The sequence below is a fragment of the Mesorhizobium waitakense genome (assembly GCF_056431085.1).
Genome location: NZ_JBWKME010000103.1, coordinates 1 through 51,673, shown reverse-complemented (window position 1 = coordinate 51,673; position 51,673 = coordinate 1). Strand labels below are relative to the sequence as shown.

51 protein-coding genes, 2 tRNA genes and 3 pseudogenes are annotated in these 51,673 nt (G+C 61.4%); 25 read left to right on the top strand and 31 right to left on the bottom strand.

The annotated features are described in order from the left end of the window. Window positions 1-1,020 precede the first annotated feature (1,020 nt). Window positions 1,021-1,650, bottom strand: a complete 630-nt coding sequence (locus tag AC07FD_RS22670; RefSeq protein WP_478351621.1) for a TetR/AcrR family transcriptional regulator — start codon at window positions 1,648-1,650, stop codon at window positions 1,021-1,023. A 176-nt stretch (window positions 1,651-1,826) separates the two neighbouring features. On the opposite strand from AC07FD_RS22670, the gene AC07FD_RS22665 reads away from it, so the two are divergent. The 4 genes from AC07FD_RS22665 to AC07FD_RS22650 all read left to right on the top strand — a co-directional run bounded on the left by AC07FD_RS22665 (window position 1,827) and on the right by AC07FD_RS22650 (window position 5,174). Then, entirely contained in the window at window positions 1,827-2,564 is a 738-nt protein-coding gene (locus AC07FD_RS22665; RefSeq protein WP_478351620.1) for an SDR family oxidoreductase, read from the top strand. Between the two features lie 204 nt (window positions 2,565-2,768). After that, window positions 2,769-3,539, top strand: a complete 771-nt coding sequence (locus AC07FD_RS22660) for an alpha/beta fold hydrolase (RefSeq protein ID WP_478351619.1) — start codon at window positions 2,769-2,771, stop codon at window positions 3,537-3,539. Between the two features lie 110 nt (window positions 3,540-3,649). Then, window positions 3,650-4,075 (top strand): organic hydroperoxide resistance protein, encoded by a 426-nt coding sequence (locus AC07FD_RS22655; protein ID WP_478351618.1) that lies wholly within the window; start codon window positions 3,650-3,652, stop codon window positions 4,073-4,075. Between the two features lie 229 nt (window positions 4,076-4,304). Beyond that, entirely contained in the window at window positions 4,305-5,174 is an 870-nt protein-coding gene (locus AC07FD_RS22650) for a sensor histidine kinase (protein ID WP_478351617.1), read from the top strand. Window positions 5,175-5,314: 140 nt separating this feature from the next. On the opposite strand, the gene AC07FD_RS22645 is transcribed toward AC07FD_RS22650, so the two are convergent. Both AC07FD_RS22645 and AC07FD_RS22640 read right to left on the bottom strand, forming a co-directional pair. Beyond that, complete coding sequence (locus AC07FD_RS22645) at window positions 5,315-5,545, bottom strand: hypothetical protein (RefSeq protein WP_478351616.1); 231 nt, start codon at window positions 5,543-5,545, stop codon at window positions 5,315-5,317. A gap of 223 nt (window positions 5,546-5,768) precedes the next feature. Then, window positions 5,769-6,189, bottom strand: a pseudogene (locus AC07FD_RS22640) (IS110 family transposase); the annotation flags it as partial. A gap of 428 nt (window positions 6,190-6,617) precedes the next feature. Between AC07FD_RS22640 and AC07FD_RS22635 the strand changes: the two are divergent. Together AC07FD_RS22635 and AC07FD_RS22630 are read left to right on the top strand one after the other, a co-directional pair. Further along, complete coding sequence (locus AC07FD_RS22635) at window positions 6,618-10,001, top strand: adenylate/guanylate cyclase domain-containing protein (protein ID WP_478351615.1); 3,384 nt, start codon at window positions 6,618-6,620, stop codon at window positions 9,999-10,001. A gap of 19 nt (window positions 10,002-10,020) precedes the next feature. Next, window positions 10,021-11,328 carry an ABC transporter substrate-binding protein gene (locus AC07FD_RS22630; protein ID WP_478351614.1) on the top strand — a complete coding sequence of 436 codons (1,308 nt, stop codon included), beginning with the start codon at window positions 10,021-10,023 and terminating at the stop codon, window positions 11,326-11,328. Between the two features lie 151 nt (window positions 11,329-11,479). Here AC07FD_RS22630 and AC07FD_RS22625 read toward each other — a convergent pair whose 3' ends face one another. Then, window positions 11,480-11,638, bottom strand: a complete 159-nt coding sequence (locus AC07FD_RS22625; RefSeq protein ID WP_478351613.1) for a hypothetical protein — start codon at window positions 11,636-11,638, stop codon at window positions 11,480-11,482. 81 nt (window positions 11,639-11,719) lie between these two features. Beyond that, a pseudogene (locus tag AC07FD_RS22620) lies at window positions 11,720-12,888 on the bottom strand (IS630 family transposase). Between AC07FD_RS22620 and AC07FD_RS22615 the strand changes: the two are divergent. After that, window positions 12,827-13,075 (top strand): hypothetical protein, encoded by a 249-nt coding sequence (locus AC07FD_RS22615; RefSeq protein WP_478351624.1) that lies wholly within the window; start codon window positions 12,827-12,829, stop codon window positions 13,073-13,075. The pseudogene AC07FD_RS22620 and the gene AC07FD_RS22615 sit on opposite strands and share 62 nt — an antisense overlap. Here AC07FD_RS22615 and AC07FD_RS22610 read toward each other — a convergent pair. The 12 genes from AC07FD_RS22610 to AC07FD_RS22555 all read right to left on the bottom strand — a co-directional run bounded on the left by AC07FD_RS22610 (window position 13,063) and on the right by AC07FD_RS22555 (window position 20,741). Next, window positions 13,063-13,938, bottom strand: coding sequence for an MBL fold metallo-hydrolase (locus AC07FD_RS22610; RefSeq protein ID WP_478351612.1), 876 nt, complete (start codon window positions 13,936-13,938; stop codon window positions 13,063-13,065). The genes AC07FD_RS22615 and AC07FD_RS22610 overlap by 13 nt on opposite strands. Before the next feature lie 137 nt (window positions 13,939-14,075). Beyond that, window positions 14,076-14,654 (bottom strand): thermonuclease family protein, encoded by a 579-nt coding sequence (locus AC07FD_RS22605; protein ID WP_478351611.1) that lies wholly within the window; start codon window positions 14,652-14,654, stop codon window positions 14,076-14,078. Window positions 14,655-14,974: 320 nt separating this feature from the next. Beyond that, on the bottom strand, window positions 14,975-15,529 hold the full coding sequence (locus AC07FD_RS22600; RefSeq protein WP_478351610.1) for a BA14K family protein: 555 nt from the start codon (window positions 15,527-15,529) through the stop codon (window positions 14,975-14,977). Window positions 15,530-15,754: 225 nt separating this feature from the next. Continuing rightward, the gene (locus AC07FD_RS22595; protein WP_478351609.1) at window positions 15,755-15,931 is read right to left on the bottom strand and encodes a hypothetical protein; all 177 of its coding nucleotides are present in this window, start codon (window positions 15,929-15,931) and stop codon (window positions 15,755-15,757) included. Between the two features lie 843 nt (window positions 15,932-16,774). Next, complete coding sequence (locus AC07FD_RS22590) at window positions 16,775-17,188, bottom strand: Ros/MucR family transcriptional regulator (RefSeq protein ID WP_478351608.1); 414 nt, start codon at window positions 17,186-17,188, stop codon at window positions 16,775-16,777. 435 nt (window positions 17,189-17,623) lie between these two features. Then, the gene (locus AC07FD_RS22585) at window positions 17,624-17,902 is read right to left on the bottom strand and encodes a hypothetical protein (protein WP_478351607.1); all 279 of its coding nucleotides are present in this window, start codon (window positions 17,900-17,902) and stop codon (window positions 17,624-17,626) included. A 2-nt stretch (window positions 17,903-17,904) separates the two neighbouring features. Further along, complete coding sequence (locus AC07FD_RS22580) at window positions 17,905-18,180, bottom strand: hypothetical protein (protein WP_478351606.1); 276 nt, start codon at window positions 18,178-18,180, stop codon at window positions 17,905-17,907. Continuing rightward, window positions 18,180-18,455 carry a hypothetical protein gene (locus AC07FD_RS22575; RefSeq protein WP_478351605.1) on the bottom strand — a complete coding sequence of 92 codons (276 nt, stop codon included), beginning with the start codon at window positions 18,453-18,455 and terminating at the stop codon, window positions 18,180-18,182. Before AC07FD_RS22575 ends, AC07FD_RS22580 begins: the two co-directional genes overlap by 1 nt. Continuing rightward, window positions 18,452-19,132: a hypothetical protein gene (locus AC07FD_RS22570; RefSeq protein ID WP_478351604.1), complete on the bottom strand. Its 681-nt coding sequence runs from the start codon at window positions 19,130-19,132 to the stop codon at window positions 18,452-18,454. The genes AC07FD_RS22575 and AC07FD_RS22570 overlap by 4 nt, the downstream gene beginning before the upstream one ends. Continuing rightward, window positions 19,129-19,587, bottom strand: coding sequence for an HNH endonuclease (locus tag AC07FD_RS22565; RefSeq protein ID WP_478351603.1), 459 nt, complete (start codon window positions 19,585-19,587; stop codon window positions 19,129-19,131). The genes AC07FD_RS22570 and AC07FD_RS22565 overlap by 4 nt, the downstream gene beginning before the upstream one ends. Before the next feature lie 393 nt (window positions 19,588-19,980). Next, window positions 19,981-20,271, bottom strand: a complete 291-nt coding sequence (locus AC07FD_RS22560; RefSeq protein ID WP_478351602.1) for a hypothetical protein — start codon at window positions 20,269-20,271, stop codon at window positions 19,981-19,983. 233 nt (window positions 20,272-20,504) lie between these two features. Further along, window positions 20,505-20,741: a helix-turn-helix domain-containing protein gene (locus tag AC07FD_RS22555; RefSeq protein WP_478351601.1), complete on the bottom strand. Its 237-nt coding sequence runs from the start codon at window positions 20,739-20,741 to the stop codon at window positions 20,505-20,507. 93 nt (window positions 20,742-20,834) lie between these two features. Between AC07FD_RS22555 and AC07FD_RS22550 the strand changes: the two genes are divergently transcribed. The 4 genes and pseudogenes from AC07FD_RS22550 to AC07FD_RS22535 form a co-directional block, all read left to right on the top strand. Further along, the gene (locus tag AC07FD_RS22550; RefSeq protein WP_478351600.1) at window positions 20,835-21,431 is read left to right on the top strand and encodes a helix-turn-helix domain-containing protein; all 597 of its coding nucleotides are present in this window, start codon (window positions 20,835-20,837) and stop codon (window positions 21,429-21,431) included. A 318-nt stretch (window positions 21,432-21,749) separates the two neighbouring features. Next, window positions 21,750-22,055, top strand: coding sequence for a hypothetical protein (locus AC07FD_RS22545; protein ID WP_478351599.1), 306 nt, complete (start codon window positions 21,750-21,752; stop codon window positions 22,053-22,055). Further along, window positions 22,052-22,759, top strand: a complete 708-nt coding sequence (locus AC07FD_RS22540; protein WP_478351598.1) for a hypothetical protein — start codon at window positions 22,052-22,054, stop codon at window positions 22,757-22,759. Before AC07FD_RS22545 ends, AC07FD_RS22540 begins: the two co-directional genes overlap by 4 nt. Before the next feature lie 70 nt (window positions 22,760-22,829). Beyond that, a pseudogene (locus tag AC07FD_RS22535) lies at window positions 22,830-23,024 on the top strand (MucR family transcriptional regulator); the annotation flags it as partial. Between the two features lie 407 nt (window positions 23,025-23,431). On the opposite strand, the gene AC07FD_RS22530 reads toward AC07FD_RS22535, so the two are convergent. Next, window positions 23,432-23,583, bottom strand: a tRNA-Thr gene (locus tag AC07FD_RS22530). 93 nt (window positions 23,584-23,676) lie between these two features. Between AC07FD_RS22530 and AC07FD_RS22525 the strand changes: the two genes are divergently transcribed. From AC07FD_RS22525 to yacG, 9 genes are all read left to right on the top strand, one after another. Then, window positions 23,677-23,919, top strand: a complete 243-nt coding sequence (locus tag AC07FD_RS22525; protein ID WP_478351623.1) for a hypothetical protein — start codon at window positions 23,677-23,679, stop codon at window positions 23,917-23,919. Between the two features lie 146 nt (window positions 23,920-24,065). Beyond that, window positions 24,066-25,358 (top strand): UDP-N-acetylglucosamine 1-carboxyvinyltransferase, encoded by a 1,293-nt coding sequence (gene murA, locus AC07FD_RS22520; RefSeq protein ID WP_477225412.1) that lies wholly within the window; start codon window positions 24,066-24,068, stop codon window positions 25,356-25,358. A gap of 192 nt (window positions 25,359-25,550) precedes the next feature. Beyond that, complete coding sequence (locus AC07FD_RS22515) at window positions 25,551-25,985, top strand: DUF2948 family protein (RefSeq protein WP_457151819.1); 435 nt, start codon at window positions 25,551-25,553, stop codon at window positions 25,983-25,985. A gap of 7 nt (window positions 25,986-25,992) precedes the next feature. Continuing rightward, window positions 25,993-27,285, top strand: a complete 1,293-nt coding sequence (gene hisD, locus AC07FD_RS22510) for a histidinol dehydrogenase (RefSeq protein WP_478351597.1) — start codon at window positions 25,993-25,995, stop codon at window positions 27,283-27,285. 6 nt (window positions 27,286-27,291) lie between these two features. Next, on the top strand, window positions 27,292-27,777 hold the full coding sequence (locus AC07FD_RS22505; RefSeq protein ID WP_478351596.1) for a UPF0262 family protein: 486 nt from the start codon (window positions 27,292-27,294) through the stop codon (window positions 27,775-27,777). Then, a complete protein-coding gene (locus tag AC07FD_RS22500; protein WP_478351622.1) occupies window positions 27,765-28,229 on the top strand; it encodes an arsenate-mycothiol transferase ArsC in 465 nt (154 codons plus the stop codon). The genes AC07FD_RS22505 and AC07FD_RS22500 overlap by 13 nt, the downstream gene beginning before the upstream one ends. An 87-nt stretch (window positions 28,230-28,316) precedes the next feature. Next, window positions 28,317-28,535, top strand: coding sequence for a translation initiation factor IF-1 (infA, locus tag AC07FD_RS22495; RefSeq protein ID WP_006200926.1), 219 nt, complete (start codon window positions 28,317-28,319; stop codon window positions 28,533-28,535). Window positions 28,536-28,556: 21 nt separating this feature from the next. Beyond that, window positions 28,557-29,186, top strand: a complete 630-nt coding sequence (locus tag AC07FD_RS22490; protein ID WP_095088645.1) for a Maf-like protein — start codon at window positions 28,557-28,559, stop codon at window positions 29,184-29,186. Continuing rightward, window positions 29,183-29,380: a DNA gyrase inhibitor YacG gene (gene yacG / locus AC07FD_RS22485; protein WP_478351595.1), complete on the top strand. Its 198-nt coding sequence runs from the start codon at window positions 29,183-29,185 to the stop codon at window positions 29,378-29,380. Before AC07FD_RS22490 ends, yacG begins: the two co-directional genes overlap by 4 nt. Window positions 29,381-29,404: 24 nt before the next feature. On the opposite strand, the gene melA (AC07FD_RS22480) is transcribed toward yacG, so the two are convergent. The 6 genes from melA (AC07FD_RS22480) to melA (AC07FD_RS22455) all read right to left on the bottom strand — a co-directional run bounded on the left by melA (AC07FD_RS22480) (window position 29,405) and on the right by melA (AC07FD_RS22455) (window position 38,404). After that, window positions 29,405-30,775 carry an alpha-galactosidase gene (gene melA, locus AC07FD_RS22480; protein WP_478351594.1) on the bottom strand — a complete coding sequence of 457 codons (1,371 nt, stop codon included), beginning with the start codon at window positions 30,773-30,775 and terminating at the stop codon, window positions 29,405-29,407. Between the two features lie 19 nt (window positions 30,776-30,794). After that, window positions 30,795-32,462, bottom strand: a complete 1,668-nt coding sequence (locus AC07FD_RS22475; RefSeq protein WP_478351593.1) for an ABC transporter ATP-binding protein — start codon at window positions 32,460-32,462, stop codon at window positions 30,795-30,797. A 10-nt stretch (window positions 32,463-32,472) separates the two neighbouring features. Further along, window positions 32,473-33,612, bottom strand: a complete 1,140-nt coding sequence (locus AC07FD_RS22470) for an ABC transporter permease (RefSeq protein WP_478351592.1) — start codon at window positions 33,610-33,612, stop codon at window positions 32,473-32,475. Then, on the bottom strand, window positions 33,613-34,620 hold the full coding sequence (locus tag AC07FD_RS22465; protein WP_095088651.1) for an ABC transporter permease: 1,008 nt from the start codon (window positions 34,618-34,620) through the stop codon (window positions 33,613-33,615). Window positions 34,621-34,733: 113 nt separating this feature from the next. Beyond that, on the bottom strand, window positions 34,734-36,818 hold the full coding sequence (locus AC07FD_RS22460) for an ABC transporter substrate-binding protein (protein ID WP_478351591.1): 2,085 nt from the start codon (window positions 36,816-36,818) through the stop codon (window positions 34,734-34,736). A gap of 119 nt (window positions 36,819-36,937) precedes the next feature. Next, window positions 36,938-38,404, bottom strand: coding sequence for an alpha-galactosidase (gene melA / locus AC07FD_RS22455; protein ID WP_478351590.1), 1,467 nt, complete (start codon window positions 38,402-38,404; stop codon window positions 36,938-36,940). Window positions 38,405-38,503: 99 nt separating this feature from the next. On the opposite strand from melA (AC07FD_RS22455), the gene AC07FD_RS22450 reads away from it, so the two are divergent. After that, entirely contained in the window at window positions 38,504-39,526 is a 1,023-nt protein-coding gene (locus AC07FD_RS22450) for an AraC family ligand binding domain-containing protein (protein WP_478351589.1), read from the top strand. Window positions 39,527-39,552: 26 nt separating this feature from the next. Here the strand turns inward: AC07FD_RS22450 and AC07FD_RS22445 are convergent, their stop codons facing one another. The 5 genes from AC07FD_RS22445 to AC07FD_RS22425 all read right to left on the bottom strand — a co-directional run bounded on the left by AC07FD_RS22445 (window position 39,553) and on the right by AC07FD_RS22425 (window position 45,774). Then, complete coding sequence (locus AC07FD_RS22445; protein WP_478351588.1) at window positions 39,553-41,580, bottom strand: aldo/keto reductase; 2,028 nt, start codon at window positions 41,578-41,580, stop codon at window positions 39,553-39,555. 34 nt (window positions 41,581-41,614) lie between these two features. Continuing rightward, window positions 41,615-42,694, bottom strand: coding sequence for an ABC transporter ATP-binding protein (locus tag AC07FD_RS22440; RefSeq protein WP_478351587.1), 1,080 nt, complete (start codon window positions 42,692-42,694; stop codon window positions 41,615-41,617). Between the two features lie 8 nt (window positions 42,695-42,702). Further along, window positions 42,703-43,539, bottom strand: coding sequence for a carbohydrate ABC transporter permease (locus tag AC07FD_RS22435; RefSeq protein WP_095088662.1), 837 nt, complete (start codon window positions 43,537-43,539; stop codon window positions 42,703-42,705). Then, complete coding sequence (locus tag AC07FD_RS22430) at window positions 43,536-44,396, bottom strand: carbohydrate ABC transporter permease (RefSeq protein WP_478351586.1); 861 nt, start codon at window positions 44,394-44,396, stop codon at window positions 43,536-43,538. Before AC07FD_RS22430 ends, AC07FD_RS22435 begins: the two co-directional genes overlap by 4 nt. Window positions 44,397-44,502: 106 nt before the next feature. Next, window positions 44,503-45,774 carry an ABC transporter substrate-binding protein gene (locus AC07FD_RS22425; protein WP_478351585.1) on the bottom strand — a complete coding sequence of 424 codons (1,272 nt, stop codon included), beginning with the start codon at window positions 45,772-45,774 and terminating at the stop codon, window positions 44,503-44,505. 85 nt (window positions 45,775-45,859) lie between these two features. On the opposite strand from AC07FD_RS22425, the gene AC07FD_RS22420 reads away from it, so the two are divergent. The 3 genes from AC07FD_RS22420 to AC07FD_RS22410 all read left to right on the top strand — a co-directional run bounded on the left by AC07FD_RS22420 (window position 45,860) and on the right by AC07FD_RS22410 (window position 48,597). After that, window positions 45,860-46,753, top strand: a complete 894-nt coding sequence (locus tag AC07FD_RS22420; RefSeq protein WP_457153786.1) for a helix-turn-helix domain-containing protein — start codon at window positions 45,860-45,862, stop codon at window positions 46,751-46,753. Window positions 46,754-47,079: 326 nt separating this feature from the next. After that, window positions 47,080-47,155: transfer RNA gene (locus AC07FD_RS22415), tRNA-Phe, on the top strand. A 212-nt stretch (window positions 47,156-47,367) separates the two neighbouring features. Further along, window positions 47,368-48,597, top strand: coding sequence for a tyrosine-type recombinase/integrase (locus tag AC07FD_RS22410; RefSeq protein ID WP_095088668.1), 1,230 nt, complete (start codon window positions 47,368-47,370; stop codon window positions 48,595-48,597). 162 nt (window positions 48,598-48,759) lie between these two features. Here AC07FD_RS22410 and AC07FD_RS22405 read toward each other — a convergent pair whose 3' ends face one another. Together AC07FD_RS22405 and AC07FD_RS22400 are read right to left on the bottom strand one after the other, a co-directional pair. Continuing rightward, window positions 48,760-49,386 (bottom strand): GTP pyrophosphokinase, encoded by a 627-nt coding sequence (locus AC07FD_RS22405; RefSeq protein ID WP_095088670.1) that lies wholly within the window; start codon window positions 49,384-49,386, stop codon window positions 48,760-48,762. After that, window positions 49,383-50,402 carry a hypothetical protein gene (locus AC07FD_RS22400; RefSeq protein WP_143748826.1) on the bottom strand — a complete coding sequence of 340 codons (1,020 nt, stop codon included), beginning with the start codon at window positions 50,400-50,402 and terminating at the stop codon, window positions 49,383-49,385. Before AC07FD_RS22400 ends, AC07FD_RS22405 begins: the two co-directional genes overlap by 4 nt. A gap of 229 nt (window positions 50,403-50,631) precedes the next feature. On the opposite strand from AC07FD_RS22400, the gene AC07FD_RS22395 reads away from it, so the two are divergent. Next, a complete protein-coding gene (locus tag AC07FD_RS22395; RefSeq protein ID WP_095088674.1) occupies window positions 50,632-51,507 on the top strand; it encodes a restriction endonuclease in 876 nt (291 codons plus the stop codon). Window positions 51,508-51,673 lie beyond the last annotated feature (166 nt).

The window sequence follows — 51,673 nt, the reverse complement described above, 5'->3', positions numbered from 1 at the left end:
CGTATCGCCATGCGAGCTGACAAAACCGACCAGAGCTTCGCAGCCTTCATCAATCTTGCTGCTGCCGTCATAAACTCACGATGAATCTCAACAAGCCTTAGCGCGATTCCTAACAGTCAGGGCTTGCCAGGCGAATTTTGTAAGTGAACTTCCTATTGCCAGATGTCGCTTCGACCAGGGCCGGCCGCTTCGAGGGCGCGTCTAGGACAGCGGCGGCGGGAACGGCGCGCTGGCGGTGGGGCTATAAGAAGCCTGCCCAGTCAAATATCATTGCTTTTCGGCGCCGTCGTCATACTCTCGAACTATGAGGGATCTTCCGAAGGACGTTGACGTCGACGCCGTGATTGCACTCGGGCAATACCTCGACGATCACAGCAAGACCATTCCAGTGTCCGTTTCAGACACGATTAGAGTCGTTCGAAAGCGGGCCACAACGCGTCTCTCCGATTCCGACCTAGAGGAATTGATAGTTGAAAGCGCCGGGGCGCGGCACTTGGGCGTTCTGTTGGACACTCACGACAACTGAAAGACCGGCCCGCGCGGTCCTATTTCAGAAGACGGACGGTTGGCAGAGTGTAGCATGCTACACCTTCCTGCTTCGTGGGCTACGCTTTACGACCTCGACGACAATCGGTCGCCCCTGGGAACCGTTCCGTGTATTCGGCCGGAACGAATTGCTAGCATGTTTCTAGCGACGATCGCATCACCCGCTATAGTCGGGAAAATTGCGGCACGGCGATGCTGGTCGGCGCGACAGTGAATACGCAAAGGGCTTCATGGACGATCTGTCGCGCCGCCTCGCGAACCGACCAGAGATGGCCATAGGGCTTACCTAGACCGGCGTGAGCCATCTAGAGCCTACCGCGTACGGGTCAGTCAGGCAGGCCAGCCTTTCGGTATCCTCGATGAAATAATCGCGCGCGGCCTCGTCCCTGAAAGTATCGGCATCAGTCGGGCAACTTTGTGTCTGGCGGCATCGAACCACGCACGCTGTTCTGGCTCGAAAAGTACCGTCACCGATCATGTCGTGGCGAGAGCCGCCTGATCAAGACTGCGGAGATACAGCTCGATCACTAACCGCATTTCTTTGGCAGCCTGCGACTGCGGAGCTTGGCTTTTCGATGTGACCGTAAATGTCTTGAAAAGCTGCATCAGCGTGAAGGCGCAAACCGGCACCCTGGCCGGGACGACGGTTGGAAAAGCATGGCTGATCAACTGCGTGATGATGGCGAGGACACGATTAGTTTGGCTCTGCCGTTGCTCCCTTGTCACTCCGCCAGCCTCTGCAACGCTGATGGCGGCAGCATGGTCATTCTCAAGCTCCCGCATGCGATCCAAAGCGATGCCGGAAATGTCTGTCGCCGAAAGCTGCCCTGCCGTCTTCACAAGGCCCGCAAACGCGATTTCGAACCGTTCCGCGTATCGAACCACGATCGCATCCCCGACAGCTTCCTTCGTCGGAAAGAACCGATATAGCGAGCCGGGGGCTGTCTTCGACTGGCTCGCGATCTCCGACATCGTTGTCGCATCGAAGCCTCTGTTCCCGAAGAGCACTGTGGCGGCGTCAAGAATTGCTGAAACACGCTCGCGCCCGTTGCGTCGAACCGGTTCAGCGCCGATCAGCGGCACGCTCGATTTATGCGAGACCATCCTCTAATAACTCCTTGACTTATGCGAGACCATTCTCTAATAACTATGCGATAGCGTTCTCAAATAACACACGCGCGGCCGATGCTCAATCCGGCGGAATTTCAATTTGGTGGACGAGTACGAGTAGGCGCGCTCTGAACACGTCAGCTTACGCTGCGGCTATTTAGGAGATCACAATGGATGAAACACCGATCGCGCTCGTTACAGGCGCAAACAAGGGCCTCGGCAAAGAGGTTGTGCGGCAGCTCGGCAAACGCGGATTGCGCGTCTATCTAGGGTCCCGCAATTGGACGCGGGGCGAAGAGGCCGCCGGCGCACTTATTGCCGAGGGGCTGGACGTCGTTCCGGCACAGATCGACGTTACCAATGATGAAAGCGTCACGGCAGTCGTCCAAGAGCTTCAACTCCGGCATGGCCGGCTTGACGTTCTTGTGAACAACGCAGGCGTCTTGGTAGCCCGTCCGGCCTTCGAAATCACGCCTGCCGAGATGAAAGAGACCTACGACACCAACGTCTTCGCTGTGGTCCGGATGGTGCATGCGATGCTACCGCTCCTGCAGGCGTCGAAGCAGCCTCGCATCGTCAACATTGCCAGCACAACCGCATCTTTGACGCTGGCGAGCGATCCAACGACGATGTTCGGCCGAGAGGACACGATCGTCGCCTATGCATCATCCAAGGCCGCCGTCACAATGCTGACAGTCCAATACGCCAACACCTTTCGGCGCAGTGCGGCACACGCCCACATCAAGATCAACACTGCAACACCTGGATACATTGCGACTGACCTCAACAACTTCAACGGCAACCGAACGGTCGAAGAGGGTTCGCGGATCGTGGTTCATCTCGCTACTCTTCCAGACGAGGGACCTAGCGGCGGCTTCTTCAACGATGCCGGAGGCGTTCCTTGGTGAACCGTCGATCTCACTAGCCGATGATCGGCCCCCCTTGTGACGACCGATCCCGGCAGCGGACCTTCTGAAACGAGCGGGCGCTCGCATCAGGGGCGGCGGCCGAAAGGTGGTGAGTGACGATACGAAATCAGACGTCCCGGCTCTGGCACCGCGCCGCCTAGCGAGACACTCCCAAATCAACCGTTCCAATGAAGGAAGAGAATCGTGATGATGAACAGACGCAGTTTCTCGACGGCCCTGCTTGCTGGTGCGGCAGCTTCGTTGATCTCCACGCGCGGCACGATCGCAAACGCCGCTCCGGAAAGGGCGCGTAACGTCGCGCTCGTGCACGGACTTTTCGCCGACGGCTCCTGCTGGTCCGAAGTGATTGCGCGCTTGCAGGCGGCGGGGCTCAACGTCACGTCCGTGCAAAACCCCTTGACCACGCTGCCCGAGGCAGTGGCTTCGGCCGAGCGCGTGCTGTCGCGACAGGACGGCCCAACGGTTCTGGTCGGTCACTCCTTCTCCGGGATGATCGTCACCGAGGCGGGGGTGCATCCAAATGTGTCGGCTCTTGTCTATGTGGCGGCGCGCGCGCCGGATGCGGGCGAGGATTATACAGCTCTGGCGAAGAGGTTTCCGACACCGCCCGCATCTGCGGGGATCGTCTTCGACGGCGATGAAGGACGTCTTTCCGAAGAAGCCTTCCTGCGTGACTTCGCCGGCGATCTGCCGGAAGCGAAGGCGAAGGTTCTCTATGCGGTTCAGGAGCCGTTCCACAAGGCTCTGCTGACGGGCAAGGCCACGCAGGCGGCGTGGCGGTCGAAGCCAAGTTTTTATGCCGTTTCGACAGAAGACCGGACGATCAATCCCGATCTCGAACGCTTCATGGCCAAGCGCATGGGCGCCAAGACCATCGAAGTGAAAGCGAGCCACCTGTCATTGATCTCTCAACCCGACGAGATCACCCGGCTGATCCTGGAAGCCGCAGGATAGCCCGCCTAGCAGGTGGGCGTCCTCGTGCACGAGCTGTTCGCCGATTTGTCGCGGCGACAGTCCGGACGACTGTCCCAAATTGGCGAATCCAAACGAAGAAGGCATGTGCTATGGCCAGTCTATATTCAACAAAAGTCAGCGCGAGCGGAGGCCGTCACGGTTTGATCCGCAGCGAGGACGGTCTGCTCGACCTCAAGCTCGCACTGCCCCGGGCCCTTGGCGGAAGGGGCGATGCGGCCAATCCCGAACAACTCTTTGCCGGCGTTTATGCAGCCTGCTTTGAGAGCGCACTCCTTCATGTGAGCCGGGATGCCGGCCACCGCTTCGCCGATGACGATATCGACGTCGGCGCCAGGATCGACCTTAGTCGAAATGAAACAGGAGGCTTCGTGTTGGCCGCCGCACTTGCCGTAGGCATTGCTGGCATCGACCGACAGACCGCTGAACAGCTGGTCCAGAGTGCTCATGCCATCTGCCCGTACTCGAATGCCATCCGGGGCAATGTCGATGTGGCGATCTTCGTCTCGGTCCGGTGAGCCCGACCGATCGATTTTCAGGCGAGTTTCTGGGAAGACGCCACGAGAACACGAGAGGTCAGAAATGAGGAACTATAGCGCACAAAAGACACGCGGAACCTCTGCCTGCAACAGCTCGCCACTTACCGAAGTCATGCTGACGCCCGCGGTGTTCAGATCGGCCTGGTCCGGTGTCCACTCTGCGAACGGAACGACGGTCACAGGTTGGCCCATCCATTGGTGCCAAAGCGTGGCCGGCGCGGCGAAGCGCTTCACGGATAAAGAGATCGAATTGATCACGGACTTCGCGGCGCAAGCTGCGATTGCCTTGGAGATTACCCGTCGCGAACGGCAGTTTCGCGAGATGCAGGTGGAACTGGCCCACGCCAATCGCGTCGCTACAATGGGACAGCTCACGGCCTCGATCGCGCATGAGGTCAACCAGCCCATCGCCGCGGCGGTCATCCAAGCGCAGGCGGCCTTGCGCTGGCTCCGGACCGACCCGCCCAATCTGGACGAGGTACAGGAGGCCCTTGATGAAATCGTCAAAAGCGGCAACCGGGCCGGCGACGTCATCCAGCGGATCCGGGCCCTCATCAAGAAGACGCCGCCGCGGCAGGACAGATTGGACATCAATGAGGTAATCCGCGAGGTGATGGAGCTTGCCCGCGGCGAAGCTGTGAAGACCGGCGTCTCGGTGCAGGCTGAACTCGCACAGCGCCTGCCGCTCGTTCAAGGCGATTGGGTGCAACTGCAACAGGTGATCCTCAATTTGATCGTCAACGCAATCGAAGCGCTGAGTGGCGTCGATGCGGGGGCGCGAGAACTGCTGATCAGGACCGCGAAAGCCAAGCCAGATGCCGTCCTGGTTGCAGTGCAGGATCGAGGCCCGGGGCTCGACCAGGCAGATCCCGAGCGCCTGTTTGAGGCCTTCTACACGACGAAGCCCAGCGGTCTCGGCATGGGCCTGTCAATCTGCCGCGCGATCGTCGAAGCTCACGGCGGGCGGCTCTGGGCTACCGCCAACGAACCTCGCGGTGCCGTCTTTCAGTTAACGCTGCCTTCAAAACCGGACGAGGCCGTCGCCACCGGGTCGACCGGCCAAATGCCAGTGGTGTGAGGGGGCAGGCCCCGGAGAGTGAACATGGATCCATTTTGTCATCGGAGCAGACCTGTTCAAAGACGCGCTGGCATTGGGCCAAGTCTTCAGGTCCAAGAAAATCACTCTGCAACATCTCAGCGCCCTGACGGAAGCGGTATCTAGCTCCCGTTCACACGCTCGGCGATGGCGAACGCTTGTAGGTTCTTTGCCTTGCCTTGATCCTCGTCCGCATGCGCAATAATCGAGAAAAATGCCGCCCTGGCGATATCCTTCTTCGAAGCCTTGGGGTGCTCTTTCCGAGCCGCCTTGACCAATTGCTTCGGTGACATGTCTGGCGTGACGATCCGCATGAGGGTATCGCCTATCTCCTGCATCTCTTCCGCGTCCATGATCGGAACTCCCAACTAAGCCCACCAGACGGGAACATATCAGCACGGCTAAGACGCTGCCACCAACTTGCTGGCGGGCAAGACCTAAAAAGAAGCCCGGACAGGCGCGCCGGGCTAGGGAGGTCTTGGGAACCACCGAATTGAGGGGATCGGTTCATTCGGCGTTCCTAATCTGCCTTGCCATTATGACGACCAGATGAAGCCTTGGAGCCGCGCGGTAGGAATGTGCCCGAAGCGCGTTCGATATCTGCATGCGCTGGCGGTTCAGCATCAACCGAACCCGATGAAGCATCATCACACTCTGCTCCTCGGGCGACTTCACCGGCACGAAGTGCATGGTCGGCCGGGTTACCGCCTCGGCAGATGGCCTCTGCATCGGCCGCATCGTTTTCTGCCCCTTCAAATAGGGCCTCACGTACGGCGCCGGAAGCAGCCGCACATCATGGCCTCGGGCAATGAGCTCTCTCGCCCAATAGTGCGAGGAGCTGCAGGCTTCGATCCGACGAGACATCGGGGCAGATTCTCACCAAGGACCCGCCCACGGGTCAGCTTCCTTCGGATGACCACCGCGCCCACAGAATCCACCCGTGCACTTGAAACACGGACTTCGCGATATCCAGACCAATCGTCGTAACATTGCCCATATCAGTTCTCCTCCAGCTCTAAGCCCACGACTATAGCCGCAAGGCGGAGGAGAGCCGTCCACCGCATCGATAGCGGACGTTTTGCATGGGAGGCTTGAAGTCTCGACCTGACCGGTAGTGTTGAAAAAGTCCGACGGGTTGTGAAGCAGGCGCCGGCGCCAGAATCTCATTTCCGGACGAGGGTTTTTTCCGCAATCACCATTCGCAATCGGACTCCTCGCGAAAACGATATTCTAGTCTAGCGTTGCCGTTGGGCTAGTCGGCGACTTTTCAACACTTTCGACCCAACGCAGACGTTCGGACGGCTCAGCTCGACGTGGCTTGTGACGGCCCCAAAGGTGACATTGCTACTCGCATAAGAGGACGACCCTGCTTCCTATTTGCGATATAATGCCCGGCAAAACCTCCACCGCCTGGGAGAAGGCACTGTGGATATTGGGGCATGGCTGGCAAACCTCGGCCTGGGCGTGTACGCAGCGGTCTTCCGCGACAACGACGTTGACCTCGAGGTTCTTTCCAAACTGACCGCCGAGGACCTGACCGCGCTCGGGGTCACGTCGATCGGCCATCGGCGCAAGTTGCTCAGCGGCATTGCGTCCCTCGTTGAGAGTACAACCCCGCCCCGGACGGCCGCGCCACCGCCAGCGGCCTCAGATGCCCGCGCAGAGCGGCGGCAACTCACCGTGATGTTCGTGGACCTCGTCGGCTCGACCGAGCTGTCGCAGCGGCTCGACCCGGAGGACACACGCGAAGTCATCCTCGCTTACCAGCAGGCGGTGTCGCGCGAGATCGGCCGCTACGAGGGGCGGGTTGCCAAGCTGATGGGCGACGGGGTGCTTGCCTATTTCGGCTGGCCGCAAGCGCACGAGGATGATGCCGAGCGGGCCGTGCGCGCCGGTCTCGCCGCTGCGTCCGCGACCGCCCGGCTGGCTGCGCCCGGCGGAACGCCGCTTGCCGCGCGTGTCGGCATCGCCACTGGACTGGTTGTCGTCGGAGACCTGATCGGAGAAGGTGCGGCGCAAGAGGAAGCGGTCGTCGGCGAAACGCCCAACCTTGCAGCCCGGCTGCAGGCCCTCGCCGAGCCGGGCACTGTGGTTATCGCCGAGGTTACGCAAAGGCTGGTCGCGGGCCTGTTCACGGCCACCGATCTCGGCGAGCGCGCGGTCAAAGGGTTCGTCGCTCCGGTGCGGTGCTGGCGCGTCGTCGGCGAGACGGCCGCCGAGAGCCGTTTCGAAGCGCGGCACGCTATGCTGGCACCGCTCGTCGGCCGGCAGGCAGAGTTCGCCTTCCTGCTCGAACGGTGGCATCGCGCAACATCGGGACAGGGACGGGTCGTGCTGCTCAGCGGCGAGGCCGGCATCGGCAAGTCTCGCCTGTTGGCGGCGCTTGCAGTGCAGGTCGCCGCAGGGCCGCATGCGGAGCTGCGCTATTTCTGCTCCGCCTACCACACCAACAGCGCGCTCCATCCCCTCATAGCGCATCTGGAACGGGCGGCGGGATTCGTGGGCGACGACAACGCCGACACGCGGCTCGACAAACTCAGGGCGCTGCTTGGCGGGACCGGGGTGGAGACGGGCGAGACGCTGTCGCTGCTGGCAGCACTGCTGTCAATCGATGCAGGCGGTCGCTATCAGCCGCCGAGGCTGCCGGCACCGGCGCTCAGGGCACGCACGCTCGCTACCTTGACCCGGCTGGTCGAGGCGCCGGCAGCGAATGCACCGGTGCTCGTACTGGTCGAGGACGCGCACTGGATCGACCCCACGACGGCCGAATGGCTGGAAACACTGGCGGCGCAGCTTGCGGACCTGCCAGTCCTGCTGGTGGTCACGGCGCGGCCGGAATTCGAGCCGCGCTGGCTGGCGCTGTCGCATGTCGACGCGCTGCGGTTGGGGCGGCTCGAACCGAGCGATGGCACGGCGATTATGGAGCGGGTGGCGGGTGGCAAGAAGCTGCCGCGCGACATCGCGGACCGCATCCTTGCCAACACGGAAGGGGTGCCGCTGTTCGTCGAGGAGCTGACGAGGACCGTGCTCGATTCCGGCCTGCTGGTCGAGGCGGGCGATCGCTATCTGTTGATCGGGCCGCTGCCGGCGATCGCAATCCCGTCGACGCTGCAGGACTCGCTGATGGCGAGGCTCGACCGGCTGTCGCAGGTGAAGGAGACGGCGCAGATCGGCGCCTGCATTGGTCGCGCCTTCCGCCACCGGCTGCTCGCCGCGGTGAGCGGCGCAGGCCGAGACCAGCTCGACGACGAACTCCACCAGCTCGAAAAGGCTGAGTTGGTGTTCCGCAGCGGCGCCGCGCCGGAGTCCAGCTATACGTTCAAGCACGCGCTGGTGCGCGATACTGCCTACCAGAGCCTGCTGAAAAGCCGGCGCCAGCAGATCCACGGGAGGATCGCGGCCGCGCTCGAAGCCGAGTTTGCCGAAATCGCCGAGGCCGAGCCGGAGACCGTCGCACAGCACTACACGCTCGCGGGTCTCCCTGCCGAGGCCGTGCCGTGGTGGCTGAAAGCGGGGCAGAGGGCGATGACACGGTCCGCCAACCGCGAGGCCGCGGCGCACTTCGCCAAAGGGCTCGAGCTCGCCGCATCGTTGCCCGCTTCCGAGACCCGGCTCAGGCAGGAGGTTGCACTGTGGACGGCAATGGGCGCGGCCCTCGTCCCCGCCAAAGGCTGGGCCGATCCGGAGGCCCTGCAGGCATTTTCGACGGCGCGGGAACTTGCGGCGCGGCTCGGGGACAAGGCCCAGCTGTTCGCTGCGGTGCGCGGTGAGAGCGGCTGCCGTACCATCTCGGGCGACCTGCGGGCCGCCGAGGAGCTAGCGATGCAGTGCAAGACGCTCGGCTTGGAGCTCGCAAACAAATCCGGTGATTCCGGCTACCTGCTGGAAGCGCACCACCAGCTTTGGGGCGTCAACTTCTATCTCGGCGACTACGAGGCTGCCGAGTCGTTTGCCAGCTACGGCCTGGAAACCTACGACTACGAACGGCATCGCCACCTTGCGTGGGGCTATACCGGGCACGATCCCGGCGTCTGCTGCAGGTCGTTCTGTGCACAGATGCTCTGCATACGCGGCAAGCCGGACAGAGCGATCCTTCAGGCGCGAGAAGCCGTCGCCCTGGCCCAGCGCGACTCGCACCCCTTGAGCCTAGCCCAGGCGCAGATGGCCCTCAGCGTCGTCCACCTGATGCGGCGCGAGCCCGGCGAGGCGCGGCGCTGGGCGGAGAAGGCCGTTGCGGTGTGTACCGAGTTCGCCCTTCCGCTGCTGCTTGGGCAGGCTCGCGTCTTCTTCGGCTGGGCGCTGGCCGGCCTTGGCTCGCTGGACGATGGCATTCGCGAGATGCGGGAGGGGATTGCGGCTATCGCCGGGACCGGCGCCGACATGGGGATGGCCTCCTATCTTTGCGCGCTGGCTCGCGCCTGCGGCGAGCGCGGCGAGGCAAGCGAAGGGCTTGCGCTCCTGGAGCACGCGTTCGAGACGCTCGCCAAATCGGACTCGACGTATCAGCTGCCCGAGCTGTTGAGCGCTAAGGGAGAGCTGCTGTCGCGCTTGAACCCATTCGATGGGGCTGTCGAAGACTCCTTTCGGCAAGCGATGGCAGCCGCCCGCGAGCAAGGTGCGGGGTTGGCCGAGCTGAGGGCGGCGCTTCGCCTCGCCCGACTTTGGCTCGGCCGGGGGCGCGACGAACAGGCGCGAGAACTGCTCGTACCCGCCTATGCGGTATTCAGCGAAGGCTTCGACACGCCCGACCTGGCGGACGCCAAAGCCCTGCTACAACGGCTGTCCCAAGGGGCAGCGGCGGCGCCGTAGGGAAAGGTGGAGGAGCACAATGTTCAAGCAAATGTGGATCGGCCTGTTGGCGGGCGTTGCACTGCTTCCGCCTAGCGGATCGGCCGCCGCGACCGAACTCACGATTCTGTGGGCAGAATGGGATCCCGCCAACTATCTGCAAGAGCTCGCCAACGAGTACGAGAAGGAGACCGGCGTCGAGGTAACTATTGAAACGACGGCCTGGCCAGGGTTCGAAACCAAGGCTTTTACCGAGTTTAATGCTAGGGGCGACGCTTATGACATGGTCGTCGGCGACTCACAGTGGCTCGGCGCGGGGTCGACCGGCGGTCACTATGTCGAACTCACCGATTTCTTCGCCAAGCACGACGTAGCCAAGCTGATGGCCCCTGCGACGGTGAAATTCTACGCCGAATATCCCGGCAACAGCGGCAAGTACTGGGCGATCCCGCTCGAAGGCGACGCCATCGGCTGGTCCTACCGCAAAGACTGGTTCGAAAACCCGAAGGAAATGGCAGCGTTCAAGGCCAAGTACGGTTATGACCTCGGCGTGCCGAAGGATTTCAAGGCGCTCCGCGACATCGCTGAATTCTTCTATCGGCCGGACCAGAAGCGCTACGGCATCGCGATCTACACCGACAATTCCCACGACGGGTTGGCAGGGGGCTTCGAAAGCCTGCTCTTCGCCTACGGCGGCGAGCTCGGTGACTATGCGACTTACAAGGTCGACGGCTTCATCAACTCCGACAAGGCGATCGCCGCCCTCGACGCCTACAAAGAACTCTACAAGTTCACGCCGCCGGGTTGGGCCAATTCCAACTTCGCAGAGGAGAACCAGGCGATCACCGAGAACCTGGCCGCGATGAGCATGAACTTCTTCGCGTTCTTCCCATCGCTGATCAACGAGGCGACCAACCCGAACGCCAAGAACACCGGATTCTTTGCCAATCCGCCGGGCCCGAACGGCGATCAGTTCGCCGCGCTCGGCGGGCAGGGCATCTCGATCGTCTCCTATTCGCAGAAGCGGGCCGAATCCCTGAAGTTCCTGGAATGGTTCATCAAGGACGAGACCCAGAAGAAATGGGCCGCACTCGGCGGCTACACCTGCAGCGCAGCCGTGCTCAAGTCGGACGAGTTCCAGAACGCCACGCCATACAACAAGGCCTTTTACGAGACCATGTTCAAGGTCAAGGACTTCTGGGCGGTTCCCGAGAATGCCGAGCTGCTACAGCAGTTCAACCAGCGCGTCTATCCTTACGTGACCGGCAATGCCGGCACGGCCAAGGAGACGCTCGATGCGCTGGCTGCCGATTGGAACGCGACCTTCAAGAAATACGACCGCCAGTAGCACGTAGGCTGCCGGACCGAACTTCGACGGCAGCCGGACGCCGGCCTGGTCCGGCCGCCGCACCGCCGCGAACCTGCGCATCCGTAAGAGAGCCAGGCAGTCTTCGAACTCGCGCGGAACGTCCGCATCGGAGCCGAGACTTAACATTCAGTCAAGACAAGGCGTTGGAAAGAGCCAGGGAATTGCCGAGGTTGAGGACGGTACGCTGGTCATCCGGGCCAAATTCAAGGCGAAAGCGGGCAAACACTTCATGATCCGCCGCGCAGTTTTGCTCGCCGTGCACCAGGCATTTCAGGAAAACGGCATTCACGCCGTCGCAAAGCCACTGACATCTAATCCCGGAGCAGCCTGAGCATTCCGGATAGTCACGGCTCCGACGTGCCGATGCTGATCACGTCGGGCGTGTCTGGACCTGACTGAGGTAGCCCGTGCATGCTGTATGCGTGGGGGCGAGGCCAGTCTGCCGACAGTCGGCCTTTGACCTACCGGGACCGCTGAGGATTTCTGACGCCCGCGACGCCTCCGAACTCCCTTTTTTTGGGCGCTTCACTCGATATCTCTCCTTGTCGCAAATCGTTCGGTTGGCGGCGCGCGCCGCGCGGCCGATGCAATGATACGCTCGCCTACAACGTCGGACCAACCGCTTTTCGTCACCGCAAGCGAGAGCGGCGCCAACAAGTTCCTCTAGGGGCGCAGGTGAGCACGAGGTCGGCGTGAAGTGGAAGGTGAAGCGCTGGTGGCGGTCGATCCAGGCCCGCACCTTGGGATGCTTGTGAGCGGCGTAGTTGTCAAGGACGACGTGGACGGCCTTGCCGGCCGGCACTTCAGCGTCGATGGTGTTGAGGAAGCGGATGAATTCTTGATGGCGGTGACGCTGCATGTTGCGTCCGATGACGGTGCCATCGAGAACGTTGAGCGCGGCAAAGAGCGTGGTGGTGCCGTGCCGCTTGTAGTCGTGGGTCATGGTACCCAGCCGTCCCCGCTTCATAGGCAGGCCAGGCCGGGTGCGGTCGAGCGCCTGGATCTGGCTCTTCTCGTCGACCGACAGCAACGATGGCATGGGCTGGCGGATCGACGTAGAGGCCGACGACGTCGCGCAGCTTGTCGACGAATTGCGGATCGTTGGAGAGCTTGAACTGCCGCCAGCGGTTTGGCTGCAGCCCGTGCGCCTTCCAGACGCGGCGCACCGCGCTGGCGCTGATGCCGGCCGCTTGCGCCATCATGTCGGCGGTCCAGTGCGTCGTCTCGCCCGGCGGATCGGCAAGCGTCAGCGCCACCACGCGCTCGGCCAACCTCGGGTCCGAGAGGCGGAATGCGCGAGGGCCGCGTCTTGTCGCGCAACAGCCCCTCGAAGCCTTCAGTGGCAAAGCGCTCCTGCCAGCGCCACACGCAGGTCTTCGATTTGCCGGTTTGCCGCATAATCTCGACGGTGCCATTGGCGCTCAGCAGGATGATCTCGGCGCGCCAGACATGCTTCTGCGGCGCATTGCGATCCCGAATGAGCGCCGCCAGTCGCTGGCGATCGGTTGGCGAAACGGTGAACGATATTCCTGTGCGCATGCAACAGACTCGCATGCGCACTCGTGAAAAGGAATCCCGCCCCGGCTCTTCTGTCACGCCCTGTCCGACGTCGATGCACATCGTGGCGAGCGCGAGCCTTGCCTTGCGTTCGCTGAGCCTCCAGCGCGGCCCTCCCGGCGATCCGCGCGCCGGCGTGGTCGGCGTCCTCGGCGATTACGGCGGCTGATGATCCTCGAACCAGAACGATGACTGGCGTCGCGAGATAGTTCCCACCGACGGCAAGGGAAAATGCGATGTCATGACGAGGCGGCCATTGTCCGAGCAAGCCTCCAGGAATGCCCACCGCGTCCGACGTGCCTGGTCAGGGTCTGCGTCGTACCGAAAATTCCAGTCGGGGTATATGCACTGCATCGGCCAATGCATGAGGTCGCCGGAAAACACGGCCTCCACTCCCTGCGATTTTATTCTGATGGCTACGTGCCCCGCAGTATGGCCGGGCGTCGGCTCCAGCCACACCTCGTCATCGAGCGCATGATCCATGTCGACGAGTACAGCTCGACCAGCCTCGACAATGGGCAACACGTTGTCTTCATAGGTCCGTTCGTCAGCATCGCCGGAGGCCGCCTGTGCGGCTTCAAACTCGCGCCGCGCCATAATGTAGCGAGCATTCGGAAATGTTGGGACCCAGCGCCCGTCGACCAGTCGTGTATTCCAGCCGCAATGGTCGACGTGAAGATGGGTGCACAGGACATAGTCAATCTGTTCGGGCGTCACGCCTGCATTCGTCAACTGCTCGAGAAAGGTGTCTTCGTTGCGGTTGTGCCAATGCGGAAGATACTTGAACGTCTTGTTGTTGCCGACGCAGCTATCGACGAGGATGACGTGGTGCCTGGTACGAACTAGATAACTTTGGATGGGAAGAATAAGTCGGCCGCTTGCCGGGGATATCGACCGAGGCGTGAGCCAGTGAAGATGCGGTTTGATTGCCTCGTCTGTGCAATCGGGGAACCATTCCGACGGCGTCTGCAGGGGGTCGCACATCTCCAGAATTCTGGTTACCCAGATATTCCCGATTCTCCAGTCATCCACTGATGCCATCCTCCTTCGATCGAGGACGGATAACTAGTGATTACATTTGCGGCCAGCTGGCGTCAGACATTTCTGCTCAGGAGAAGGAGGCGCTCGAGATGTGGCCGCGCTTGCGATCGGGTACCAAGCGTTAGATCTTAACCACTAGATCCGGAGCCCAGCAGGGAGAGGGACGCTACAGGCCGCGCTTGCTCGCCAGTGCGGTGCTGTGCCCGCCAATCCCAAGGCATCTCAAACGCGCCGACCCAGATCCCACGCTTTGCAGCCTGTGCCGTCGCTTGCTGTCCAGCATAGGCGCCGTGGCTGTATTTGGGCCAATCCAGCGCCATGCCGTGCTCGACCATCCAGCTGGCCACGCCGGCGCCATCAGCACGCGCGCAGTCGCCGACATAGCGGCCGTACCGGTCCCATGAGACGAACGTGCATGTAACCGGCTTGGAAATCGTCAGGAAGGTATCGAGGGCCGCCGCCGACTTCGCACCGCATTGGTAGCGAAAGCCCTTGGCGTCGTCACACTGCTGGGTGGACTCTGGCGCATCGATCCCGTTGAAGCGGATGCGCTGGCCGTGGATCTCGATCGTGTCGCCGTCAATGACGGATGCGACACCTGAGATCGGGCCTGGATTGTTCATTGATCCGAGAATGGGGATGCGTTCAATATCAGAATTGCTGGCGGTGATGTAGCCGACCGCGCCAACCAGGACGACCGCTGCCAATCGAAATTGCGGATCTCGAAAGACCGAACGTCTCGCCGGTCGGCGAACCTTCTTAGGTGGATATCTTGACCAAGCCATAGGCGTCCCCCCGAACACCGCAGCCCCATCATGCCTCGCTATCGGGAGGAAGTCGAATCTCCGCGCCGCCGGGCCATGAGTCCTCCTCCGGAATAGCGCAAATACGTATTTCGATGGGGTCTGGACTATAGGGATCCGGCGATCCCCCTTTCAGCCAGGTTCCAGCCTAGAACGGATTACGCCAACCGCGCTCACCATAGCGTCAGCGGTCTGGTCATCGAGCGCGATAAGCCTGTCGTATTTCAGTAGCGGTAGTAGTGCCTACGATGGTGATACCCGTGGTGGTAGTAGTGCCCGTAGTGATGGTATTGCCCGTAGTGGTGGTAGTAGTGCCCGTGGTGGTAGTAGGGCCTGTAGTGATGGTAGTACCCGTGGTGATAGTACCTGTGGTGATAATAATGCCTATGGTAGTAGTGCCTGTGGTAGTACACAGGGCGGTAATAGCCACCGCCGTAGTACGGATCAGCATAATACCCGCCGCCGTAGGCCCCGTCGTAGTAGCCACCACCGTAGTAGCCGTTGCTGATCACGGCTCCGGTGATAAGTCCTCCTGGAAAGAAGTCGTCATAGCCGCCGGACCCACGCCCATAGTAGCCGTGGCCATAGTGACCCCCGTGTCGCCCGTAGTGGCTACCTCCCCAAGAATTGTTGCGCCATCTGGCGCTCCGAATTTGGATGACATCGGGCTGTGCGCTTTGTACCTGAGGCACGAGAATCGGGGCGGCATCAACTGGAACGGTGCTCGTTAGCGCTAACGCTGATATCAAGGCGGCCGCTATGCTGGATAAGAACTTCATGATCAAGTCCTCTCGCTAATTGGGCACTATTTCTGGCTACCCACCAAACGTCGTTGATGCAAAATAGTTCCCAGGACTTGGATGAGCCCGCGCCAGTCTGCACGTCACAAGAAGCTGACACAAGAGGCGCCAGCCGAGCGGTCCATCAGGTCCGCCGCATATGCAAATTGCCTAAGGTACTCCAAAAGAACATGGTGTGATCACGTATCCTCTAGGCCACGAGCCTTACCTGCCAAGCGCGGCGGCCAGATCGGACGCGCGCGCAATGATTTCGCGGGCATTCTTTGTCAGCCGGCAGTTCTGCTCGATGAGTTCCTGAGCTTCTTTAATGCGGATGAGGCTTTGCCGCTCCCTCTCATCAAGGTGCTTAACCAGCTTTTCGGTGTCGTTGATCTTTTGCATGACGATGCCGCCTTCAACGCATTCCGCCTAGCGACAGAAACGCGCGAGGCTGGAAACTGTTCCCTGGAGCGCGCGGGGCGCTTCGGCGGTGTAAACCGCGGCGGCAGGAAACGCCCTATAGCCTTGCATTTGTTGGAACCATTTCAGCGGCCCCTAATTAAGTCGCCGGCGGCCGGTTCGGCTGCTGGCCAACGTTCGGCATGACCTTGGTCGGCCCGCGTCCGCTGCAAATGGGCGCGGGCACGCTTCCCGCGCGTCCTGGCAGCCTCCCAGTGTCCAGCCGATCAATAGCCATCGCCACCCGTTTCCTGACGCCTATCGCCGAGCATAGGGCCGCAAAGAAGCGGGGTTGACGGAAGATTAGCGACTTCTAAATATTCTCGCTTGCGGCAGGCGGTGCCCTCCATCGCCTGCCGAAGATCGGGTGTCCTTCCTGATCGGCCCGCGCTAGCCCGCAAGCGGCGCGGGCTTTCAGCGGGGGGAAAGAGATGACCGACAAGCCGGTGACAACCCGAGGAGATCACGCCGAAGGTGAAGCAGCGGTGAGTGAAGATAGTGAGAAGTGTAGCCCTTACCACCACCGTCATTGCATCGATAGCTGCCGCTATCGTGCTGACCTTTATGGCAGCTAAAAGATTTGAGCTACGGCGCCCAAATCCGATCGAGGCTCATATCGAGAGGAACATCTGAGGGGCAACGAGGCGCTACGCTAGCGCGCAAGCCGGCTCCCCGAAGGGAGTACTTGACGATCAGGCGGTCAAAGACGACGACGGCGGGAAACGGCGGTCAGGGCCGCATATGGGATCAGATCTTTGTCGCCAGGGAAGCGCGCCCTGGCGATTATTACGCCTTCGCCTTCCGCTTCGCCGCAGGCTTCTTGGCCGGGGCAGCCTTGCGACCAAGCCCGATCGCCTTTGCCAGCTCTGAGCGTTGCGCTGCGTAGTTTGGCGCGACCATCGGATAGTCGTGCGGTAAGCTCCATTTGGCCCTGTAGTCATCGGGAGTCATCCCCAGCATAGCCAAATGCCGCTTGAGCGATTTAAACTTCTTGCCGTCATCCAGGCAGATGATGAAATCCGGCGACACGGACTTCTTCGGATTGACTGCAGGGGTGAGCGCTGCCGCATATTCGATTGCTGGCTGGCCCACTTGAGACAATGCTAAGTTAACGGTGGCGATCAGCTCCGGCAGAGCAGTAACGGGCAACGGGTTGTTGCTCACATATGCCGAAACAATATCGGCAGTCAGTTCGATCAAGTCAGTTTCGTTTGACAAACGCGTTTCCTCCAAGGTTGTGGCCACTCCATATTGTGGATTGATTGGAAGGGCAATCGGTCGGTTACAGCGCCGCTTTTTGCGTCAGTTGAAGAGGCAATTGCCTAACCATTTCACGGTGAAGAAGAAGCGGCACTGGCGTCCCCGCTAGAGGCGGCCGGCACCGCGTCCCATATAGCGGCGCCAGTCCCGATGATAGACGCTATCCGTCGGTCGGGAAAATGCCGGGTTTTCTTTGCGCTCGCCGGCGGCAGCCTGACGCTTGGTCCTGGCTCCGAGTGCCCTGATGGGCGTTCTTCGATGCTGATGTGAGAATCCGCACCGCCGGCTCTGGCCGGCGGCTGTGGTAGGGAGGGACAGCGGCTTGGTCTCCGCTGCCCCGTTTTTTTGTCGAGGGTAGAAGCCCGCCAGCGCGCGTCAGTCGCCGGCCTTCCCATCACTCATCCGCTGGTCGCCTCGCTCGTCCTTGCCCGCCTCTGGCGGCACGGCAGCCGATGTCGCGAGTTCCTTATCCCTCAGCCTGGCGCATCGTTCGCAGCAGCGAGAATTGATGGCCATCGAGAGCCAACCGGCGGGCGCGTCTTGCGCACCACAGAGAGAGCGGGCGAGACCGACCCCATCGCGGCGAAAATAGTGAGGCGTCCCGTCGGCGCGCCTCGTTGCCCAGCCCTCGCTGAAACCCTTCTTTGGCGTCATGGCTATCGATGCTCCACCGGTATCATCCGGCCCTTGCTGAAGACGCGCTCGGCGGCGTCGCGGGCGCTGGTGATGGTTTCGCCATCGCGCCTCATATGCCCATTGATGTAGCGCAACAGGTTCTCGGTGACGGCCTTCCACGCCTGGAGCTCGGTCGCGAAGACCAAAGGCTTGCCACCAACGGCGAGCACCGGTTCAGGCCTGCCGTCCTCTGCGAAGCGCAGCATCGCATGGTGACCGCCGACGACCGGCGTGGTGAAGCCCGCGAAATGGTTCATCAGTGGATCCCGTTCAGTAGGAGATTGCGCTTGCGCTGCATGGCCGCGCGCTCGGCGTCTTCTCGCCAGGCGAGCTGCTCGACGAGTGCCGGGCACTTGACCTTCAATAGTTCGACGTTGCGGGCATAGCTGACGCCTCGAGCGACCGCGCACGACCCGTGCCCCAGCTCGCCATCGTCGCAACCGAGACCGGCACGAATGTGGGCGGCGTGGTAGAGAGGGCAGAAGCCGACCTCTGCATGGGAACATTCGCCGCGAAGTTTGACATCGCTCACGGCTGGTAGTCTTTCCAGTCGACGCGATTGATGACCGTCGGCCCGGCATATTCCCCGACGATGTTCTGCTCCCAGACGAACCAGGCGAGGTTCATGCGGCTGTCCCCTGGGAGGGCAAACAGTTCCCGTTCGGCGACGTCTCGCTTGCCGAGGTGTTCCTGAGGCCAGGCCGAAATCATTTTTTCCAAAAGACCATCTATCCCCCCCGTCAGGGGGGTTAGGGGGATTATTGTTTGAATAGGTTCTTTATAGGTGTCCTGATTTTCAGGACCTGGCTTTCCAGTAACTGGCTTTTCAGGAAGTGGCGCATCCACTTCCTCGTTTTCCGTTGGTGGCATGGCCGCTTCCTGCTTTTCCGGAAGTGGCACGGGGAGGCGATCGGGAACCGCATCGTCATGGACGTCATAGTCGTACCGAACGACACGTTTGTTTTCGTCGACAACACGGGTGCGATTGATGTAGCCGACTAGCGCCAAGTTCTTGAGAATTTTGTATACCTTGTCGCGACCGATGCCGCCGACCTTCTGCAGGTTAACGACCGAGACGTTCCAGTCGTGCGGCTTGGCCAGCAGATAGACCAGCACGCCACGCTCTTCGAAGGTCAGGCGCTCATCGTTGGCGATGGCATTTGGGACGATGGCGAAGCTATCCTGGCGCTTCCTTGTGATAATGGTCATGCCGCAACCCTCGCGCCCTTCCTGACATTACAGGGCTTGCAGAGGCAGCGCAGATTGTTCAGGTCGATGGTGCCACCTTTTGATTCCGGGAAGATGTGGTCAACCTGCAGGTCGCGATGGTCTCCACATTCCTGGCAGCGATAGCGGTCCCGCTCTAGAACCTGTCTGCGCACTTTGAAAGGAATTGGCTGTTTGCCAGCCTTCTTTCGACGATCGCGCTCCGCCCAATAGGCGTCATACTCACCCTTCGGAGCAAAGCGAATATCTGGCTCGCCGGAATGTTTCATGAGGAAGGCATGCGCGAGCATTTTCACGCAGCCGGAACAGACGCAACGCGCCTCATATTCGCTTTCGACGAAACCGGGCTGGTTGCATATTTTGCAGATAAAGCGCTCGAAACCATCGCACTCATAGAGCGCGACAGCTTCGGCGTTCAGATAGTTCAATCTGGTCATGTCGCTCTCTCAACCGTGAGGAGCGGCAATCCTACAAGTTACAAATGGTATTGCCGTTCAGTGTCTTAGTTCAGTCCTATCCGATCGACGACAACACCGCCGATAGGATTTGCTTAGCCATGGCAGGGCCGACAGTTTCACCCAGGTATGCTGCCGCCGCGACCAGATGCACCGTTGCCGCTCGCTCCGCTGCGGAGGCTCCGATGCTTCTGGCCGTTTGGCAAAAAAGGGCCATCACAGCCTTTACTTCCCCGTTTACTGCCGGCCAGTCGTCAGTCTGCTTCATTTTAGTAAATTCCTCCGGAATGTTTCATACTGAAACATTGCGTGGCTGACATAAGACCAAGTGATTGCCGGAGGAAATCAAGACTAAGTTAGCAGCCTCTGGCATAATCACCCCTGCTCTCTGGATCGGGCGGCATTTGCCAAGGGGTCGTTGGCCGGCTCCAGCGTGGACCCGGCTTTCTGACAGAGCCGGTTGTACCGGCCGAGGAGATCGAAGATGGCTTTGCCGCGCCAGTTCGACGCCTCGCCATACCAGGCTTCCCGAACGCGCCAGAAGCCGCGCGGATAGCCAAGGTTGTCACAGGCAGCGTTGATCTGGGCCTTGATGCCCATGCCTGCCTTGATAGTGCCGGCGGCCTTAAAGACCACCTGTTGTAGCTCTTCCGCTATGTCTTGCATCGATTCCTCACGAAAAACAGGAGAAGGAAAACGACAACCCGTCGGGTTTCTCGGATGCCCTGTCGGGCACCTCCAACACTTTCCGCGTCATTGTCGCCACCTGAGCAAGGGGGCTGCCAACATGACGTCTGACGATGATACCTGGATACCGCTTGGGCTCGCGGCTTGGGGAGTTGTTGAACGTGCCGACCGCCTTCGGACGGAACGAGGAACCTTGTTGATTGTACCTCTGGTCAAGCCGAAGCCTGTCGCTTCGCAACGACATCAGCGGCCTCCTTGCCCAACCAGTCACTTGCCGTCACCGCGCCGTCGGTCATAACGACGATGCGGTCCAGGAAGGGCTGCTTCGGCATCCGACCGGCCTCATAGCGATCGATCGACAGCCGCGTGCAGTTGATCTGCCGACCGAGGTCGGCAGAACTCAGATTACGCTCTTCGCGCCACTTCTTTAGGGGATGAAGGTTTTCCATGGGCGGTTTCTGGCACCATTCTGGTTACACGTCAATGATTGTAACCAATCTGGCGCAGTACCGCTGTGAATCAATTTGAGCTACCGCCATCACATGAGGAACGGAATCAAGCTCTTCCGAGAGAAAGTTGGGATCAGCAAATCCGAGCTGGCACGGCGGATTGGCACGACGCGCCAGCAGCTGGGCCGCCTGGAGGATGGCAAGCGAAAGCTCTCATCCGAATGGGCGGCGAAGATTGCGCCGGTGCTGAAATGCACCCCTCAGGACCTCATATTTCCCGAGCTGGCGCGCGTCGACCTCAGTCGCTTCAAAAACGTCTTTGAGATCGCCAGCGGCGATGCTCCCAGACCCGAAATGCCCGGTATCGCCATTGAGACCGAGTTTCTGACCCGAATGCTGCCAAACGCATCCGGCCACAACCTCCGGTTCATGATGGTCGACTCCTACCAGGCCAACGGCGTCGTCACCAAAGGTGATGCGCTTGTCATCGACTTGGACGACAACGTCCCTAATCGACCCGGCATCTATGCGCTCGATATCGCTGGCGCGGTGCAGTGGCGATACCTTTCGCCCACCACGGCAGGCACCGTCCAGGTCCATAGCGACAACCCGGCATCGACCGATGAGACCGTCGCACCGGGGGAATTGAAGGTCATTGGCCGTGCGCGGCTCCGGATATCCACCCTCTGACCTGATTTTTTTTGCAAGGGTGTAACCATTTCGGCTACACCCTTGCAATGCGAACCAAATTGGTTACGATCACTTTACGCAGAAGGATCGCTAGACCGATGGCCCAGTTTCCCCTGGTTGTATTTGCCCATCACGGCTCGCGGTCTGGTGTTGAGTATCTGCGCGTTCCCGGCCGGACTGGTGGTAACCCACTCCCACACCTCCAGCGCCAGTTCGGCCGGGTTCTCCCAACATAAACAGCAGACCGCACCCGCGACCGCTTGGTCGTGCCCTTTGTGGTGCCAAAATGGTTTCACGTGTGACCAAAGGAAGGACAACATGACAGACCCTTACAGCTGGTGGAGGCAGGCTTTGAAGCTGGCCGGTGGCGACTGCCGCGAACTGACACGCGAACAGTTGCTCCTGCTCGGCCCTTCGGCTGATAGCCCGGAGTCAGGATTTTTCAGGAACCGTCCGTTCAAGGACGCTCCGCTGGTTCCCGTTGCCATCTGGCACGATCCGTCGGGCAAGACGATCTGCCTGCAGGACGGCAAGGAGGTCGAGGCGGACCGCGTCTGGAACTATGCCTGCCGCAGCCCGATCACCGAAGCGCTCTATCACTCGGTCCTGGCCGGCGGCGCGTGAACACGGTCGACGAGCGCACCATCGGCTGGTGCAAGGCGGTGCGCGCCGACACGGGAGAAATGAAGGTCGAAGCCTATTCGGTCGCTGACGCCAAGCAGGCTGGCCTGTGGGACGACCGCCCCACGCGGCGCGGGAAGGTGTGGAAGAACGGCAAGCAGGAATGGGGCGATGTCCCTAACGATTCCTCCTGGTTTCGTCATCCCAAGCGGATGAAGCAATGGCGCGCGGGTGGCTTCTGTTTGCGCGAGCTTTTTGGCGATGTCCTTGGCGGTATCCGCGACGAGTTCGAGGCTCGTGAGATCGCCGGGGACGTGATCGAGCACAGCGACGAACCCGCGACCACGGCAAGGCTCACCCCACCGTCGCCACCCACGCCGCCGAGCCCGGATGCGCCTTCCGACATCGACCCGAACCCCGACAACGGACTCGACATGGATATGGCAAGCGAGCACGACGGCGCAGAAGCTGGCGAGCAGGAGGCCGAGGCCTTCGATTACGGCGAAGGCAGAGCGTTCAATTTCGGCAAGTTCTTCGAGGACTTCCAGACGGCGCTTGCCGGCGCGCGATCCGCGGCGGGCGTGGAAGAGGTCTGGACCGAGTTCGACGTGGCGGCGCGGTTTCAGGGCGACGACAGCAGCCGCCAGCTGGCCGACCGGATCAAGGCGCGGCGGCTGGCTGCGCTCATCCCGCCGAGTGCAAGTTGATGGCTGGCCGGATCGCAATCCTTCCTGATCACGGCGCCCAGGTGCTCGGCCCGCCGGTGAAGTGGCGGCCAAGCGCCACCTGCGGACCGACTTTGGCCTGAACCCGGATGACTACCGCGCCAAATGGGGCTTGGCGCCCGACTATCCGATGGTCGCACCGAATTACTCGGCGACACGGTCGGCGCTGGCAAAGTCGTCGGGGCTCGGCCGCCACGGGAAGGTGCCGATCCGGACAAGCAACGGCTCCCGCCGCGCTTTCCAGTAGGCCAGCCATGAAAGTCGGCACCGTCGTTGAACGGCTCGCGAAGGGCGATCCCCTGCACCTCGGCTTCTCCTATGGGGCAAGCACCGCAAGCGCCAGGATGACACCGGGCGCGGCGGGAAAAAGCCGAACGGACGGCTGTTCGGCTTTATCGGTCGAGCATCGATCTACAAGGATATCCGCCGCATCTGCAAAAGGGCGGACCTCCCCTATCTCGGGACCCACCAGCCCGGGCGCCACAGTTTCGCAACCGAAATGATCGTCAGGAACAATGTCGACATCGCTACCACGGCAACGAAGGGGCGCTGGAAGACCAAGAAGCTGCTCATGGACCACTATGCCCATGGCGACACCGGCAAGGGGATCATCGACAAGGTGTTCGGGAAGAAGAAACCGCGCAAATCTGCGAATGGTGACAACGGAACCAAATCGGCACCGAGACCTTACACCAGCCGAAAGGCCTGAGGGGGCTAACGTGCTGAATTACCTTGGGAAAATCGCGTGGTGCCATGTTGGTTACTCCCTTACCAAGGGAGTGCTCTACCACTGAGCTACCGCAGCCGCCGATGGCGGGGCTTCTGCCATATCGAACCGGCAAGCGCAAGGCCAAGTGCAACGCTTCTGTGAAAGCCTTTGCCGGATCGCTTTTGATGACATGGCGGCGCCACAATGTTGGCTATCCCTGAATAGCGGCTGGCTGGTCGCCGGCCGGGGCGCGACAATGAACGACAAGACAATTCCACTGAAAAAAGGCGGTACGAACCGCAAGGACAGGCTCGCGGAGCAATTGCGCGCCAATCTGCAGAAACGCAAGGCGCAGTCGCGCTCGCGGCGTATCGGCGAAGCCGACCAACGACCGGACGGGCTCGGCTCGGCGAAGGAAATGCAAAAAGATTAACTCAAATCGGCCACTCTTGGTTCAGATATCAGGAAATCCTATTTCTTGAACCAGGCTAATTTCTTGAACCAGATTGGCCAATGGTCTAGAGGGGCCGATACTCAACCGATTGAACCGGCTTTTTTGGCCGAGAGGGACGTTCTTCCATGGATCGCATCAGAATTGTCGGCGGCAACAAGCTTGCCGGAAGCATTCCGATCTCGGGCGCCAAAAACGCGGCGCTGCCCTTGATGATCGCCTCGCTCCTGACCGACGACACGCTGACGCTGGAAAACGTGCCGCATCTGGCAGATGTCGAGCAGCTGATCCGCATCCTCGGCAATCACGGCGTCGACTATTCGGTCAATGGCCGCCGCGAGAAGCAGAATGAGGGCTATTCGCGCACCATCAATTTCTCGGCCCGCAACATCGTCGACACCACGGCCCCTTACGAGCTGGTGTCGAAGATGCGGGCGTCGTTCTGGGTGATCGGGCCGCTGCTGGCGCGCATGGGCGAGGCCAAGGTGTCGCTGCCGGGCGGTTGCGCCATCGGAACGCGCCCGGTCGATCTTTTCCTCGAAGGCCTGCAGGTGCTGGGCGCCGATATCGACGTCGACACCGGCTACGTCATCGCCAAGACCCGGAACGGCCGACTTGTCGGCAACCGCTACGTGTTCCCGAAGGTCTCGGTCGGCGCCACCCACGTCCTGATGATGGCGGCGTCGCTGGCCAAGGGCGAGACGGTGCTTGAAAACGCCGCCTGCGAGCCCGAGATCGTCAACCTCGCCGAGTGCCTCAATGCCATGGGCGCGAAGATTTCCGGCGCCGGCACGCCAACCATCACCATCGATGGCGTCGAATCGCTGTCGGGCGCCCGCGTGCGCGTCATCCCCGACCGTATCGAGACCGGCACCTATGCCATGGCCGTGGCCATGACCGGCGGCGATGTGGTGCTGGAAGGCGCACGCCCCGAACTGCTGCAGACCGCGCTCGACGTGATTTCGCAGACCGGCGCCGAGATCACGCCGACCAATTCCGGCATTCGCGTCAGGCGCAACGGCGCCGGCATTTCGCCGGTCGATGTGACGACGGCGCCATTCCCGGCCTTCCCGACCGATCTGCAGGCGCAGTTCATGGGCCTGATGACCATGGCCAAGGGCAAGTCGCGCATCACCGAGACGATTTTCGAAAACCGCTTCATGCATGTGCAGGAGTTGGCCCGGCTCGGCGCCCACATCACGCTTTCGGGCCAGACGGCGATCGTCGACGGCGTACCGAAGCTGAAGGGCGCGCCGGTCATGGCGACCGATCTTCGCGCCTCCGTGTCGCTGGTGATCGCCGGACTGGCGGCTGAAGGCGAGACCACGGTCAACCGCGTCTACCATCTCGACCGCGGCTTCGAGCGGCTGGAAGAAAAGCTGTCCAATTGCGGCGCGGTGATCGAGCGGATTTCCGCGTAGGCCAATCGCCAGGCCTCGCGGCGCGGTTGCGCGGACGGGAAAGACCCGCCTGGAGCCTTTCATCTCGATTAAGGTCGAGATGAGGCTCCAGATTCCTGTCTGAGCATGATCTTTTGCGAAAACCGGTTTCCACTTTTCGGGATCATGCTCTAACAGAAGGCTGAACAATCAACCTTCAGGTGCGAAATCCGCATGACCGCCCTTAAGCTTATCGCACTCGACGACCAGGATCTGAGCATCGTTTCGGCCCATGTCCAGGATGCCGTGATGAAGGTCTCGGACCTCGAGTTTCTGCCTTCGGCAAAGCGTTTCGTGCTGACCATGAACCGCTTTGTCTGGGAGGCCAAATCCAGCCTGTTTCGCCAGCACAATGAGCGGCGGCAGGCGGTGCTGCATTTCGACCGCGTGCTCGGCGCCAAGACCAATGGCATTGCTCGCGACAAGCCGGCCGAGGTCCTGTCGCTTTTGGCGGTCAGTTTCATCGAGATCAGCAAGCCGGCCGGTATCGTCGAGCTGATCTTTTCGGGCGGCGGCACCATCATGCTCGATGTCGAGTGCATCGAGGCCCGCCTTGCCGACATCGGCGGCGCGTGGGAAGCCACCTCGCGTCCCGTCCACAAGGCTTGAGCGTCCGATGGCCATCACGCTTCGTCAGTCCGATGCCGATTTCGAGCAGCGTTTCGCCGCCTTCCTTTTGACCAAGCGAGAGGTGTCGGCCGATGTCGATGCCGCGGTGCGCGACATCATCGCGCGCGTGCGCGCCGAGAGCGACGCGGCGCTGATCGACTACACCAGGAAATTCGACCACGCCGACCTCGGAAGTCTCGGCATTGCCGTATCAAAGGACGACATCGCCCGGGCTTACAAGGCCGCCGACCCTAAGACGATCGAGGCGCTGGAATTCGCGCGCGACCGTATCCGCTCGCATCATGAGCGGCAGCGGCCCAGGGATGATCGCTATACGGATGCAGCCGGCGTCGAGCTCGGCTGGCGCTGGACGGCGATCGAGGCTGTCGGGCTCTATGTGCCGGGCGGCACGGCGAGCTATCCAAGCTCGGTGCTGATGAACGCCATCCCGGCGAGAGTGGCCGGCGTCGAGCGCATCGTCATGGTGGTGCCGGCGCCCGGCGGCATCATCAATCCGCTGGTGTTGGTGGCGGCTGATATCGCTGGCGTGTCGGAGATTTACCGGGTCGGCGGCGCCCAGGCGATTGCAGCGCTTGCCTATGGCACCGAGACCATAAAGCCGGTCCACAAGATCGTCGGACCCGGCAATGCCTATGTCGCAGCGGCCAAACGCCAGGTGTTCGGCACGGTCGGCATCGACATGATCGCCGGGCCTTCGGAAGTGCTCGTCGTGGCCGACGGCAGCAACGATCCGGATTGGATCGCCGCCGACCTGCTGGCCCAGGCCGAGCACGACGCGTCGGCGCAGTCGATCCTGGTCACCGAGGATCCGGCCTTCGGTCGTGCCGTCGAACTAGCCGTCGCACGCCAGTTGCAGAGCCTGCCGCGCGCCGAGACGGCAGCGGCGAGCTGGCGCGATTTCGGCGCGGTGATCGAGGTCGCGACGATCGACGCCGCGCTGCCGCTGGTCGACCGCATCGCCGCCGAACATGTCGAACTCGCCATCGACGATGCCGAAGGGTTTCTGGCGCGGATGCGCAATGCCGGTGCCGTGTTTCTCGGCCGCCACACGCCGGAGGCCATCGGCGACTATGTCGGCGGCTCCAACCACGTGCTGCCCACGGCACGCTCGGCGCGCTTCTCGTCGGGCTTGTCCGTGCTCGACTTCGTCAAGCGCACCTCGATCCTGAAGCTCGGACCGGAGCAGTTGCGGATTTTGGCGCCGGCGGCGATTGCGCTCGCCAAGGCGGAAGGCCTCGATGCGCACGGCCGCTCCGTCGCCATACGGCTGAACATGTAGGCCGCCATGTCGGACTCCGATCAAACCCACGCCAGGCTGATCGATGTCGAACTCGATGAATCGATTGGCCGTTCGACGCCCGATGTCGAGCATGAGCGTGCGGTGGCGATCTTCGACCTGATCGAGGAGAACAGTTTTCAACCCGTCAATGACAACGGCGCCGGCCCCTACCGGCTGAAGCTGTCACTGGCCGAGCAGCGCCTGGTCTTTGCCGTGGCGCGCGAGGACGGGGCTGCCGTCGTCACCCACATCCTGTCGCTGACGCCGCTCAGGCGCATCGTCAAGGATTACTACATGATCTGCGAAAGCTATTACGATGCCATCCGCTCCTCGACGCCGAGCCATATTGAGGCGATCGACATGGGTCGCCGCGGCCTGCACAATGAGGGCTCGCAAACGCTGATGGACCGGCTGGCCGGCAAGATCGACATCGATTTCGATACGGCGCGCCGGCTGTTCACGCTGGTCTGCGTGCTGCACTGGCGGGGCTAGCCCTGGCTGCCCTGCCCCGCTCGATCCTGTTCCTGTGCGGCATGAACGCCGTGCGCTCGCCAATGGCCGAACAGCTGGCGCGGCGGGCGCTGCCGGCCACTGTCTTCGTCGCCTCGGCCGGCGTTCGCGCCGGCGAGCGCGATCCGTTCGTCGATGCCGTGCTGGCCGAGGAAGGGCTGTCGTTGGGCGAGCGTCACCCAAGGACGATGGACGATCTCGAGGACGACTATTTCGACCTCATCGTCACGCTGGCGCCGGAAGCACACCACGCGGCGCTCGAACTCACCCGCTCGCTCGCCGTAGAGGTCGAATACTGGCCGACGCCGGACCCGACCGACGCCGCCGGCACGCGCGAACAGATCATGGCCAGCTATCGCGACGTACGCGAGCGGCTGAAAGCGCGCATAGGTCGACGTTTTTTGCTTCCAGAAGCAAAAAACGAGACGGATTAAGCGTGTTCACAAGCGGGCGTTTATCATATAGGTTCCGCCGAAATTCCGGCCAGGGCGCTGGAACTACCATCCAAGCAAAGGTATCGAATGCCGAAGGAAGAAGTCCTCGAGTTTCCGGGTGTCGTGACGGAATTGTTGCCCAACGCGATGTTCAGGGTGAAACTCGAAAACGAACACGAGATCATCGCCCATACAGCCGGCCGCATGCGCAAGAACCGCATCCGCGTGCTGACCGGCGACAAGGTTCTGGTCGAGATGACGCCATACGACCTGACCAAGGGCCGCATCACCTATCGTTTCAAGTAAGCAAAGCCCGACTGGTCCGCGATGAGCATTTTGCAGAAGCTGGTGCTTGCCTCGGGTTCGCCGCGCCGGATCGAGCTCTTGCAGCAGGCCGGCATCGAGCCGGACCGCGTGCTGCCGGCCGATGTCGACGAGACGCCGCTGCGCGCCGAGCATCCGCGCTCTCTGGCCAAGCGGCTGTCGAAGGAAAAGGCCGAGAAGGCGTTCGCCTCGCTGACGGCCGAGGCCGACTATGCGCCTGGCTTCGTGCTGGCCGCCGATACGGTGGTCGCCGTCGGGCGGCGCATCCTGCCCAAGGCTGAAACCCTCGACGACGCCGCCAATTGCCTCGGGCTGCTGTCAGGCCGTTCGCACCGGGTCTATTCCGGCATCTGCCTGATCACGCCGGGCGGCAAATTGCGCCAGCGACTGGTCGAGACGCGGGTGCGCTTCAAGCGGCTGCCGCGCGAGGAAATAGACGCCTACGTGGCCTCCGGTGAATGGCGCGGCAAGGCCGGCGGCTATGCCGTCCAGGGTCTCGCCGGCGCCTTCGTCGTCAAGCTGGTCGGCTCTTACACCAACATCGTCGGCCTGCCACTCTACGAGACAGTGGCGCTGCTTGCCGGCGAAGGCTTCAAGGTGCATCGCGGGTGGCAAGTGGGAGCCCGGCTGTGAGCCTGGACGACAAGGTCACGCCGCTGCGGCCGAGGCGCCCCTGCCCCGAATGCGGCAAGCCCTCGGCGCGCGAGACCTATCCGTTCTGCTCGACGCGCTGCAAGGACATCGACCTCAACCGCTGGCTGAAGGGCGCCTACGTCATCCGGGCTCGCGACGACGAGGAAGAAACGGACGCCGACGATCAAAAATGAGGCCAGGCTGCCGGGAGCGGCTCATCAAGCCGCCTCGGTCTTGCGCCCCACACGTGCCCAGGCCGGCAGCCAGTCGCCGTGAGCGGCGAGGAGATCGTCGACCAGTGACCAGATCTGGTCGAGATCGAGTTCGGCGGCGGTGTGCGGATCCATCATCGCCGCATGGTAGATGTGCTCGCGGTTCTCGCTCATCAGCGCCCGCACCGTCAGTTCCTGCACGTTGATGTTGGTGCGGATCAGCGCGGTCAATTGCGGCGGCAGGTCGCCGATATAAGTCGGCTGGACGCCTGAGGCATCGACCAGGCACGGCACTTCGGCGGCGCAATCGCGGGGCAACGAGGTGATGCAGCCATTGTTGCGGACATTGCCGTAGATCACCGAGGGTTCGCCCGTCCACACCGAGTTCATGATCGAGGAGGCATACTCCTTCGACTCCTCGACCTCGATCCGCTGGGCTGAGCGGTAGGCCTGCGCCTGGTCTTTCCAACGCTCGATCTGCTCGATGCAGCGTTTGGGATATTCGTCGAGCGGAATGCCGTATTTCTCGATCAAATCGGGGCGGCCTTCCTTGATGAAATAGGGCGTGTATTCGGCGAAATGTTCCGAGCTTTCAGTGACGAAATAGCCCAGCCGATTCAGCATCTCGTAGCGCACCTTGTTGGGGCAGCGCGGATTCCAGCCCGGCTTGGGCACGCGGCCTTCGCGATAGGCGCGCACGAGATCGGGATAGAGGTCGCGGTAGGAACCGTCCGGCTGGAGATGCTCGAATTTCAGGTAAAAGGCCATATGATTGATGCCGGCCGAGCGATAGCGGATCTCTTCGTAGGGAAGGTCGAGATCGTGCGCCAGTTCCATTGCCGTGCCCTGCACCGAATGACAGAGCCCGACCTGCCTGATCTCAGGGTATTTCTCTGATATCGCCCAGGTGTTGATCGCCATCGGGTTGACGTATTGCAGCATGATCGCCTGCGGGCAGACGGCGAGCATGTCCTCGCAGATCTTCCACAGATGCGGCACGGTCCTCAGACCGCGCATGATGCCGCCGACGCCAAGCGTGTCGGCGATCGTCTGGCGCAGGCCGTATTTCTTCGGCACCTCGAAGTCGGTGACCGTGCAGGGCTCATAGCCGCCGATCTGGAAGGCGACGACGACGAAGTCGGCGCCTGCCAGCGCCTTGCGCTGGTCGGAATGGGTCTCGGCCTTCGCTTTGACGCCGAGCGTCGTGATCAGCTTGTTGACGACGATGGCGCTCTCTTCGAGCCGCTGCGGATTGATGTCCATCAGCGCGATCGTCGCGCCCGAAAGCGACGGCCGCTGCAGCACGTCGCCGACAATGTTCTTCATGAACACCGTCGAGCCGGCGCCGATGAATGTGATCTTGGGATTTCTTGCCACGCTAACCTCCGGCATATGTTCAAGCCACATCGAAAGCGGCCCTGACGAGCCGTTCGGTGTAGGCGGTCTTGGGATTGGTGAGGACCTCGTCGACGGGGCCCTGTTCGACGATCTTGCCGTGCTGCATGACGATGACGCGGTGGCACAGCGCGCGCACCACCTTGAGGTCGTGCGAGATGAACAGGTAGCTCAAGCCACGCTCGTCCTGCAGCTTGCGCAGGAGGTCGATGATCTGCGCCTGGACGGAGAGGTCCAGCGCCGATGTCGGCTCATCGAGCAGGATGAATTCGGGCTCGAGCGCGATGGCGCGGGCGATCGCGACGCGCTGGCGCTGACCGCCCGAGAATTCGTGCGGGAACCGCGACAGGATATCGCCCGGCATGCCGGCACTGACCAGCGCCTCGCGCACCCGGTCGACCCGCTCGGCCCGCGTCGCGCCTATGCTGTTGACGACCAGCCCTTCCTCGATGATCTGGCCGATCGTCATGCGCGGATTGAGCGAAGAGAAAGGATCCTGGAAAACGATCTGCATGCGCGCGCGCAGTGGCCGCATCTCGTTGCGTGACAGGCCCTGGATCGATTGGCCGTCGAAACGGATTTCGCCGCGCTTGGTGTCGATTAATCTCAGCAGCGCCTGGCCGAATGTGGTCTTGCCGGAACCGGATTCGCCGACAAGCCCCAGCGTCTCATGGCGGCAAAGTTTGAGGCCGAGATCGTCGACGGCGACCAGCTCGCGCCAGTCCGGCCTTAGGAAACTGCCGTGACGCAGCATGAAGCAGACGCGCACATCATTCGCTTCGAGGATGGCGCCGCTGCCCTCGGGAAGCGGTTGCGGACGCCCACGCGGCTCCGCGGCGAGCAGCCGCTGCGTGTAGGGATGCTGTGGGTCCGCAAACAGCCGTTCGGTGACGTTGTGCTCGCACATCGCGCCACGCTGCATGACGTAGACATAGTCGGAGAATTTGCGCACCACGGTGAGATCGTGGGTGATCAGGATCACCGCCATCCGCAGTTCTTTTTGCAGATTGCGGATCAGGTTCAGGATTTGCGCCTGGACGGTGACGTCGAGCGCGGTGGTCGGCTCATCGGCAATCAACACGTCAGGATCGTTGGCCAGCGCCATGGCGATCATTACGCGCTGCCGCTGACCGCCCGAAAGCTGGTGCGGATACTGTTTGAGCCGCGCCTCCGGCTCGGGAATCTGGACATGCCGCAAGAGTTCGAGCGCCCGTGCCCAGGCCTGCCTGCGGCTCACCTTGCGGTGCACCCGGATCGCCTCCACGATCTGGCTGCCGACCGTATAGATCGGGTTGAGCGAGCTCATCGGCTCCTGGAAGATCATCGAGATGCGGTTGCCGCGCAGCTTGCGCCGCTCGCTCTCGGGGAATTTCAGGATGTCCTGGCCATCGTAACAGATGCTCGATTTCGGCGACACGGTGGCCCGGCGCGACAGCAGCCCCATGACGGCGCGCGCCGTCACCGACTTGCCGGAACCGGATTCGCCGACGATGGCGATCGTCTCGCCGCGATAGAGCTGGAACGAGATGTCTTTGACCGCTTCGACAACGCCGTGCTCGACCTTGAAGGCGACCTCGATGTTGCGGGCGTCGATGATGGGCTGGTCCTGGCGCCCGCCATGGTCATGACGAACGGTGGGGGCGAAGGATTCGGCGAGTGCGACGGTCATCCCAGCCACCTCAATACGGATCGACGGCATCGCGCAGGCCGTCGCCCAGCGCGTTGAAGGCAAATACGGTGACGAGCACGAAACCGACCGGCGACAGGATCCAGGGATAGGTGCCGATAACGGAATAGGTCGCTGTGTCCTGCAGCATCAGGCCCCACGAGATCAGCGGAGGCTTGACCGCAAAGCCGAGGAACCCGAGGAAGCATTCGAGCAGCACCACCGTCGGGATCGCCAAGGTGACGGCGACAATCACGTGGCTCATCACATTGGGCAAGATGTGCTGCAGGATGATGCGCCGGTCGGTGGCGCCGACCGCCATTGCGGCGCGCACATACTCGATGCGCGCCAGCGCCAACGTCTTGCCGCGCACCTCGCGCGACATCTGCGCCCAGCCCAGCGCCGACATGACGACGATGACAAAGGCGAGGAAGACATTGGTCGGCGCGGTGACGGGGATCAGCGTCGTCAGCGCAAGATAGAGCGGCAGCTGCGGGAAGGCGAGCACCAGTTCGACGAAGCGCTGCATCCAGATATCGAACCGGCCGCCGAAATAGCCGGAAACCATGCCGACGGTGGTGCCGATGACGGTGATGATGAAGACGACCGTCAGCGCGATCATCAGCGAGACGCGCGAACCATGTATGGCGCGCGACAGGATATCGCGGCCGAACTTGTCGGTACCGAGGAAATGCACCGGCTGGCCGTCCATCGAGGCGAAGAAATGCCGGTCCGCCGGGACCAGCCCGAAGAGCTTGTAGGGCGCGCCTTCGACAAAGAAGCCAAGCAGTCTCGGATGGTCGTAGTCGGGGCCGACGACGGGCTGGAAGGTGACCGGATCGAGGTCGGCCGAATCGGCCAGCGCATAGACCCGTGGCCGCGCGACGAAATTGCCGTCCTTGTCGTGGAAGGAGGGCAGTTGCGGCGGAGCGAAGCCGACATCGGTCGCCTTCGGGTCCATCGGCGCCAGGAATTCGGCGAACACGGCCATCACCAGCAACAGAACGACGAGCCCAAGCCCGGCCATGCCGGTCCAGGAGCGCTTCAACCGACGCCAGACGAGCGCGATATAGCTCTCACTGCCGCGCGCCGGTTTGGCGACGATAGGTCCTTCCGCCGGCAGCGGTGGAGGTGATGGATCGCGGGCCAGCATCTAGCTCTCTCCGTATTGGCGGATGCGCGGGTCGAGCAGGACGAGCAGCATGTCGGCGATGATGTTGCCGACGATCAGTGTCGCCGACAGCACCATCATGAAGGTGGCAGTGACATAGACATCACCGACCGCCATCGAACCGACGATCGCCGGGCCGACGGTCGGCAGCGCGAAGATGATCGCCGTCTCGATCTCGCCGGTGAGCATGTAGGGCAGCACCACACCCTGATACATGACGAGTGGATGCAGCGCATTGGGCACGGCGTGCCGCATGACGACGGCGCTACCGGTCAGGCCCTTGGCTCTCGCCGTCTCGACATATTGCGCGTTAAGCGTATCCAGCAGATTGCCGCGCATGACGCGCATATTGTAGGCGAGGCCGCCGAAAGTGGCGATCGCCACCACCGGCCAGACATGCTTGACCAGGTCGACGAACTTCGCCCAAGACCATGGCGCGCCGCCATATTGCGGCGAGAAGAATGAGCCGATCTCCGACAGGTTGAACTGGAAGACGAGGAGATAGACGATGATCAGCGCCATCAGGAAGCGCGGGACGGTCATGCCGAGGAAGGCGATGGCCGAGAGCGTCGAGTCGATCCACGTGTATTGCCTTGTCGCCGCCCATATGCCGAACGTGATGCCCAGCACCGACGCGAGCAGATGGCAGACCAGCGCCAGGAGCAGCGTTCTCGGCAGGCGCTCGCCGACGACATCGGCCACCGGCTTGTTGTAGTAGAGGCTGTAGCCGAAATCGCCGCGAGTAATGATTCCGCCGATCCAGTTGAGATACTGGACGGGCAGCGGCTTATCGAGGCCGTGTTCGACGCGGTAGGCCTGGGCCTGCGCATCGGCCTCGGCGAAGGACGCGCCGCCCTGGTTGATCAGCTGCGAACGGATGTAGTCGGCATAGTCACCAGGTGGCGCCTGGATGATGGCAAAGGTGACCAGGCTCAAAATGGCGAGGACCGGTATTGCCGACGCTATGCGCATGAGCAGGAATCGCAGCATGGACGGTCCGCTTCCTTGTCTCGCCGATCGCGCCCTTGGGTTGCGTCCGGAGGTTGGCTTTGTCCGGCCGCGCCAGCGGCGCGGCCGGAGTTCTCTCAGTCAGGGAGGTAAACCTAATTCATCGGGTCCTTGTCTCCGGGTTTGCCGGGAAGTCCTTCAGGGAACAATTCATACTTTGCCTGCTTGCCGGCCGCGACAAAGACCCGTTCGCGGACGATCGAATCCTCGGCCCAGTTGAACATGAAGATCGGCGTGCCCTGCGGAATGTTCGAGAAGCGCTTGTTGACGATCAGCGCGCCGGGATATTCCGTCAGGCCGACATTGTAGACGTGTTCCGTCGAGATCTTCTGGAACTCTTTCATCAGGCTGGCCCGCTGGTCATTGTCCTCTGACGCGACGAACTTGTTGACGATGTCGACGAGGTCCTTTTCGAAAGGCATCAGATCGACCTCGCCGTTTTCCGGTGCGCGATGGTTCCAGCTGGTGCGCGGACCAACCGGGGCAAGCTGCTCGGTGTTCTGCACCACCGACGTCAGCTCCTGATCGTTGCGTCGGACCAGCCAGTCGAAGCGGCCGGAATATTGGGAAGCATCGCGCTGGGTGCCGTTGAGGCCATTGAGCACGACCCGAAGCCCGAGCTTTTCCATCTGGCCGACGACACCTTCGGCAAGGCTCTTGTCGGTCGTGTAGTCGTTGTTGACCAGCATCACGATCTCGACGTTCTTGCCGCCGGCGGTGCCGGCCGGGAAGTTCACGAAACCGTCGCCGTCGGTATCCTTGAGGCCGGCCTTGGCGAGTTCGGCCTTGGCGCCCTTGAGGTCGAAGGGGTAGTAGACGGTCGAAGCGCGGTCATAGAAGCTGGTGCCCGAAGACAGGCCGCCGGGATAGATGGCGGTGAATGGCCCCTTGACCAGCGAGTCGCCGAGCGCCTTGCGGTCGAACGCCATGGTGACGGCCTTGCGGAAATCCTCGTTGCGGTTCAGACCGCGAACCGCCTGGCTGCGCTCGTCCGGGTTGCCCCAGCCATTGGCGGAAAAGTTCATGCGCAGATTGTAGCCGATGAGCCGCGGGCCGAAAGCCAGTCGGGCCGGCGCATTTGCCTCCGCCGCACGCTTCAGCGAGGCGACGAAGTTTTCCGGCTGCTCCAGATTGGAGAAGTCGGCAGAGCCGGCGACCGCCTGGACGTCGCGGTCGGCCCAGGTCGACAGCTTGTACTGCAGTTCGTTGAGGTAAGGCAGCTGGTTGCCCTTCTCGTCGACCTTCCAGTAGTAGGGGTTGCGGCGCATGACGATGATGTCGTCCGGCCGGTATTCCACCGGCGCCCAGGCGCCCATCACCGGCATGTTCATGAATTCCGGCGGGAAGGCATTCTTGAACTGGTCGTAGGTGTTCTTCGAATATTTCGGATGCTGCGGCTTCAGGATGTGTGCGGGGCCGGGGCAGAACGTGCCGTAGGCCATCGCGTAGAGATACTGTTTCGGGAATGCTTCCTTGAAGGTCCATTCGACAGTGTAGTCGTCGATCTTCTTCAGCGTCGTGCCGACACCGAAGGTTTCCGGCGTCGCGCCGTTCAACGGCGAGACGTTGGGATCAACGACCTCGTCGTCCCAGTAGAACATGACGTCGTCGGCGTTGAAGGCAACGCCGTCCGACCATTTTGCGCCTTCGACAAGATGCATGGTCAGCTTGTGGCCGTCCTTCGACCAGTCCCAGCTCCTGGCCAGGTTCGGCAGCGGTTCGGTGTCCTTGGCCTCGACTTGGAACAGCGGCGCGGTGCGCGTCAGGCATTCGGAAAGGCCGATGTCGATGCCGCCCCAGCCCTGTGTCTGGCCCGCGCCATAGTTCCAGCCCTCCGGCCGGCCGCCAATGACATGGCGCATGGTATCGCCATAGACGCCGATACCATCCTGCATGTTGCCCGTCTTGAAGACCAGCGGCTCTTTCGGCAGCCTGTCTTTCACTGGCGGCAGCTTGCCGGTCTTGACGTATTTCTCAGTGACCCAGTCGGGCTCGTGATATTCGGGCAGCGCCTTGAACTCCAGAATGGAGTCGCGCGCCACATATTTGATCTTGCCCTCGGCGGGGAACGGTGTCGGCGCCGGAGGAACCGTCGGCTCGGAAGCGTATGCATTGAGTGCCGAGACCGAGACGCTCAGCGCCAGTCCGGCAACAAGACCGATATTGTGTAAATTCCTCACTGTCTCTCTCCCTCTTGTTTGTTCCGGAGCTTTTATACCTGCTCCGCTTCTCCTCGAATCCAAACGGCTTCGTGGCAGTGGATCCGCCTCCCGTAGATCCACCATCACCGTATGAGGTTTCAGCCGGCCTGCTTTAGCGCAGCTTTTTCGGCGCGCAATTCCTCTATCGAGCGCACACTGCGCCGCGCCGCGCCCGCCCATTCGCGGGTCTTGACCCCGGATGTCGAGAGCCGCGCCCTGGCGGCCGGAACCGCGTGGGCATATTGCGGCAGCCAGGCTGCCTGGGCGACGACCATTTCGTCGACCATCTGCCAGACCTCCTCCGGGGTTGAAACCGCGCCGACCAGCGGGTCATGCAATACTGCGAGCTTGAGCAGATCGATGTCGCCGGCGATAGCGGCATGGACCGACATGCGCTGGACGTTTATCGAGGAGATGCAGGTGGCCGCACAGGCTTCCGGCAAGGTGATGCCGGCGGCCATGTTGATGCCGAAGCGGTCGACGAAACCGGGCGACTCGATGATGGCGTCCTGCGGCAGATTGGTGATCACGCCATTGTTCTTGACGTTGAAGTGGCCGCGATACACGCGGTTGGTCTCCAGCGCCTCCAGGATGTGACTTGCATGCTCGTTGGAGCGTTTTTCGGGATCGATCGGCTGTGACGCCGCTTCGAGGAATTGTGGATATTCCGTTTCGAACCAGTTGCGGGTTTCGGTCGAGTGGCGGAGATAGCCGCCCGTCTCGCCATGGATCCAGTCGGACATATCGATCCAACGCGTGATCTCGTCGGGCCGTTTGCGGTACCAGGGCAGATACTCGGAAAGATGGCCGTTGCTTTCGGTCGAATAGACACCGAAGCGCTTCAAGACATCGATGCGCAGCTTCTCCTGCCTGGAATAGACCGGGTGCGCCTCGAAGGCGGCGACCAGTTCGTCCTTGCCGATGTCGCGGCCGTTCAGGCGCAAATCGATGAACCAGGTCTGATGGTTGATGCCGGAACAGACATAGTCGAGCTCCTGCCTGGACTTCGCGCCCAGCACCTCGGCGATCTGCTCGGCGCCGTGCTGGACACCGTGGCAGAGCCCAACGGTGTCGACCTTGCCGTACTCGATCGCAGCCCAGGTGTTCATCGCCATCGGGTTGGCGTAGTTCAGGAATTTGGCGTTCGTCTCGGCAACCTCACGTATGTCCTTGCAGAAATCCAGGATCACCGGAATGTTGCGCTGGCCGTAGAGAATGCCACCGGCGCAGATCGTGTCGCCGACGCATTGGTCGATGCCGTATTTCAGGGGAATCCTGATATCGTCGGCATAGGCTTCGAGGCCGCCGACCCGCACGCAGCTGATGACATAGCGTGCGCCTTCGATTGCCTTGCGGCGGTCGGTGGTCGCCGTCACCTTGGTCGGCAGTCTGTTTGCCTCGACAATCCTGTCGAGGATCGCCTTGATCATCTCAAGATTGTGCGCGCTGACGTCGGTCAGCGCGAATTCGATGTCGGTGAATTCGGGCACGCACAGAATATCGGTGAACAGCTTCTTGGTGAATCCAACGCTGCCGGCACCAATGATAGCGATTTTGAAACTCATCTGCCGGACCTCATTTCGTTCGAATGGCAGGCAAGGAACGACAAGGAAAGGTTCCGCCACATGCCATGACATGTGTGCAGGACACGCCGGAATCCGGCCATGCCAACCTCCCTGTCCGCTCCTCGACCGCGGATCTCTCTCGCTTTTCGAAGGGAATTATGCGCTTATTCACGAGCGCGACCAGAGAAGGATTGTGCTTTGAAGGGTAATTTTGTGCTGCAGGATTTGATAGCCAACGGACAGTCCATGCGCACGATCTCGCTGCCGCGCGGCCGCCAGCGCCTGCACGCCATGCCGACGAGCACGGGCTATGAAGTGCGCGAGGACGAGATCTACGACTGGGACGGCCGCAAGCGGGGCCAGACACCGTTCACCGTGCTCCAGCACACGATCAGCGGGACAGGCCGGCTGCGCTATGAGAACCGCAACTACCGCCTGCAGAAGAACGACACATTGCTGGTGCTGGTGCCGCACAACCACCGCTACTGGCTGGCCAAGGATGAGCGTTGGGAATATTTCTGGATTTCGATGAACGGCGATGAGGCGCTGCGCATCCACAAATCCATACTCGGCACCTCGGGTCCGGTGTTTCGGTTGCAGCCGGCGACGATCGACCATCTTGCCGATTGCAGCCTGCGCCTCATCAAGGGCGCCGCTTCGCCGGGTGCTGCTTCCGCCGTCGCCTACGAAGCCGCGATGGCGCTCTATGACGATGTCTTCGGCTCACACGCCTTTGCCGAAAAACAGAGTGCCATGCAGCCGGTCATCGATCACATCAGTGCCAATCTCGACAAGCCGCTGCAGGTGGCGGACCTGGTCCAGATCAGTGGCCTCAGCCGAGCCCATTTCTCACGCTGTTTCGCCGAGAGCGAAGGCCTGCCGCCCGCCGAGTTCGTGCTACAGCAGCGCCTGCAACGCGCGGCGAAGCTGCTGACCAAGGTGGACTTCCTGCCGGTGAAGGAAGTCGCCATCCTGTGCGGCTTCGACGACGCTAATTATTTTTCGAAGGTCTTCCGCCGCTGCTACGGCATCACGCCCAGCCAATTCCGCACCACCGGCATGTATGCCAGCATGAGAACCCCGGCCAGACGCGGCGCCAGGATGCCGGACGATGAGACCTGACGCCGCCTTGGGGTTCTCATTATGCATCAGGCGGCGTGCCGGCTGCCGCCATCCAGCCATTCGAGATCGGCCGGCGAAAGCGTGATGTCGAGTGCGCGCAGGCTGTCGTCCAACTCGCCCAGGGTGCGTGGCCCGATCAGCGGAATGGATGGGAAGGGCTGATTGAGCACATAGGCCAGTGCAACATGGATCGGGCTCTTGCCCAGCCGCGCGGCAAGTTCGATCGCCCGGTCGCGGCGGCCGAAATTCCGCTCCGAGTACCAGACCCGCACCAGTTCCTCATTGTCGTGCCTGTCGCGCCCGGCGCGGTCGGTGAAGAAGCCGCGCCCCTGGCTCGACCAGGCGAAGTTCGGCATCTGCCGGGCGGCCAGCCAGGTCTTCCACGCATCGGTCGAGGAGGTCACGCAGCCGGCCCAGATCGGCTCCAGCATCTCGGCCAGCGAGAAGTTGTTGGACAATGCGCCGGGCTTCTGTTTGCCGGTCCGCTCGGCATAGGCAATAGCCTCGTCCATGCGTTCCATCGTCCAGTTCGAGCCGCCGAACGGGCCGCGGATGCGGCCGGCTTTCACCTCACGATCCATCGCATCGACGAATTCGCCGACCGGCACATCCGGATTGTCGCGATGCATGAAATAGACATCGACATGGCAGGTTTGCAGGCGGTCGAGTGACTGGTCAAGCTGCTTGCCGATCACATCGGGATAGCAGAGCGGCGAATGCGCGCCCTTGGCGATGACCACCGATTGCGCGCGCACGCCGCGGTTTTTCAGCCACTCGCCAAGCAGCGCCTCGGTGTAACCGCCGCCGTAGACATAGCCGGTGTCGAAGAGATTGCCGCCGGCCTCGAAAAAGGCATCGAGCAGGATCGACCCGGAAGAAAAGGTGCGGAAATCCTCGAAGCCGAGCGCCACCACCGACGCCGGCTTCGACAGGCCCGGAATGGTGCGCTTGGCGATCGCCGTTCCGCCGGCGCGCAAAGGTCGGCCGGAGATGGTGTTGGTACGCTGCGGGGCCTTCTCGATCCCGTATTCCAGGCCCGCCGCCGCCCGCCATCTGTCGAGGACGCGCAAGGTGCCGAGACTGTCGGCCCAGTCCATGCCCGGCCATGCGAATTCCTGCCGCCCGGCGAGGATGGCCTCACCGGCGGCGTCGACCTCGAAAGAATAGACATGGCGCTTTTCGTCGACGCTGATGGTCTCGCGCGCGCCGTCGGATCCGATCACGTCGATCTGGCCCAGGCCGACGTCGCGGTCGCCGCCGGCGAACCAGAAGTCCGGCACCTCGATGCGACCCCTGGTGCCGAAGATTCTGAGCACATTGTCCTGGTTGAGCGAGATGCTGCAGGAAACTTCGGCGATGATGCCACCCGGGAAATGCAGCACCGCCGAAGCCCATTCGTCGACACCGGACTGGCCAAGGTGGGCCGTACCAACCACCTTGTCCGGCTCGGCGAAGGGGAGGCCCGCCGCCGCCCCGGCAATCAGCCGCGCCATCGAGACCGGATAGCCGCCGACATCAAGGATGCCGCCACCGGCAAGATCGTTGGCATAGAGCCGGTGCTCCGGCATGAAGCCCGGCATGGCAAAGCCGAAACTCGACTTGATCATCCTGATATCGCCGATGACGCCCGATCTGATCAGTTCCACCAGCTTCAGCGTCTGCGGGTGCAGCCGGTACATGAAGGCTTCGCCGAGAAAGGTGCCGGCCTTGCGCGCCGCATGGATCATGGCTTCGGCCTCGAAGGCGGTCAGCGCAAGCGGCTTTTCGCAAAGCACGTGTTTGCCCGCTTCCGCGGCCCTGATCGCCCATTGCGCGTGGCCGGGATGAGGTATCGAAATGTAGACGGCGTCGATGTCGGGATCGGCGAGCAGAGCATCGTAGCCGTCTAGGATACGGGCGCCGGGGAAACTCTCGGCGAGACCCGGCTTGGCGGGGTTGCGGGCGCCGATGGCCACCAGCTTGCCAGTGCGCGCAGCGGCCGCGCCACCGGCAAAGGCCAGGGCGATGCTGCCCGGGCCGAGAATGCCCCAGCGAATGGGCGTTGTTGAAGTCATTGTCATTCTCCTTGAAGGCTGGAACCGGCGGCCGTCAGCGCAGCCGCAGCCCTTTTTCATCGAACAGGTAGGATTTGCGGATGGAAACCGTGATCTCGGACGCATCGGGAACGTTTGCCGCGTCGCGCTGGATCACCACGTCGTCCCCGTTCGCCGTTCTGGCATAGAGAAAACTTGTGCCGCCCAGGTGCTCGACCACGTCGATGCGCACCACAAGGTCGGTGTCTCGCTCTCCGGCGCTGCCAAAATGTTCGGGACGCACACCGACCATCACCTTGCTCCCCGCTTCGGGTGCAGCGACCGTCAGAGGTTGCGCGATACGGGTCTTCTCCTGACCGGCCAGTTCGACCACAACACCATGTGCATCGTGCCCGACAATGCGGCCGCTGATGAAGTTCATCTTCGGCGAGCCGACAAAGCCCGCCACGAACTGATTGTCGGGATTGTCATAAAGATCGAGCGGCCGGCCGATCTGCTCGATATGGCCGGCGCGCATCACGACGATCCTGTCGGCGAGTGTCATCGCCTCGGTCTGGTCGTGCGTGACATAGATCATGGTGGTGCCGAGTTCCTTGTGCAGGCGCGATATCTCGACCCGCATCTGGACACGCAATTCGGCGTCGAGATTGGAAAGCGGCTCATCGAACAGGAACACCTGCGGTTCGCGCACGATGGCGCGGCCAATGGCAACGCGCTGGCGCTGGCCGCCCGACAATTGCTTGGGACGCCGGTTCATCAATTCATTTATGCGTAGGATTTCGGCGGCTCGCTTGACGCGCCGGTCGGTGTCGGCCTTCGGATTGCCGGTCATCCTGAGCCCAAAACTCAGATTCTGTTCGACGCTCATGTGCGGATAGAGCGCGTAGGACTGGAAGACCATGGCGATGCCGCGGTCGGCCGGCTCGACATCGTTGACGAGCTTGCCGCCGATGGCAATCTCGCCGCCGCTGATGTCCTCGAGCCCGGCGATCATCCTGAGCAGCGTCGATTTTCCACAGCCGGAGGGGCCGACGAAGACGACGAACTCGCCGTCCTTGACGTCGATGTTGGCGCCATGGACGACCTCGAAGACGCCAAAGCGCTTGATGACATTGTTGAGCGTGACTGTCGCCATGCTGTCCCTTACTTGATCGCGCCGGCGGCGATGCCGGCGATGAAATGGCGCTGCAGCAGCACGAAGACGACAAGCATCGGCACCGTCAGCATCACCGCGCCCGCCATGATGCCGCCCCACGACACCTTGGTCAGGCCGATCAGCGTGCCGAGCGCCACCGGCGCCGTCATCGAACCGGGCTGGCTGTTGATCAGGAGCGGCCACAAATAGTTGTTCCAGGAGGCAAGGAACAGGATGATGGCGAGCGCCGCCAGCATCGGCCGCGCCAGGGGCAGTGCGACGAAGAGGAAGATGCGCCATTCCTTCACCCCCTCGACGCGTGCCGCATCGAAAAGGTCGTCCGGCATCATCGAGAAGCTCTGCCGCATGAACAGCACGCCAAGCGAATTGAACAGCGGCGGCACGATCAGCGCCACCCATGTGTTGGCGAGCTTGAAATCGCGTGCAACCATGATGAATTGCGGGATCAGCACCACCGCATAGGGCAGCGTGATGGTGCCGAGGATGATGGCGACAACCACGCCCTTGCCGACGAACCTGTAGCGGGCCAGCGCCCAGCCGGCCATCGACGTCAGCAGCACCGACAGGAACGTGTAGGTCACCGCCACGGAGACCGAAATGCCGATGGCGCCGACGAAGTCGGTGTCACGCTGCAGATTGTTGAAATTGTCCATGAAATTGCCGTGCGGCAAAAGCTCGATGCCGGGGCTGAAGATGCCGTTGTCGGGCATGGTCGAGAACACCACCATCATCCACAGCGGAAACAGCCAGATCAGCGCCAGCGGCGTCAGGAACAGATGCAGCGCGATGCTGCGCCCCAGCCTGGCGGAGGAAAGCGAACTCATTTCGGTTCCTTCGTCAGCCACAGCTGCACCAGCGTGATCGCGATCGCCAGCCCGGCCATGGTGTAGGCGACGGCCGACGCGTAGCCGAAGTTGAGCGATCGAAAACCCTGGCGGTAAAGCAACAGGCCAAGCGTCTCGGTGCCGCCGCCCGGTCCGCCGCGCTCGGTGATCAGGAAGGGTTCGGTGAACAGCTGCATGGTGCCGATGATCGACAGCACAAGGCAGAACACGATGACCGGCTTCAGGAGCGGCAGAGTGATGAAGAAGAACTGCTTGAGCTTGCTGACCCGGTCGAGCGTCGCCGCCTCGTAGACATCTTCGGGAATGGACTGCATGCCGGCGAGCAGGATGATGGCGTTGTAGCCGGCCCAGCGCCAAGTGACCGCGATCATGATCAGCGCCATTGCCGGCGTGACGTTGGAAAACCAGTCGACGCTGGGCAGGCCGACGCTGTTCAAGAGCTTGTTGATGATGCCGAAGTTGAGGTTGAACATCAGCCGGAAGACCGCCGAGTAGGCAACTTCGCCGACCACGACCGGGGCGAAGAAAGCAAAGCGATAAAGGCCCCTCGCCTTGAGCAGCGGCGAGTTCAACAGCACCGCCATCACCAGCGCCAGCGTGATCATCACCGGCACCTGAATGACGAGGATGAGCAGCGTGTTCTTCAGGGCGTTAAAGAAGGCGGGGTCGCCGATCAACCGGCCCCAGTTGAAGGTGGGCGCGAACCGCCATGGCACGGTGCGTGTCGCCTGGAAGGAGATCATGAACGAATCGATGATCGGCCACACCCAGAAGATTGCAAAGATCAGCAGATAGGGCGCGAGGAAGCGATACGCCGTGGCATTCTGATAGCGCATTGTAGCCTCCTTTCCGCGTTCAAGGGGGTGGCGCGCCCGTGCTGAAACACGTGGCGCGTTCGGCCCCGGACAGCATCAATGCCGCCCGGGACCGTCTCGGTCCAGATCAAGATTTGACGGGCAATCCGGTCGCCGCGGCGATCTGGCTTGCGGCATCGTCGAGCGCTGCCTTGGCGTCGGGGTAGCCACCGGCCAGATATTTGGTCTGCACGGCGCGGACGATGATTTCGGCGTCGCTCTGGAATTGCGTGCCGCGACTTGGAACAACCTTGGGCAAGGTGCCGAGAATGTCCTTCCACACCGCCTGGCCGCCCCAGTAGGGCAGGCCTTGCGCGACATAGGGGTCGTTGAGCGCCGACACCAGCGACGGCACAAGGCCGAAGTCCTTCAGCATGGTGATCTGGCCTTCATTGGTTCCGAGCGTGTATTTCAGATAAGCGTAGGCGGCCTCCTTGTTCTTGGACGCCGAGGTGATGGCCAGCGAGGAGCCGCCGAGATTGGCGGCGCGTGGCCCGTCGGCGGTGAGGCTCGGCATCAGGTAGACACCCCATTTGCCGTTTTCACCGGCCGATTCGGTGCGAATGGTGCCTTCATACCAGCCGCCATAGACCTGGGTGGCGACGGTGCCGGCGGTGTTGTTGGTGATCTTGGTGCCCCAGTCGGCCGAAGAGACGATGCCGGCGTCCTTCATCTCCCTGACCTTGGTCATGGCATCGACGCATTTGGGCTGGTTGATTGTGATCGACTGGCCGTCCTCGGCGAAATAGGCGCAGCCCTGTTCGTTGGAAATCATGCGGAAGAATTCGCTGTCGCCGTTGAAATCCGCATTGGTCATCGAGACGCCCGGGTTGGCGGCCTGGATCTTCTTGCCGGCGGCGATGAAATCGTCCCAGGTCTTGATCGATGCCGGATCGACGCCGGCCTTTTCGTAGAAGTCGCGGCGGTAAAAGGCCGCCACTGGACCCGAATCCCACGGCATTGCATAGGCCTTGTCGCCGACTTCGAGCTCGGTGCGCTTGAAGTCGGGGAATTTCTTCTGGTCCTCGGCGGTATAGCCCAGCGTATGCAGGTCGACGAAGCAGTCGGGGAACTGGCTCCAGTAATTCTCGGCCTCGCCGTTTTCGATGGTGACGATGTCAGGCAGGCCGACGCCGCCGGCGGCGCAGCCGGCGATCGACTTGTCGTAGGTCGGCTGGTTGCCGAGATCCTGGACCGTCACCTTGACGTCGGGATATTGCTTGTTGAAGCCGGCAACGGTCGCCTTCAGCGATGAAGCCGCGACATTCCAGCTCCAGATCGTAATTTCGCCGGATTGCGCAAAGGCCGGGGCAGAGCCCAGGGCGAGCGCGAGCGCGGCGCAGGTCATTGTGATGCGCATTGAAATCCTCCCATTCCATTTGCTCTCTCACTGTGAGCGTGGCTAGACTATGCAGTGGGCAGGGGCTGTCGCCGTCAAAGGGAATATGAAATTGGCGGAAAGTAAGATGCCGGAACGACCGTTTTACCAGCCTGGCGCCAGCAGCGTGGAAGGCCTGCCGCTGCTGCTGCAAATGTTTCACACTAGTCCTCTGGTGATGCTCAAACCGCATTGGCATGCCCAGGTCGAAGTGAATTTCATCGTGCGAGGCAGCGTGCATTACCGCATGAACGACCACGAGATTTCGCTGTCTGCCGGCGAGATGTGCCTGTTCTGGGGTGGCCTGCCGCACCAGATGGACGATTTGTCCGACGACGCCGTCTATGCCGGAGCGCATCTGCCGCTGGTGCATTTTTTCCGGCTGCACCTGCCCACGGACATCCGGCACCGGCTGATGACGGGTGCCACACTGGTGACGAGTGCCACCGACCCCTCCGACAACCATAATTTCGAGCGCTGGAACCGCTACGCCCGGTCCGGCGACCAGGCCAAGGCGGAACACGCCGTCAACGAATTGCTGCTGCGGCTGGAGCGGGTGCGGTTCGAGCCCTACCGGCTCGTTTCCGCAACCCCGATCGGCCAAGAAACGGGCAGCGCCTTCGACCAGCAGTCGTCGCGCAACGTCGGGCGCATGTGCGATTTCATCGCCGAGAACTTCCTCTACGACATCGATTGCGTGAACATCGCGGCGGCAGCCGACATCCATCCCAAATATGCCATGAGCCTGTTCAAGAAATCGACGGGCATGACGCTCAACGAGTATGTCAACCTTTTGCGGCTGAGCTACGCGCAGGCGCTTTTGATGCACCAGGACGCCAATGTGCTCCGCGTCGCCATGGATTCGGGCTTCGGCTCGCTCAGCGCCTTCAACAAATCGTTCCGCAAGCTGGCCGGCATGTCGCCCTCCGATTTTCGCAGAGGGGTGTCCGGCGCCAGATAGAACCCGGCGACCTGGCGGTGCTTGCCCGGCGCCGCGAATGCATTGGCGCATCTTGATCGCCGGCTAAAAGACGGGTCGCGCCGTTGCGGTCCGCGACGGCAACGCGCACAAGGGCGGCGCCGGCCGAAATAGGACCGCGCTGCAAGCCGTTCCGGCCGTCGCCACGGCACCAGAACCGGGCCATTGCACGGCGTCTCATTTCCTGTCTGAAATCGCCATCTGGGCGCTGGACAGGCCGGATTCCCGTGCTATAACCCACGCGCTTTCAAGGGGCGCCCATGGTGCCTCATGAGATCCGGTGTGCGAGATTTTGTTTGCCGGAACAGGCCCAGATAGCTCAGTTGGTAGAGCAGCGGACTGAAAATCCGCGTGTCGGTGGTTCGAATCCGCCTCTGGGCACCATCCTCTCCTTCCCCCGCGCACTCTTTCGCCGAAGCCTCTACGCTTTGCTCGCTATAACCGCCTGAATTCGCTGCTATTTTCAGCACGAGCGACGTGCTTGGGCGAATTTCGTCGTAGCTCGGCAAACTTGGTCCAACGAGGCGAGCTGTTGGTATTTTTGTTGGTATCTGAGAGTCTGTTGGTATCGAAGCGCCAAACAGGAGGTCCCACAAATGGCTCTATCCGACGTGAAATGCCGCAACACCCGGCCCGCGTCCAAGCTCCAGAAACTCTCCGACGGCGGGGGGTTGCAGCTGTGGGTGCAGCCATCGGGCACGCGGCTTTGGCGCCTGGCGTATCGGTTCGACGGCAAGCAGAAGCTTCTGTCCTTGGGCAGCTATCCTGTCATTTCTCTCGCAGATGCCCGCCAAGCGCGCGATGAGGCAAAACGCCTTCTTAAGGGTGCTGCCGACCCAGCGCAGGAGCGCAGGTTCCGCAAAGCCAATTCGCCAAAAGACACCTTTCGGTCAATCGCGGACGAATATGTTGACAAGCTGAAGAAGGAGGGACGTGCCGACCGGACGATCAGCAAGGTCAAATGGCTGCTCGACTTTGCCTATCCGACAATCGGCGATAAGAGCATTCGAGAGATCAATGCGTCCACAATTCTCACTGCCCTTCGTCGCGTGGAGGTTCGGGGGCGGTACGAGTCGGCCAGGCGCCTTCGTTCCACTATTGGCAGTGTGTTTCGATACGCAATCGCGACCGCACGCGCTGAGGCAGATCCAACGTTCGCCCTGAGGGGCGCACTCATCAGTCCAACGGTCACACCGCGTGCCGCCGTTACCGATCCGAAGGCATTGGGCGGCTTGCTGCGTGCAATCGAGACATTCGACGGACAGCCTACAACCCGAGCCGCCCTGAAGCTGATGGCGCTGCTGTTTCCTCGTCCCGGTGAGCTTCGCGCCGCAGAATGGGTGGAGTTCGACTTTGAAAATTCGGTTTGGATCATTCCGGAAGCGCGCATGAAAATGCGACGACCACACCGGGTTCCTCTTTCCAGGCAGGCGGTGACTATTCTGACCGATCTTGCAAAAATCTCCGGCAATGGGACGCTGCTATTTCCAAGCGTGCGATCGGCTTCCAGGCCGATTTCCGACAATACCCTCAATGCGGCCCTGCGTCGTCTTGGCTACAGCAAACGAGAGGCGACGGCGCACGGCTTTCGCGCAACGGCATCAACCCTACTAAACGAATGCGGCAAGTGGCACCCCGACGCCATAGAGCGCCAACTGGCCCACATCGAAAACAACGACGTTCGCCGCGCTTATGCCCGCGCGGAGCACTGGGAAGAGCGCGTAAGGATGTTGCAGTGGTGGGCAGATTATCTGGACGAAATTGAGAGCGCTGATACCCGCGGCGGGCTGAGTCAAAAAAGTCTCAGAGCAAACGCACATCCGTGAACATGAAAGTCTGGTTTGGGCCGCAAGCCGTCAGTCCGCTATCGGAGCGAGTTCTGCCCTTTGCTGCCATTGCACCGGATTACTCAGGGGATGAAGGATTCGGAGCTTCCCAGTACGCTGAGGCAGTGATTTAGCAGCGGGGTAGAAATCCCCACGCAGGCCTTAGCCCGCACTGCGCAGAACGCCCTCCCTCGCCAAGAACAGCTCATTGAACATCCGATCCGCCCCCCATGCTTGTGCTGAAGTATACGCCAGCTGACGAAGTTGGTCGGCCTCTAACGGTTGAGATCCGGGTTTGTACCCCAGATCATGTTCTGCCTCGGACCAAGCGTGCTGGAAGAGGGTTTTAATCTGGAGTTCGAAAAATTCCGGTACAAGAGCCTTGTCTATCGAAGAGTCGACCACATCGGCCGGTAACATCAAGATATAATGTTGTCCAAAGTAGCCAAACTCCCACTCGCGTTCCGGCACGATTTTTTGGCGTTCGATGGCATGGAAATAGGGTAGGACAGCGTCAGCGACCCGCGGCACGTCCTCGAGATAGAAAGTGATGATGCGGGCGCCGATCTGATCCTGGATCTGATGAAGCGGATCGTCGTATTTTGGTCTGTCATCCTTGAGTTTAGTTGCCTTGGCCACAAAGCGATCTATTGACTTAGGACGTGTCGAAACGCGGTCTATTCGTTGGATACCTTTCAAAAGGTCGTTCAGATAGGTCGCCAACGATCCTGCTATCGGTGTCAACGCCTTGTCATGGCGGAGACGATAGTCACCCTCGATATCACTCATCGGGATTTTTCCAGCTTTTCACTGACGATCTTGCCTTCGGTAGAAAATCGAATTTTATCATGGTGGCCGGCGACCGGCACCTGACTGAAGACCTGGTCGAAATCGCTTGCGCCAGCGGTTAGAAAAGCGCCTGAATCGAGCTCAACTGTCCGGTAAGGCAGCTGCTTTTCGAACTCGGCCGCGCTGAACTGGAAATTGTCGCCGGCAAGGTCCTCCCGACCCAACGCAGTCGTCACAGCACTTCGGGCTTCCTCGGTAAAATTATACCGGACACAGAATTCGTTCACGCTCATTGCCTGTCCGTCCAGATTGCCGGCGAGGGTCACGGCGGCGCTTATCTGCTTCTTGATGTCGATGTTTGGAGCGCTTTTGATGGCGTCCTTCAGCGCTATCGCCAACCTGCGGGTCCCCGATGCAGCGCTGGTTTTGAACGAAGAGCTGAGGAAGTCCTTCACCCAATAATCGGACGACTCCAAATCTTGGCTGTTAATCTGCTTGTCGACTGCCATGCCATCCCAGAAGCCCCCTGTGAGGGACTGATGGCGATACACCACCGCTTTGTAGGAATGCGCGTTTTTCATAAAAACACGGTCGATGAATTCGACTGTCAGCATATCGGCGGCTTCGTTGACTACGACGCCGTTGTTGGCGCGGAAACGCGAGACAACTACCTTGTGATGCACCCCCTCCATGCCACGTATCAAGAACATCAATCCCAGGCCGGACCTTTTCGTCGTTACACCCGATAGCCTTTCGGCTAGACCTCGCCCTGTAGCTATTGTCGGCGCATTTGCATAAGCTAAAAGTAGATTTCGGCATGGATTTGACTGGATGCCGTTAGCGGCCGGATTGAAAGCAATACCGATGTTACATTCCACGTCTGCTTTCGCGTAAACAGAGCTCAACAGCGCGTACATATCCCCCACATGAGGTACTTCATTGCCAACTACGGCAGCTGCGTTTTCGACCCCCTTGTTGGGGTGAACCAAGTAAGTATGGATATTTTGAATTGGCAATGTCCCCTCCTGGCCCGGAAGGCCTTCTTTAGCACAGGTATTTTCAAAACAAATCTGTTCTCGCAGGGTCGCCGGGCTAGGCCGATGGGTTTGGAACGACGCTCATGTGTTGGTGAGAACGGGCTGTCAGCGGGAATGTGGACAGGCGGATGCACCAACAGAAACGCAATTGCGTTCGTGTTCGGTGCTGGATCAAATTGGTCGCTGAGATAATTGGAATAGTGAGTCGATGAGCGGCGAAATCAAGGCGGTAGATCTGAAGCTTGTCGGCGATCTGTTCGGCGACGGTTACGTCATGGACTTCACTAACCGCACCTACCAAGAATTCTTCCGGGACGATGTGGGCGTCGATATCTACAACGACGCCTATCTGATCGACAACGCCAACAGTAAGGGCAAGCGCCTGCGCGCATTTATGCAGAAGGCCCAAAAGAGCGCGATCGTAAAGGCGCTGCACGGCCTTTGGGAATATCGCGTGGCCTATATTGCGGGACACGAAGATTGCGTTCCCCAGGGGCGCGAGCGACTGAGCGCACTGGTTGAGCGGCTGGGCGGCAAGCCGATTCCGGGCGCGGCCACCCCTGAACCCAATGCGCCGCTGGGCCGCGGGTTAACCGAATCCACACAGGTCGATCTCGAAAACGAGTTCATGGTGCTGCATGGAATGGACGATGCAGCACAGGCGCGTGGTTACGCTTTTGAGAAGTTTCTGAAGCGCTGGTTCGATGCCTGGGGGTTAGAACCGCGAAAGGCCTTCAAGCTCAAAGGCGAGCAGATCGACGGCAGCTTCCTGCACGGCAACACCGTCTATTTCCTCGAAGCGAAATGGCGCAATGGCCAGACCGGCGCTGCTGAACTCCGGTCGTTCCAAGAGCTGATCGGGCAACACTTCGAAGGCGCGCGTGGCCTGTTCGTTTCATATTCGGGATTCACTCCGGAAGGACTCCAAGCTTTCGTCGCTAGGCGCATCGTCATGATGGACGGCATGGACGTCGTCGAAGCGTTGCGTCGCCGGATTTCGCTCGAAAAGATCGTGGCCAAGAAGCTCCGCATCGCGATCGAAGAGCGGCGGCCGAAGGTGTCCGTGCGCGAGCTGTTTCCATGACGAATGGTTATCGACTTGGTCGTCGCGCTTCTCCGCAGGGCTTCGACATAATGGACTGGAAGTGGGACGAGTCGGTATCGGTTGGGGCAAGTAGACACTCACTAGGTCGAGGCGGCGGACTGGAACAGGCGGTGGCCACCAGCAGGGCTTCTTCCTTGCCCGTCAG

Bases quoted from the DNA above. Each gene is read 5' to 3' on its own strand.
- AC07FD_RS22490 (WP_095088645.1), top strand. From the start codon at position 28,557: ATGAGCATTTTGCAGAAGCTGGTGCTTGCCTCGGGTTCGCCGCGCCGG.
- AC07FD_RS22580 (WP_478351606.1), bottom strand. From the start codon at position 18,180: ATGAACCATTTCGCGGGCTTCACCACGCCGGTCGTCGGCGGTCACCAT.
- AC07FD_RS22445 (WP_478351588.1), bottom strand. From the start codon at position 41,580: ATGACTTCAACAACGCCCATTCGCTGGGGCATTCTCGGCCCGGGCAGC.
- AC07FD_RS22430 (WP_478351586.1), bottom strand. From the start codon at position 44,396: ATGCGCTATCAGAATGCCACGGCGTATCGCTTCCTCGCGCCCTATCTG.
- murA (WP_477225412.1), top strand. From the start codon at position 24,066: ATGGATCGCATCAGAATTGTCGGCGGCAACAAGCTTGCCGGAAGCATT.
- AC07FD_RS22440 (WP_478351587.1), bottom strand. From the start codon at position 42,694: ATGGCGACAGTCACGCTCAACAATGTCATCAAGCGCTTTGGCGTCTTC.
- AC07FD_RS22555 (WP_478351601.1), bottom strand. From the start codon at position 20,741: ATGGAAAACCTTCATCCCCTAAAGAAGTGGCGCGAAGAGCGTAATCTG.
- melA (WP_478351590.1), bottom strand. From the start codon at position 38,404: ATGAGTTTCAAAATCGCTATCATTGGTGCCGGCAGCGTTGGATTCACC.
- infA (WP_006200926.1), top strand. From the start codon at position 28,317: ATGCCGAAGGAAGAAGTCCTCGAGTTTCCGGGTGTCGTGACGGAATTG.
- AC07FD_RS22595 (WP_478351609.1), bottom strand. From the start codon at position 15,931: ATGCAAAAGATCAACGACACCGAAAAGCTGGTTAAGCACCTTGATGAG.
- AC07FD_RS22470 (WP_478351592.1), bottom strand. From the start codon at position 33,612: ATGCTGGCCCGCGATCCATCACCTCCACCGCTGCCGGCGGAAGGACCT.
- AC07FD_RS22515 (WP_457151819.1), top strand. From the start codon at position 25,551: ATGACCGCCCTTAAGCTTATCGCACTCGACGACCAGGATCTGAGCATC.
- AC07FD_RS22405 (WP_095088670.1), bottom strand. From the start codon at position 49,386: ATGAGTGATATCGAGGGTGACTATCGTCTCCGCCATGACAAGGCGTTG.
- AC07FD_RS22665 (WP_478351620.1), top strand. From the start codon at position 1,827: ATGGATGAAACACCGATCGCGCTCGTTACAGGCGCAAACAAGGGCCTC.
- AC07FD_RS22550 (WP_478351600.1), top strand. From the start codon at position 20,835: ATGAGGAACGGAATCAAGCTCTTCCGAGAGAAAGTTGGGATCAGCAAA.
- AC07FD_RS22410 (WP_095088668.1), top strand. From the start codon at position 47,368: ATGGCTCTATCCGACGTGAAATGCCGCAACACCCGGCCCGCGTCCAAG.
- AC07FD_RS22395 (WP_095088674.1), top strand. From the start codon at position 50,632: ATGAGCGGCGAAATCAAGGCGGTAGATCTGAAGCTTGTCGGCGATCTG.
- AC07FD_RS22560 (WP_478351602.1), bottom strand. From the start codon at position 20,271: ATGCAAGACATAGCGGAAGAGCTACAACAGGTGGTCTTTAAGGCCGCC.
- AC07FD_RS22450 (WP_478351589.1), top strand. From the start codon at position 38,504: ATGCCAACCTCCCTGTCCGCTCCTCGACCGCGGATCTCTCTCGCTTTT.
- AC07FD_RS22670 (WP_478351621.1), bottom strand. From the start codon at position 1,650: ATGGTCTCGCATAAATCGAGCGTGCCGCTGATCGGCGCTGAACCGGTT.
- AC07FD_RS22525 (WP_478351623.1), top strand. From the start codon at position 23,677: ATGGCGGCGCCACAATGTTGGCTATCCCTGAATAGCGGCTGGCTGGTC.
- AC07FD_RS22505 (WP_478351596.1), top strand. From the start codon at position 27,292: ATGTCGGACTCCGATCAAACCCACGCCAGGCTGATCGATGTCGAACTC.
- AC07FD_RS22565 (WP_478351603.1), bottom strand. From the start codon at position 19,587: ATGACCAGATTGAACTATCTGAACGCCGAAGCTGTCGCGCTCTATGAG.
- AC07FD_RS22615 (WP_478351624.1), top strand. From the start codon at position 12,827: ATGAGCGCCGCCAGTCGCTGGCGATCGGTTGGCGAAACGGTGAACGAT.
- AC07FD_RS22425 (WP_478351585.1), bottom strand. From the start codon at position 45,774: ATGCGCATCACAATGACCTGCGCCGCGCTCGCGCTCGCCCTGGGCTCT.
- AC07FD_RS22475 (WP_478351593.1), bottom strand. From the start codon at position 32,462: ATGACCGTCGCACTCGCCGAATCCTTCGCCCCCACCGTTCGTCATGAC.
- AC07FD_RS22420 (WP_457153786.1), top strand. From the start codon at position 45,860: ATGAAATTGGCGGAAAGTAAGATGCCGGAACGACCGTTTTACCAGCCT.
- AC07FD_RS22570 (WP_478351604.1), bottom strand. From the start codon at position 19,132: ATGACCATTATCACAAGGAAGCGCCAGGATAGCTTCGCCATCGTCCCA.
- AC07FD_RS22655 (WP_478351618.1), top strand. From the start codon at position 3,650: ATGGCCAGTCTATATTCAACAAAAGTCAGCGCGAGCGGAGGCCGTCAC.
- AC07FD_RS22465 (WP_095088651.1), bottom strand. From the start codon at position 34,620: ATGCTGCGATTCCTGCTCATGCGCATAGCGTCGGCAATACCGGTCCTC.
- AC07FD_RS22600 (WP_478351610.1), bottom strand. From the start codon at position 15,529: ATGAAGTTCTTATCCAGCATAGCGGCCGCCTTGATATCAGCGTTAGCG.
- AC07FD_RS22585 (WP_478351607.1), bottom strand. From the start codon at position 17,902: ATGACGCCAAAGAAGGGTTTCAGCGAGGGCTGGGCAACGAGGCGCGCC.
- AC07FD_RS22435 (WP_095088662.1), bottom strand. From the start codon at position 43,539: ATGAGTTCGCTTTCCTCCGCCAGGCTGGGGCGCAGCATCGCGCTGCAT.
- AC07FD_RS22630 (WP_478351614.1), top strand. From the start codon at position 10,021: ATGTTCAAGCAAATGTGGATCGGCCTGTTGGCGGGCGTTGCACTGCTT.
- AC07FD_RS22545 (WP_478351599.1), top strand. From the start codon at position 21,750: ATGACAGACCCTTACAGCTGGTGGAGGCAGGCTTTGAAGCTGGCCGGT.
- hisD (WP_478351597.1), top strand. From the start codon at position 25,993: ATGGCCATCACGCTTCGTCAGTCCGATGCCGATTTCGAGCAGCGTTTC.
- AC07FD_RS22645 (WP_478351616.1), bottom strand. From the start codon at position 5,545: ATGGACGCGGAAGAGATGCAGGAGATAGGCGATACCCTCATGCGGATC.